Here is a 57,671-nt window from a genome sequence, read left to right as displayed (position 1 = left end):
CCTTCGTCACCGCGATGGCATGACCCCGGGCATTGCCAGGCGGCGTTGAGGGAAGCATGGAAAATCAAGAAAACAAGGAGTGCAGCGCATGACGGATTTTCTGCGCGAACGATACGAAGAGGTGGATCTGACCCCAGGCCAGGGGAAGATCACTGCCACCATTTCCATCGGGCTGGGGGCGCTCGCCCTCCTCGGCAGCTTCTGCTTTCTCTACCCCGAATTGTTCACCACCCCTGAATTCCGGGGCTTCTACCAGATAGACGTCCTACGGGTCATCCTGTTCATCGGCATTGGCATCGGTTTCGTCTGTGGCTTTTTCAGCGTCTTTCGTCATCAAGAGAAACGCTACGGCATTATCGGCATGGTACTGGCCTGCATGGCTGCGCTGATCGGTTCCGGACAGCTTGATGTGCCCCCCGTAGACGGCCGCAGCCTCTATGCAGGGCTGGATTATTTCGTGCTGACGCTGCTCGTTCTGGCATTGGTGTTTATCCCGCTAGAGCGCGCCTACCCCAAGAGCGAGACGCAAAAAACACTGCGCCGGGGCTGGATCACCGACATGAAGTATTTCCTGTTCAGTCATGTCGGGCTGCAACTGATCACCTTCTTTACCGTCATCCCCATCCAGGTCTTTTTGCATAACAGAGTGGATATCGGCTTTCAGCAATGGGTGGCCAGCCAGCCGCTGTGGCTCCAGTTCATTGCCATCCTGGTGGTGATTGACCTCGGCACCTACTGGATTCATCGTGCCTTCCATGAAGTTCCCTGGCTGTGGAAATTCCATGCCGTGCACCACTCCACGCAACAGATGGACTGGCTTGCCTCCTCACGCCTGCATGTGGTGGAAATCATCGCCAATCGCTTTGTCGGCTACCTGCCTATTTTCATCCTCGGGTTTGCGCCCTCTGCGGTGTATGCCTATCTGGTTTTCGTGTCGTTCCACGCCATATTCATCCATGCCAATGTGCGCTTCCGCTTCCCGCTACTGCGCTGGGTGATTGCCACTCCGGAATTTCATCATTGGCACCACTCCTCGGAAGACGAGGCCGTGGACAAGAACTATGCCGCTTTCCTGCCCCTCTACGACAAGTTGTTCGGCACCCTGATCATGCCAAACCGGCTGGCCGCCAAGTACGGCACCCGCGGCAGCACCCAGGTGCCGGAAGGCATGGTGGACCAGTTTCTGTACCCGTTCCGCCGGCAGAACCAGCACCGGGAGTGACCCCCGTTTTTCAGGCACTCAAGCGGCACCTCTTGGCTTAAAGCACTTCTCCTGGCGGCTCGTAGTTGAAGATGATCTGCGACGTGCTGCCACGACGGCCCTCGTGCACATGCTCCCAGGTCGCCTGCGCTGTGACCGGATCGCTGGACAGGTCCACATGGATGTTCAGCAGATAACCACTGATCGACATGCTGACCAGATGCACGCTGTCATGCTCGGCAGACACCACCTCGGCCACAGTGATATCGGTGTATTCGAGATCATTTTCCGGGGTAGCAGAGGGCGGCGCCCCGTTATCAAAGGTGCCAAAAGGGAAGCCCGCCAGAGGATCGTCACCAATCACATAAAGCGCCACATCGTCATCGGTCCCGAGATTGATGGCGATCGGGGTCAATGCCGATAGTGCGTCGACCAGTGCCGTATCGTAAAGCGGGGCGAAATGCCGTGTTCTGGCCGCCATAAAGGCCGGATAGCCGCCCTCCTCAGCCCCGGACACCCGGCCATCCTCTGCCTTGGCATCCAAGTGCCAGGTGGCCCCGGTCGACGCATCCACCAGGAAGTTGCTCCCCTCCCCCAGGGTATTGAAGTGATCAAGCTCTTCCATGAAGGCCGCATGCGCATAGGCGCCGTCGGCGGTCAGATTGGTGCCATAAGCCCGCCCCTCTCGGGAGACGATAAATACCATGCCGCCCACGCTATCGGCATGATGCTGCACCGCGCCGCGATACAGCCCCGCGTTAACCAGATGCAAGGCCGGCAGGAGGTGGTCAACGGCAACCGCCTCACTCACCAGCGGGAAAGGCCCGCCGGGCAAGCTCGCCGTCAGCGCATCAAGGATATCTGCCACGGCGGTTTCAAACGTGGCAATGGTCTGATCGAAGTCGAGCGCCTGGCCGAGGGCCTGCAAGGAATCCGGTGAAATATTGATACCGTTGGACAGATCCTGATCGGCATCCAGACTGATCAGAAAACGCGCCAGATTGATCACACGATCCGTGTCCTCATTCGCCCCCTCGCCCGCCAGGGTGGCTGGCGTAATGAAGACACGCCCCGGTGCCATGGTGGTAGTGCCGATCTCGATGTCACCGACCATGAAAGTCAGCGTTTTACCCAGACCACACCGCAGCACCCCCTGATCCCCTGTAGTACGCACCGAACCACCGCCACAGCGGTACTGCAGCCCGGTCACCGCGTTATCGACGAAGTAGGCCGTGGACTTTGAGCTGGAGCCAGACCCACCACATCCCGCCAGTCCCAGGCTGACGAGCAAACACGCCATAAACAAAATACGCATAACTATTCCCCCCAAGGAAAAACACATCCCGCGCTATAGTGCGCAGTGCACGCCAGTAGAACACGGTAGGAAGGAGGAGGGGAAGCTGAGGGCTGCTTTCGCACAAGAGACGAAGACCAGCGCAACCTTTCCACTTTTGGTGAACAAGCATGTCCCCGCCACTTCATTGCCTCTTGCGCCGATATATATGCCATGCCTCATAGAAGGCGTATGCCGCCAAGCTGGCAGTGAAGACCGCACCAACCCCGAAAATGACTCGCCCCATGGCCTGATTGATGCCAGCCGGTAACAGCGGGATGCCCCCACCGATATCTGCCCCGGAGATCACGACGAAGAATCCGAACCCGGCCAGCCCGGCGCATAGCGTGCCACCAAGCAGCGCACTGACGACACTGTGATTCCGGCGTGGCCCCATTTTTATGCGAATCATTAACTTACCCCCGGTTGCGCCCCGCCATAGGCGCTATGCGCGCCTGGATTCCATCAACGCGGATGGATATCTTCATCAGCTATCCCTGAATAATTTCTTCCGGACCTCGTCCCAGGGCACAGTACCTTCTGGTGCAACCTGATGCGCCTGGTGATTACCGGCGAGTTCATTTCGAAATCATCAGAAACGCTTTCATCGCTATTCCCCTTTTTTTCTGCTCACATCACTCAGCCTGTCAATGATCTGATCCCCGGAAAGCCCTTGCACTTCTACTACTTTCCATTGTGATGCAGCACCTGACGTCACACGAACACTCCCTTGCGGAAGCTCAAGCACGCTCGACAGAAGCCTTTCCGCCTCGCGATTGGCCTTTCCCTTTTCTGGTGGCGCGGCCACGCGGACTCTGAGGGCATCGCCCATCCAGCCAGCGATTTCAGTCCTGGATGCGCCAGGAACAACTTTAATGTTCAGTTTCGTCAAGACCCGTCCTTAATGCACCACTGATAGAATGTTCAGCGCCGAGTTCAAGCCTGATTCTTCTTTACGAACTCGGACTTGAGCTTCATTGGCCCGATGCCGTCTATCTTGCAATCAATATCGTGATCGCCTTCAACCAGCCGGATATTCTTCACCTTCGTTCCCACCTTGACGACCAGTGATGTGCCCTTGATCTTCAAATCCCGGATCACCGTAACAGCGTCACCGTCGCTCAGCAGGTTCCCGTTTGAATCCTTGACAACGAGCGCATCGTCGTCTTGAGCAAGCTCATTCTCGTTCCATTCATATCCACATTCGGGACAAACCCACATGCCCCTGTCTTCATAGGTGAAGCCAGAGCTGCATTTCGGGCAATCAGGATGTTCACTCATTAACAGATCCTCTTTTCATTCAACGGCTGACGCAAACGAACTACGTCCAGTAGTCGGTCGCCTGGCCCACATAGTGAACACGCCAAATCGCCCGTGAACCGAAATGGGACTTTCATCTGGATTATCGTCATAACTTTTTGAGCTGCCTTTCAGTTCGCCAGATCCGAATGAGCACAACCTCTGTGGCTTGTCGCAGGTAGACAACGCGGAAAGGCGGGTGAATCAGCTCGCGGATATGATCCAGATTGAATTCAGGAACAACACGGCCCGCTTCAGGGTGATCCGTCAGGCGTTCTGAGTGCGCAAGAATAGCCGCCACATACTCATCACCGATATGTGGCACCTCTTGCGCAATGTAGTGCTGCTGAATCGCCTGCAAATCGTCCAGCGCAGACCGTGCGATACGTAATTCCATTTACTTGATACCCAGCGTCTTCCTGACTTCCTCCAACGATACGGTATCGCCCTCGCGCACATCCATGAGCCCCCGCGCCACCGCTTTCACAAACCGCAGCTCTTCTGCGGTTTTCTCGTAATCCTCAAGCCCCTGAACCACAGCAACACCACGCCCCCGGCTGGTCAGCAGGATCGGGCGATGCGTCTCTTGAGACCGGCCCACGATCTTGCCGGGGTTAATCTTCAGGTCAGACAGCGGAATGACATCTTCGGAGAACTTTACGTCCATAGCGATCACCGGCGCGACATAATTGGTCTTTTTATAGCACCTGTTAAAGGCACCATCAACAGCCCGGCATAGAGCACCGATTGCAGCCCATCCTCGCCCTTCGCTAATGATAATGAAAGTGATTCCTGTTACGGGTATAGTGCAGCCCATTCACTATCCACCACATATGCCCGGGATCTGCCCATGTCATACCGCCTCTTCACACTCTCTGCCCTCACGCTGGCCCTGCTCAGCGCCGCCGCCCAGGCACAGGCCACCGGGCAGGCCGACGACAGCACGCAACTGGACACCGTCACCGTACAATCCAGCGCCGATGCGTCGGCCAGCGGGCTGAGCCGGCCCCACGCGGGCGGGCAGGTGGCGGAGGGTGGCCAGGTGGGCCTGCTCGGCACCCAGGCGATGATGGATACGCCCTTCAGCTTCATCGACTACACCGAGCTGCTGATCAAGGACCAGCAAGCCGCCAGCGTGGGCGAGGTGCTGCTCAATGATCCGGCCGTGCGGGTGGCGCGGGGCTTTGGTAATTATCAGCAGGTGTACCTGGTGCGTGGCCTGCCGGTGTTCTCGGATGACATGACCTACAACGGCCTGTACGGGTTGTTGCCCCGCCAGTATCTGGCCTCTGAATTCATTGAACGCGTGCAGGTGCTACGCGGCGCCAACACCTTCCTGAAAGGCGCCGCGCCCGGCGGCAGCGGCCTGGGCGGCGCGGTGAATGTGGTGCCCAAGCGGGCGCCCAATGAGGACATGAATCAGGTCACGCTGGGTGCGCAAACCGGGGTGCAGGGCCATGCCGCCACCGATCTGGCGCGGCGCTCTGAGGATGGCCGCTATGGCATCCGCATCAACGCCGCCCGCCGCGATGGCGACAGCGCCATCGACGGGGAATCCTCCGAACTGTCCATGGCGCATATCGGCGTGGACTTCCGCGATGAAGCGCTGCGGGTGTCCGCCGACCTGGGCTTTCAGGATCACCGCATTGACGGCGGGCAGCCCAATATCACCATAGATGGCCCCCTGCCGATTCCCCGCACACCGGACGCCACCACCTCCATTGGCCAGTCCTGGACCTTTTCCGATGCCCGGGATCTGTTTGGCACCCTGCGCACTGAATATGACTTCCGCGACAACGTGACCGGCTGGGCCGCCTTCGGCGCGCGTACCAGCGAAGAGGCCGGGGTGTTCGCCAACCCCACCGTGAACGCCGCCAACGGGGATTACACCGCCAGGCGCTTCGACAACACCCGCGAAGATACCGTGCTCACCGGCGAAGCCGGCCTGCGCGTGGGCTTCAACACCGGCGACATTAGCCACCGCGTGAGCGTCTCCGCTGCCAGCTTCGAGCTGCAATCGAAGAACGCTTTCGCGTTATCCGCCGCTGGCAGTGTCACCGGCAATATCTACGCCCCGGCAGACGTGCCGCCGCCCGTGCCTAACGCCTTTCCCACCGGCGGCGACCTGAACAATCCCCTGACCACCATCAAGACCCGCGTGCACAGCCTGGCGCTGGTGGATCAGATGTCACTGCTGAACGAACGCCTGCTGATCACGCTGGGCGCCCGCTATCAGCAACTGAACGACGACAGCTACGCCAGCGACACCGGTGCCCGCCTGGCCAGCGCCAGCTATGACGACAGCGCCATCACCCCCAGCGTGGGCGTGCTCTATAAACTCACGCCCTCGCTGTCCGCCTACGCCAACTACATCGAAGGCCTGCAAAAGGGGCAACGCGCCCCGGCCACAACACCGGGCGGCGACACCGTCGCCAACGCTGGCGAAGCGCTGGCACCCTACCGCACCAAACAGACCGAAATAGGCCTGAAGTTCGAACGCGACACCCTGGGCGGCAGCGTGTCGCTCTATCGCAGCCGCAAACCCATCGCCGCGCTGGACGGTAATGATGTGTTCGCCGTGCAGGATCATCAGGAAAACGGCGGCCTGGAACTGATGGCCTACGGCCTGCTCACCCCCGACCTGAGCGTGCTCGGCGGCGTCAGCTATCTGGATGCCGACGTCAGCGGCAACACCGCCATCGGCTCACCGCGCACCCAGGCCAACTTCAATATGGAATACCGCCTGCCGCAGTTCATGGACCTGGCGCTGGACGGCCGCGTGATCCACACCAGCACCCAGTTCGCCGACGCCGCCAACCAGCAACAACTGGATGCCTGGACCCGCCTCGACCTGGGCGCCCGCTACACCCTGCCCGTGGGCGACGCCGCCCTGCTGACCCTGCGCGGCCGCCTGGAAAACGTCACCGGCGAAGACTACTGGGCCTCCGCCGGCGGCTTCCCCGATGCGGGCTACCTCACCGTGGGCGCCCCACGCACCTGGTTGCTGTCTGCCACACTGGATTTCTGAGCCGTTTACCGATGAAACGAAGCACCCTGCGCGCCTGGTCCGGCATCCACACCTGGACCAGCCTGATCTGCACCGTGTTCATGTTGATGCTGTGCATTACCGGCCTGCCGTTGATCTTTCATGACGAGATTGATGCGCTGCTGCACAGCCACGACTGGCAACCGGCCCACCCCGACGGCCCGTTACTGTCGCTGGACACCATGCTGGATGCCGCCCTGGTGAATCGCCCGGACCATGCGCCCCTGTTCATGAGCTTCGACACCGACCGCCCGGTGGTGAACGTGACCAGCGGCCCCACCCCGGACGCCGCCTCGCGGGACATGCACTTCGCCTCCTTTGATCGCACCAGCGGCAATCTGGTGCCCGGCGACGAAGGCTTCGACGTGATGCACTTTATTCTGGAGTTGCACACCGACATGTTCCTGGGCCTGCCCGGCATGCTGTTCCTGGGCGCCATGGGCGTACTGCTGATACTCGCGATTATCTCCGGCGTGGTGCTGTATGCGCCCTTTATGCGCAAGCTGGATTTCGGCACCGTGCGCGCGCAGCGCTCCCCCCGCGTGAAATGGCTGGATTACCACAACCTGCTCGGCATCGTGACCGTGGCCTGGCTGCTGGTGGTCGGCCTGACCGGCGTGGTGAATACCCTGAAAACCCCCATCGTCGACACCTGGCGCACCCACGCCCTGGCCGACCTCACCGCCGGCTATGACGACGCCCGCGTGCCCACCCCACAGGAAATGGCGTCCCTGGACGCCGCCGTCGCCCAGGCCGAAGCCGCCGCGCCGGACATGACACTGCAGTTTGTGGCCTTCCCCGGCGGCAGTTGGTCCACCGATTATCACTACGCCATCTTCCTGCACGGCAATACGCCCCTGACCTCCCACATCATCACCCCGGCCCTGGTGGACGCCCGCACCGGCACCTTTGCCGACATGCGCGAGATGCCCTGGTACAACAAGGCCTTGTCGTTGTCCGGGCCGTTGCACTTCGGCGATTACGGCGGGCTGCCGTTGAAGATCCTGTGGGCGGTGCTGGATGTGTTCACCATCGTGGTGCTGGGGACGGGGGTGTATTTGTGGGGGGTGCGGCGCAAGCGTGAGAAACAGGGAGGGGGTGAAGTATGAAGCGCGAAGGGCGGGCGGTGCGGCGTAAATCGCTGGGGGGGATTTTTGCGGTGCCGGTGTGCATTGCGGTGGCAAGCCTGGTGGGGTTGGTGGCGGCGTTGTTGGGGGAGGGGTGGATGAATGTTGTGGGGTGGATAGGCGTGGGGGTGCCAGTGGTTCTCACAGCCTATGCGTGGATAATAAAGCCCGAGGCGTAGAGTTACTTTCTATCTGACTGGCTATCACTGGACGATGCTCCATGTGCCCTTCCAATCACCTCGCTGGCCTCCTGAGTTGCACCAAGACCCTCTGACAGCTGTATTGACTCCTCATCTTGCCTTCCGACTCGCCGTAGCTCCTGATTTCGCTGGACAGCATCGTACTGCCGCTCCACATGCTTCACAGACTTCACGTTTTTCCCAGCTTTTATAGATTTCGATACGACACCAAATATCGAACCCAATCCGAGAACTGACAATATTACAAATAGCACGCCAAAATTCTTACCTGCTGCCACTATTGAACCCTCGCAATCTATAATTATTTCCGATATCCCGCCAGAGGCCCAGCCATAGACTCGCCGAGAAGCCTAAAGTACGAGCCGAAGGCGAATCAGGCACTTCTGGATTCGGTAATTTCTGAGCTAGATGATCTGATTCAACCTGTCAACAAACCTACTCCTGGCAGCCGAATCATTAAACCCATCATCCATAAATCCCTTATCATGAAGCTCAATCCAATATTTTAGCGCCTCTATGACTCCATAATTCTCGTTTTCAGGGCCCACTGCACTAAGGAAAACCTCCGGAGAAGAGACCATATCTTCACAATGCCAGCGCCGCCCTCGAATACTATAAATTCCGTCTTCGCCAAACTTAATAATACCCTCTGCATCTTCAAGATCTTCAATCATCTTGCCCGGGACAAACCTTCCCTGGACATACACACCATTTTTCCAGCATATCGCAATGCAGGCAGTCAAGTATGCTCTTGCTTTCCAGTACTCGTGACTCCAGTTATCGCAAAGATGATACTTATAAAAAGGTTGGCCATCCAGGTAACCCGCGGTCTCCTGGAGCAATAGCAAAGCACCGTAGAGTCGCCCTCCCTCTTCAGGAAATAGAAGGACACCAGATATATCCTCGGCACCTTCTAGCTTATCTAGCAAAAAGCTGCGAAATAGCTCAGGCTGCTTATAGAAAGCATATGTCGGGTATATCTTGCTCGACGCCCCTTCCAACCAATCTCTCTTCACGCCGATTTTAGCCGCAATAGCTACAATTAGATCTTCATCCACTTTGCGTAGAAATCGAGCATCAGACGCTACATCATATACCGATAGGCCCAAGCCAAAGACTCTAGGAATTTGGTTCCGATGTATTCCGTGAGCCTCACAGACATTTACAATTCGCGTAGATACCATCTCACCCAGAGAGCTTCTGCTGCGCCCGCCTAAAAACTTCCGCAACCGCTCAATAATGGAAATAAGTGAATCAATTTCTCCAAACATACTCTTAACACCGAAATAATAAAAATATAATTATAGGCCGACTCATCAGCGACATAACAGATCCACTTCCTAAATCAATACTGACCGCCTGCAAAGTATTCCAGCGCTATGAAAATCACGGCGCCAATCAATTATACTTTAAAGGATGATATGCCCCTCCCCACCCTAGCATATCGGCTCTTAATTCCGTAAAGGTGGCACGCTTATTGCCTCTTACAAAATATCCGCCTGCGCCTTGAGAAGAAATTCAGGCTACAGCGCACCTCCTACCTCCCATCCATCGTATGTCAATTCATAAATTTGGCCTTTATTTCCAACTATCTTTACGTAACCAAGTTCAATTAGCTGACCTAGCGCAGACTCATACTTTGCGAAGTCTTTTGCTCCATCTATTCCAAACTGTCTTTTGCCCACATGTATGGTCCTAGCATTCAGGGCGTGAGTTATCAGCAGCCGCCCCCTATCGTCAGAAGCAGCAGCTTTTAGCAGCTCTTTGGCTGGCTCTGACAAAGCCTTCTTTCTATTTGAAGTGCTCTTCAGCGATTCATTCATATAGTCTCGCTTCTGTCTAAGTTTTTCGATTTCCATCTCAAGATTCTTCTTGGCACCCTCATTCTTAAACTTCGACACTTCCTCGTCCCGACTGGCGCGTTCGATGAGCTCTTCTTCCTTGAGCGCAAATTCATCTTTTCGGGCCGCTTCCAGTTGAAGCTTAAGTATTGCCTTCTTATTTTCGGCCTGAAGTTGCATCACTTCCGAAAGCTCAAGAGGGCGCCGAGAAATTGAAGCGAAAAGCCATCGAATCCACGGAGTAGCGGCTGCAACCACTACTCCTACTACCAACGGGATCACCGCAAGAGTCCAAGCACTAGTTGCCTCGTCAAACTCGGCTATCCTCGCGGCTGGCTCAAGATCGGACATCACAAAAATGTAGATCTCTCGCCAGTTGAACGCAAAGAAAGTAAAAACGGCATAGCCAAAGTACGGAGACTTAATTCGCGATCTCAATGCGTCTACAACTTCATCCATCTTGACCCTTCTTCTTCAGTTACTCTCAAACACCCGCTCTGGGAGGAATTTGTAGTATTACTGCATAGAAAACAGAAGAGGAATAGGAGCCGACCAACAGGACCTTAAGAATTCTTCCATGTTTCTACATAATCTCCGAGAACCCATCCGTGAAATTTTCTCACTATTCAATAAATTCCCTTTTAGAGACCTTCTAATCTTCATTTCCTGATCAGGAGCGCAGTATCCCCTACATCGTTGCGAACGACCACTTAAAAGTATCTATGCGCAACCACAGCCGTGGTCTAGACTAACTCGCCCTTCGTGCGTTAAATCCACAGATCGCTTTCAACTAATTTAGAAATTCTTTCATTTAGGAGAATAGCCGCTCTTACATACGCTACACGTCCAATGCGCCATCATTCCCTGACTCCCGCTATATGAGCTGTTCTGCAGCCTCACAGCTCTATCATTGGCATCAAAGCAGCGCTGACAGAACGGCCCCTCCTGGGAATCGTCATCCCGAATTCTCCAGTACAAACAACCATCGAAATATAGATCCTCTCTATTTGATAGCCTTCCTTCAAGTATCAGTATGCGCTGCCTGAGTGACAGATTCTCCTCCTGCAAGGATAAAGCCTCCTCCCGCATTCGCAATAATTTCTCTTGCAACTCGATACTTGCTGTTTTTTTTGCAAGCTCGTAGATATCTTTGGCTGTATCGATTAGAGACATTTAAACTCCTATCAAACCACCTTCACAATATGGCAATGAAATAATCTTCCTAAGCATACATCCACGCATAAATTATCCATCAATGAGAAATTTACAACTTCATTCCGGACAGATTTATTAACTCTAGGATACTTTCGGAAGCCAGTCCTTAAGCGGTTAAACCGCGCTGGCTGCGACATCATTGTCGGCCGGACCATGCTTGACATCTATAGTTCCAGCTCTTTCCTTAATCAGCCCGCCCCGGCAGACGCCGCAGGGCAGCCACTCTGGCGCACACGGCGAGCAACGACAGAGGCCTTGCGCTTCTCGATAATAGATTGCTTTAGCCGCTCTGAATGCTGCCTCCACGCACTGGCCACTCTTGGACGTCAGACGTGAAAGCCGCTTCGGATATGTCACTGGGGCCATGTAGCTAATACCCCAAAGGGAAAGTTTTAGTGGGAAATACGAGACCCGCGCCTATAGATTTTCTGCCTATCCTGCCCAACAGAAACATCATCGGCATGAATAGCGGCATATTGAATGAACTTTCCCCGCTCCAGCAGCCACCCCCAGGCCTCATCTTGAGGCACTTCCATAGGCCCTAAGGGTGACGCTACCGAGATGCCTGAATCGTCCCCCATAACCTATTTCGGCAGCCCGGATCTTTGAAATTTTCCGCATACCCGAAGTCTTTCTTGGATTGTTATACTTCGGTATTTCTACATCTCCTCGGTTGGGAGTGGGTGTCCGCGAAAGCGGGAATTACATGCCAAGGGATTTCATTTTTTAGTCCCTACGCCGAATTCTTTTGATGTAACGATCTATCCAGTCCCGATCTAGTTCTAGGCGAACACTGCGTCGGATTCCATCTATTATTCCAGATAGGTCTATATACGAAAAATATTCTTTTTTTATATTCGCAACGCGCTCTCTATCTCCCCAATTTTCATTAACTAACTTAGCCACATCATCAGGAAGGCTAAATTCCAGCTCAAACCAACCTTGATCTAGTTTATAGAATCCTTCAGGTGAAAACTTCCACTCTCCCGTTTGATCTCCCGTGACACGACAACGAACTATATCATTTTGAAATGCAGCTGAAGACAAAGGTCGCCGGGTTAGAAGGTGTAGCGGCCAACGACCTTGTAACATTCCAAAATATGACCCCTGAATTCTTGATAGAAGCTCGACAAGCGCATTATCTATCAATTCCAGGCCGCGCGGAGTAATGTACTCCCGCACACCCACTTCATACACTCCGCTCCTGATGGCGCCTCGATACTGCTTTCGAACTTCTGCTATTGCAGCCTTACCGCATCCAGTTACACAAGACTCATCAAACCTCATGATGGCATCGATAAGCGGCTGTATTACCGGTACTTTTTCATACTGTATGAGGAAGATTTGATGAGCCAATGCGTAATTAATAGCTCCAGCGGTATACCCGGACGTTGAGAAGATAGATGAATAATAATTGAACCTTGGGATTTTTATACTGGCATCATCACCGACCACCGAGAAGTAGTTCTCTGAGATATCTTTTAACACCCCAACCGCGTTACGAACCACCTCAATTCCAACAGGACGATTCTCCTGATAGCACTTGGCTTCTACCATTAGTCGTAATGGATACATAAACGCCGGCGATGATCTGAACGCTGCTAACGCATCAATTTGATGCCATGACCCTCGGCCTCTAACCTCAAGACCCGAGTGCCCACCTCTTAAACTTTCGTCTGCGTGACCAGAAAAGGGCTCAATCGTCTCGTAACCAAACTTCTCCAACAAATAGAGCACGGCCTCTTCCAGAAGCGCACCTCTTATCTGAGAAATACTTGCCATCTACTTCCCCAATTATTCGGATGTCTAACGGCCGCATAATGGGCTTTATATTTTCAGCGCCACAATTCCACGCGTTTATTATAATCTTTACGCCATTGTTCTAAACCAATCTTTCACAGTTAAGTGAAGGCGATCCACTTCGTCTTCCGTAATAGGACAGCAGTGAGCTATAGGCCCACGAAGCAGGTTGAGGCTTCCCATAACTCGCTCTACCGCTCTACGACTATTAAAAATAGTTCCGAATATATCCCAGTTTCCTGTTATAACTACTGATAATTCTCCGAACGTCGTATAATCTATCTCGTTGTCCGATCTCCTGCTGATTCCGCTATCAATTTCCTTTTGAGCGCGATTTTTTACATCATCTCTAATCCGCTGCGCAATTCTATCAGACCCCCACCAATTCGAACCTTCTGCATCAAAAAGAACGTCCACAAGAAGTTTCCTTATCGATGTTTCCAGGCAGTAAAATAGCTCATAGTGTTGTGACATACTTGCCGCTTCGGCACGCACTGCTTGTTCGAATTGAGGATAAAACCGGCCTTCTTCTACACTTGACTCCTTAGCGTGATGCCCGAGATCAATATCATACTCGGTTTCTATACTCCGTATTTCGTCAGAAATCAGGCATCCAGTCATGCCGAAAGCTCGGATATGATTAAGCGCCTTATCATTCATTCCCATCACCCAAAAGGTTTTCTTTTAGGCTCTTAAATATTGCATTGAAAACAGAAATATCCGAAGTCGCGGGAAGATTCAGGTTGATCGTATAGCCAAGATTTAACCCTACACCCTGATTTTGGGATGGCGGCAGCGGCGCATGACCAACTGTTGAAACTTGCCCCCTCATCGTCTCGGCGTCATTATTATCTCCAGCTCCGACTTTCACTCCAGGACTGGAGAAATCAGCAAATGCTTTAATATTTTTAATACAGCTTGCTGTATAAGTAACTGTTGCTGAGTCATGCTCCTGACCGGTGACCTCTATTATCAAACCCTTCAATTTTGTTTCGGTCAGTTCATGCACGTACTCGTTTCTACGATAGAGCTCTGCATAGCCATGCCTAAGCATGGCTGCCGCCGCCTCTCCGCGAGTGGCAGGATTTCTATATTTTTTATATATGGCCGTTGGCGTTCCATCAGTCCCAGCCATGCCTATCTTCTTCAAATAAGCTGCCATTTGATTTCCAGATCCACTTGGAATCTTTAGAATTTCTTTTACGAAATCTTGACTGATTCGATCAGGTGTAGCAGCCGCTGCGATTCCGTTAAGTGCTTTAGTTACGTTCCCTGGCGCCGTCACATAAGGCAAACTAGCCATTTTTAAATGCTCCTTTTAGTTCCCATCGTCAAATCAAAACTCATAACAGGCACTAGAACGCGATACGTATATCGAATAACGACGCTCGCGACTTATCACAGTATATCTATTTGCATAGTGGCGGGAAGTCGCTGCAAATTAACCGGTTGGAGAAAGCCATAATATCCACGTTCCCGTTCGCCCCTCTTCCCGCATCCCAATAACACTATCCAAATCCGGCAGTCACGCTCAGTACTTCGGACACGCTACCGCCCTACCCGACATCCCACGCATCATCCCATTCAGTGGCGAGCATCATGATTTCTTCAGTATTTTGATAGCGTAGCGGGCGGCGCCTCTATTGGGCGCTTGTCCGGCATGCCAGTAACCCTGCACTGATACTGCCTCGCCGGAAATGTGATGGCAAGCACACAAACAAAAACGCCACCCGAAGGTGGCGTTCTCGCTTGGGGCTGAAGAAGCGCTTACTTACGCTTCAGCGGCCTCTTTCATGGACAGCTTGATGCGGCCGCGTTGGTCTACGTCCAGCACCTTCACCTTGATCACGTCGCCTTCCTTGACGTAATCGGTGACTTTCTCCACACGCTCCTGGGCGATCTGGGAGATGTGCAGCAGGCCTTCGGTGCCCGGGAAGATTTCGACGAAGGCGCCGAAATCGACGGTACGGGTCACTTTGCCTTCGTAGATTTCGCCGACTTCCGGCTCGGCGGTCAGGCCTTCGATCTTGGCGACAGCAGCGGCGGCCTGGTCGCGGGTTTCCGCGTAGACCTTCACTGAGCCGTCGTCTTCGATATCGATGTTGGCGCTGAACTCTTCGCACAGGGCACGAATGGTGGCGCCGCCTTTGCCGATCACGTCGCGGATCTTCTCGGGGTTGATCTTGATGGTCAGCAGGGTCGGTGCGTTGGCAGACAGCTCCGCGCGCGGGGTGCTGATCACCTTGTTCATTTCACCGAGGATGTGCAGGCGGCCTTCGCGGGCCTGGACCAGCGCGGCTTCCATGATTTCTTCGGTGATGCCCTGGATCTTGATGTCCATCTGCAGGGCGGTCACGCCTTTCTCGGTGCCGGCGACCTTGAAGTCCATGTCGCCGAGGTGATCTTCGTCACCCAGGATGTCAGACAGTACGGCGAAGCGGCCGTCTTCTTCCTTCACCAGGCCCATGGCGATACCGGCTACGGGTGCCTTGATCGGCACACCGGCGTCCATCAGGGCAAGGGAGGTGCCACACACAGAGGCCATGGAAGAGGAACCATTGGACTCGGTGATCTCGGACACCACGCGAATGGCGTAGGGGAAGTCCTGCTCGCTCGGCAGTACAGCCTGTACGCCGCGGCGTGCCAGGCGGCCGTGGCCGATTTCCCGGCGCTTGGGTGAGCCGACAAAGCCGGTTTCGCCCACGCAGTAGGGAGGGAAGTTGTAGTGCAGCATGAAGCGGTCCTGGCGTGAACCTTCCAGGGCGTCGATCAGCTGGGCATCGCGCATGCCGCCGAGGGTGGCCACGACGATAGCCTGGGTTTCGCCACGGGTGAACAGGGCGGAACCGTGGGCTTTCGGCAGGTTTTTCACGGCGATGTCGATGGCGCGGACGGTTTTCACGTCACGGCCGTCGATACGCGGCTTGCCGGATACCACAGCGTCACGGACGATGGCTTTTTCCAGCTTGCCGAACAGGCTGCTGACTTCTTCCTTCTCCGGTGCGCCTTCTTCACCAGTGCTGAAGGCCTCTTTGCATTCGGTCTTGATCTCGCCGATGCGGGTGTAGCGGGCCATCTTGTCGGTGATGGTGTAAGCCTCGGCCAGGGGGGCGCTGAAGCGCTCCTTGATCTGGGCGTACAGGGCTTCGTTGGTCTGAACAGCGGTCCATTCCCATTTCGGGGTGCCCACTTCGGCGGCGAAGTCGCTGATGGCCTTGATGGCAACCTGCATTTCCACGTGGCCGAACAGCACGGCGCCCAGCATCTGGTCTTCGGTCAGTTCTTTGGCTTCGGATTCCACCATCAGTACGGCGGATTCAGTACCGGCAACCACCAGGTCCAGCTCGGAGTCTTTCAGTTCGGAGTAACGCGGGTTCAGTTCGTACATGCCGTTGCGGAAGCCAACGCGGGCAGCGCCCAGCGGGCCGTCAAACGGAATGCCGGAGATGGCCAGTGCGGCAGAGGTGCCCAGCAGTGCAGCGATATCCGGATCAGCGTCCTTGTCGGTGGACATGACGGTGGCGATAACCTGCACTTCGTTCATGAACCCTTTGGGGAACAGCGGGCGAATCGGGCGATCGATCAGGCGGCAGGTCAGGGTTTCTTTTTCTGACGGGCGGCCTTCACGCTTGAAGAAGCCACCGGGGATACGGCCGGCAGCGTAGGTTTTTTCCTGATAGTTCACAGTCAGGGGGAAGAAGGGGCGGCCCGGATCGGCTTCTTTTTTGCCGACAACGGTGACCAGCACAGACGTATCACCAATGGTGACCATCACGGCGCCGGTGGCCTGGCGGGCTACGCGGCCCGTCTCGAGCACGACAGTGTCTTTGCCGTACTGGAATTCTTTACGCACAATTTTAAACATATCTCGTCTCTTCTCTCTCGTCTCTTCTCGACAACTACTCATCAACTTGCATCAACAACTCAATGCTGCAAATTCCGTCTTCTGCTCGTTCAACATGCCCGCGTGGGCAACAACAAAAACAACAAAAGCCCGGGGCTACCGAGCTTTTGTTGAGGCACCGCATAAAACCTGCAATCCGGTCTTAACGACGCAGACCCAGGCTGCTGATCAGCTTGGCATAACGCCCGTGATCTTTACGCGCCAGGTAATCCAGCAGCTTGCGGCGCTGGTTTACCATGCGGATCAGGCCGCGGCGGCCGTGGTGATCCTTCTTGTGGTCCTTGAAGTGATCCTGAAGACCGTTGATGTTCGCGGTCAGCAGGGCGACCTGCACTTCCGGGGAACCGGTATCGCCTTCTTTCTGGCCATACTCTTTCAGGATTTCAGCTTTCTGTGCTGCTGTCAGTGACATGTGTTTCTCTCCAAATATGCGTCATTTCGCGTCGCGGTCAGCCATGCATATTTATAGCTGCCGCCCTCTAGGGAACATTCCCTGGTACGCCGGCCCAGGCGGCGCTCAACAGCTTTTGGCTATTGAGGCTGTGCCACCAGCCGGCGAGGGGCGATCATACCATCTTCCTGCACCTCTCCGACACCCAGAAATGCGCCTGAATCAGCTCGATACAGGGCAACCTGGCCGTCGCGGGGGCGCTCTGCCGCCATCACGGGCTGGCCCTGGCACAGGAAGTGGGCGGCGTCGGGGCCCAGCTGCACGCGGGGCCAGTCGGCCACGGAGGTGGCGACGGGCAGCAGGCGGGCATCAATGGCCTCGAAACCGCCCTCTTCCTTCAATGCGCCCAGCTCATCCATGGTCAGCATCTCGCTGGTGGGATAAGGGCCGGCGCTCAGGCGACGCAGCATGGTCACGTGGCCGCCGCAGCCCAGCGCGGTGCCCAGATCTTCCACCAGGCTGCGCACATAGGTGCCCTTGGTGCAGTCCACCTCGAACGTCACGTCATCACCGTCCACGGCCAGCATGGCCAGGCGCTTGATCGTCACGTTGCGGGGTTTGCGCTCGACCTCAATGCCCTGACGCGCCAGCTTGTACAGGGGCTGGCCCTGATGCTTGATCGCCGAGTACATGGAGGGGATCTGCTGAATGTCGCCGAGAAAGGTCATCAGGGTCTGTTCGATGGTGGCGGCGTCAGATGTCACCGGACGGGTGGTGACTTCGGCGCCGTCGGCGTCGCCGGTTTCCGTGGTCACGCCGAGGCGTGCGGTGACGCGGTAAGACTTGTCGGCATCAAGCAGGAACTGGCTGAACTTGGTGGCTTCACCAAAGCAGATCGGCAGCATGCCGGTGGCCAGGGGGTCCAGGCTGCCGGTGTGGCCGGCCTTGGCGGCGGAGAACAGGCGTTTGACCACCTGCAGGGCGCCGTTGCTGGTCACGCCCGGGGGCTTGTCCAGCAGCAGAATACCGTTGATATCACGTCCGCGGCGTTGCCTGGCCAAGAGCGGCTCTCCTTGATGGGGGAATCATTCGGGTCGGGGTGCCGTTATTGCGGCTCGTCGCTTGAAGTGTCGTCTTCATCCGGGCTCTGAATCAGGTCCCGGTCATCAGCCCGCGCCTGATCAATCAGGGCAGACAGGCGACTGGCCTGTTCCGGCAGCTTGTCGTAATGGAAGCGCAACTTCGGTGTGGTGCGGGTATTGATGTCTTTCGCCAGCTGGCTGCGCAGGAAACCGGAGGCGCGGGTCAGCACCCCCTGCGCTTCCAGCCCGGCGTCGGCGTCTTCGCCCAGCAGAGTGAAGTAGACATCGGCCCAGGACAGGTCCCGGGCCACGCGCACTTGCTGCACGGTGACCATGCCCAGGCGCGGGTCTTTCACTTCCCGGCGGATGACTTCCGCCAGTTCGCGCTGGATATAGTCACCGATGCGATCGGTGCGCTGAAAGCCCTGAGGGCGGCGATGCCGGGTCATATTACAGCGTCCGCTCTACCACGCGGACTTCAAAGACCTCGATCTTGTCGCCCGCCTTCACGTCGTTGTAGCTCTTCACCGCCAGGCCACACTCCATGCCGTTGCGTACTTCCGGCACATCTTCCTTGAAGCGGCGCAGGGATTCGAGCTGGCCTTCGAAGACCACCACGTCGTCCCGCAGTACACGGATCGGCAGGTTACGGCGCAGGGTGCCTTCGATCACCATACAGCCGGCTACCGCGCCGAACTTGGAGGAGCGGAACACGTCGCGCACATCTGCCACACCGACGATTTCTTCGCGGCGCTCCGGCTCGAGCAGGCCGCTCATGGCCTTCTTCACGTCGTCGATCAGCTCGTAGATGATGCTGTAATAACGCAGGTCGATGCCTTCACGTTCGCACAGGCGCTTGGCGGCGCTGTCGGCACGCACGTTAAAGCCCAGCAGTACGCCCTGTGAGGTCATGGCCAGGTTGACGTCGGATTCGTTGATCGCGCCCACGCCGGCGGTGACCACATTCACCTTCACTTCGTCGGTGTTCAGTTCTCTCAAGGCGCCCAGCAGGGCTTCGAGGGAACCGCGCACGTCGGTCTTGAGGACGATGTTGACCTGGCTGGCGTCTTTCTCGCCCATGGTCTCGAACAGGTTCTCCAGTTTGGAGGCCTGTGCGCGCTTGAGCTTGAGATCGCGGTCGCGAATCTGGCGGAACTCGGCCACTTCGCGGGCTTTCTTCTCGTCAGCCACGACCATGAACTGCTCACCGGATTCCGGTGCGCCGTTGAGGCCGAGAATTTCCACCGGAATGGAGGGGCCAGCGGACTGGATCGGCTTGCCGTTCTCGTCGGACATGGCACGGTTGCGGCCGTAATGGGCCCCCGCCAGCACCATGTCGCCCACTTGCAGGCGGCCTTCCTGGATCAGCACGGAGGTCACCGGGCCGCGTCCTTTTTCGATACGACTTTCGATCACGATGCCGCGTGCCGGGCCTTCAGGTACGGCTTTCAGTTCAAGCACTTCGGCTTGCAGCAGGATCGCGTCGAGCAGGTCGTCCACGCCCATGCCGCTGTGTGCAGACACGTACTGGAACTGGTGATCGCCGCCCCACTCTTCGGAAATGATACCGAGCTGGGACAGGTCGTTCTTGACGCGATCCGGGTCGGCGCTTTCCTTGTCCATCTTGTTGACGGCAATGATCAGCGGCACACCGGCGGCCTTGGCGTGGTTAATGGCTTCTTCGGTCTGCGGCATCACGCCGTCATCGGCGGCCACCACAATCACGACGATATCCGTCGCCTGGGCACCACGCGCACGCATGGCGGTAAACGCCGCGTGGCCCGGGGTATCCAGGAAGGAGATCATGCCTTTCTCGGTTTCTACGTGGTAGGCACCGATATGCTGGGTAATACCACCGGCTTCGCCGTCGGCCACTTTGGCCTTGCGGATGTAATCCAGCAGGGAGGTCTTGCCGTGGTCAACGTGGCCCATGATGGTAACGACCGGGGCGCGCGGCATAGGCTCATCGGTGTATTGCACCAGATCCGCCAGATCCGCTTCGAGGGAGGCTTCCTCACCTTTGGACGCGACCGGCTTGTGGCCCATTTCTTCGACCAGCAGCATCGCCGTTTCCTGGTCGATATGCTGGTTGACCGTGGCCATCTCACCCATCTTCATGAGTGTGCGCATCACTTCCCGCGCCTTGATGTTCATGCGCTGGGACAGGTCGGCAACCGTGATGGTTTCCGGTACTTCTACTTCGTACACCATTTTCTCCGTCGGGCTCTTGAAGCCGTGCTCCTTGTGGAAGGAGCTCTTCATCTGGCCATGAGCCACGACATTGCGGGCCTGGGCAGCGGGGCGGCGACGGCGGCGCTTGGTGGTGCGCTCTTCGTCACGCCAGCTGGCTTCCAGTGCCTCGGTAACAATACCGGACCCGGTTTCCACTTCTTCTGTGGTCTCTTTGGGTTCCTGTTGGCCGCGCTTCTCGAGCTCGGCAGCCATGCGCTGGGCTTCTTCAGCCGTGCGGCGAGCAGCTTCTTCTTCCGCTTTCTTGCGGGCTTCGGCTTCCTGCTTGCGACGGGCTTCTTCTGCTTCGCGCTTGCGGCGCTCTTCTTCCTCGCGCTTGGCGCGCTCTTCCGGTGTCTCGTCCTTGGGCGGGGCTTCCGCCTTCTTGGTGGACTTGGGCACGGTCAGGCGCTTGCTCTTGTCTTCGGCTTTCTTGTCTGCGGCAGCGGCACTGGCGGCGGCGCCGTCGGTGGCAGGCGCAGCAGCGCCTTCAGCGGCGAGGCGTTCGGCTTCGCGCTTGGCAATAGCGTCTTCTTCGGCTTTGCGGCGGGCATCTTCTTCAGCCTTGCGGGCGGCCGCTTCGGCTTCCAGACGCTCCTGCTCGAGGCGTTCCTGTTCCTGGCGCTCACGTTCCTGATCTTCGATCACGGAGCGTTTGACGTAGGTGCGCTTCTTGCGCACTTCTACTGCGACGGTCTTGGCTTTACCGGAGGCACCCGTTGTCTTGATGGTGCTGGTGCTTTTACGCTTGAGGGTGATCTTCTGCGGCTCGGCATCAGCGCTGCCGTGGGATTTACGCAGGAATGAGAGCAGCACTTGCTTCTGCTCGTCAGACACAGTGTCTTCCGCGGTGCCGTGCGGCAAGCCTGCTTCGCCCATCTGTTTGAGCAAGGTGTCTACCGGGGTACCAACGATATCTGCCAGTTTCTTTACGGTTGTTTCAGCCATGTCAGCCAACATCTCCTGTCCGCCCGCCGGGCTGGCAGGGTATCGCGTGGATACTCCCCTGCCTGCCTCGCGGTATGAAAAAGCACACGGGCTTTTTCAATAACCTGTTACAGATCACGGACCCATGCCCGCTGATCTGGTGCGCACCGTGACTGACAGGCGCAAGGCGCCGGCGACGTCACGGGCCGCCTTTATTTGCCGGCAGTCTCCTCGGCGAACCATGGCGCCCGTGCGGTCATAATCAGTGTTGCTGCGCGTTCTTCATCCAGGCCTTCAATCTCAAGCAGGTCATCCACTGCCTGTTCGGCCAGATCTTCCATGGTCGTAATGCCCTGAGCGGCCAGTTTCATGGCCGTCTCACGATCCATCCCTTCCATCGTCAGCAGGTCCTCTGCCGGCGCGGAATGTTCAAGCTGCTCTTCGGAGGTCAGTGCGCGGGTCAACAGTACATCCTTGGCGCGCTGACGCAGGGCTTCGACGATCTCTTCATCGAAGCCTTCGATCTGCAGCATTTCTTCCATCGGCACGTAGGCCACTTCTTCCAGTGTGCTGAAGCCTTCTTCTACCAGCACGGCCGCCACATCTTCGTCGACATCCAGGTCGGTCACGAAGCGGTCCAGTGCTTCCTGGCTCTCGGCTTGCAGTTTTTCCTGCGCCGCATCCAGGGTCATCACGTTCAACTCCCAGCCAGTCAGCTCAGAGGCGAGGCGGATGTTCTGGCCGCCACGGCCAATGGCCTGGGCCAGTGCTGATTCGTCTTCCACCGCGACATCCATGGCGTGACGTTCTTCGTCGACCACGATGGAGGCCACTTCGGCGGGCTGCATGGCGTTGATCACCAGCTGCGCGGGGTTGTCATCCCACAGCACGATGTCGATACGCTCGCCACCCAGCTCGTTGGACACGGCCTGAACGCGCGCGCCGCGCATACCGACGCAGGCACCCACGGGGTCGATGCGCTGGTCGTTGCTTTTCACGGCAATCTTGGCGCGGGAGCCGGGATCACGGGCAGCGCCCTTGATCTCGATCAGCTCTTCGCCGATTTCCGGTACTTCAATCTTGAACAGCTCGATCAGCATTTCCGGGGCGGCGCGGCTGACAAACAGTTGCGGGCCACGGCTTTCCGGGTTGACGCCAGACAGGTACGCACGGATGCGGTCGTTCTGGCGCACGGCTTCCCGCGGAATCATCTGGTCGCGGGTGATCAGCGCTTCGGCGTTGCCGCCGAGATCCAGAATAATGCTGTCGCGTGTTGCTTTCTTGACGGTGCCGCTGATCAGCTCGCCGATGCGGTCACGGTACTCTTCAATGATCTGGGCGCGCTCGGCTTCGCGCACTTTCTGCACGATCACCTGCTTGGCGGTCTGGGCGGCAATCCGGCCAAACGCCACGGATTCGATTTCCTCAGCCCAGGTGTCACCGATCTGCAAGGACGGGTCCTGCTCGTGGGCTTCGTCCAGGGTCAGCTGGCGACCGAATTCGTAGAGGTCTTCGTCTTCAACGACGTGCCAGACGCGATAGGTGCGGTAATCGCCGGCAACCCGGTCGATGTGCACACGCACTTCCACGTCTTCTTCCTTGAAGCGTTTTTTCGTTGCTGCGGCCAGTGCAAGCTCAATAGCTTCGAAAATGACGTCACGGCTGACGCCCTTCTCGTTGGAAACTGTTTCCGCAACCAGCAAAATCTCTTTGTTCATGGCCAGGCCTTTACAAAGACAATAAATGTCATCTTTTCAGATCAACACAACGTTCGACTATCCGGGTCAGTTGAACCGGATCAGTCGAAACGGGGCACCAGATGGGCCCGGTCGATCTGCGCGAAAGGGACATCCGCAGTCTGGCCTTCAAAGGTCAGGCTGATGATGTCCCCGTTTACAGCGGTAATTTCCGCTGTCATCTTGCGGCGCTTGAGTACCGGTGCCAGCAAACGCACTTGCGCCTGCTCGCCGATATACAGCTGCCATTGCTCGGGTGTAAACAGTGGCCGGTCCATACCCGGCGAAGATACTTCCAGATTGTACTCGCCACTGATCGGGTCTTCGACATCCAGCACACCGCTGACGTGATGGCTCACTGCTGCGCAGTCATCCACGTCAATGCCGTCTTCCTTGTCGATATACACACGCAGGACAGCCCCGCGGCCCTGGATATACTCCAGGCCCCAGAGCACGTAGCCCAGGCTCTCGACCGCCGGGGCCAGCAAGCTGTGCAGTTGTTCGACCTTGCGCGACATGCATGTCCTCAATCGTGTACCAGGCTGCCGCCAGCGGCGGCAATCTGCACCAAACAAAAAGCCCCTGCTAGAGGGGCTTTCTGTTACAGGGCCTGTGAGCAGTCACAGCCCTGTTCGTTAAGTGGTAGCGGGGGCAGGATTCGAACCTACGACCTTCGGGTTATGAGCCCGACGAGCTACCAGACTGCTCCACCCCGCACTAAACTGGCCGCAAACCTTAATGATTTACGGCACTTATGTCAAACGATTCCGCAAATCACCGACATAAAAAATTCTAAAACTTTCCGCGTACTGCCACCCAAACCGGGCCGGCGCGCATGCGCGCCGAAAACAATTAATGGTGCCGAAGGCGGGACTTGAACCCGCACGAGCTAGGCTCACTACCCCCTCAAGATAGCGTGTCTACCAATTCCACCACTTCGGCAAATTCTCGACCGGAACGACCGCTTACTGCTGGTCGTCCGTCGGGGCGGCAGATTCTACCTCAGGCCGCGGGACTTCTGCAGCATTTTCTTCCACTTGTGGAATCATGCCGTCCATATCCTGCGTCCAGTCAGGCACTTCGGAGTCCTGCTCCTGCTGGATACGCTCCAGCACCGGCAGGGCCGAGCCGTCGTCCGAGGACATCTGGCGCGCATGCCAGGCCAGCGCAAGGCTAGTGAGCATGAACACCGTCGCCAGGATCGCGGTGGTCCGGGTCAGGAAACTGCTGGCGCCGCTGCCACCGAATACGGTGGAAGAGGAGGCGCCGCCGCCAAATGAAGCGCCGGCATCGGCGCCCTTGCCATGCTGAATCAGGACGAGGCCGATCAGAGCCAAAGCTGTCAACACGTGCACGATATGAAGAACAATATCCATAAAAAGTCTGCTTACTGGGCTGTTACTGGGCTGTAGTTGCCGCCTGACAAATGGCGAGAAAACTGTCCGCGTCAAGTGACGCCCCACCGATCAAGCCCCCATCGATATCGGGCTCGGCCAGCAAAGAGGCGGCATTATCCGCCTTTACACTGCCGCCGTAAAGGATACGCACGCCAGCAGCCACTTCCGGGCTCTGCTGCGCCACCCGTGCGCGGATAAATGCGTGCACGGCCTGGGCCTGTGCCGGGCTGGCTGTCAGGCCTGTGCCGATGGCCCAGACGGGCTCATAGGCAATCACGGCGGTGGTCAGCGCGGCCACACCAGCCCGCGACAGCACGGCGTCCAGCTGCCGGGCGATCACCGCTTCGGTGTCGCCGGCCTCCCGTTCTGCCTGGCTTTCGCCCAGGCACAGCACCGGTTGCAGACCGGCGGCCTGGGCCCGGCAGAACTTGGCTGCCACCTCATCATCGGTTTCGCCAAACAGGCTGCGGCGCTCGGAATGCCCCACCAGCACATAGCGGCAGCCGAACTCCGCAAGCATCTCGCCAGCGACTTCGCCGGTGTAGGCGCCCTCGGCCTCACTGGCCAGATTCTGGGCGCCGAGGGCCACGGACCTGTTTTCCAGGACCTCGGCCAACACCCCCAGGTAGGGATACGGCGGGCACAAGACCACCTCGACATCCGCCGGGGCGCTCAAGGCAATATCCGCTGTCAGTGTGCGCGCCATCTCCAGGCGGCCATGCATCTTCCAGTTCCCGGCGACGATGGGTGTACGTATGGATGTACGTATGGATGTGCGCAAACCTGATCCCCTTTTCTTTTGTGTTCCTGACAGATTGATTCCCGACTCAGGCGATTTCCCGCTCCACTACGGCGGCGAGCTCTTCACAGACGCTTTGCACCAGTGCCGGTGACTCGCCCTCGACCATGACACGCACCAGCGGCTCGGTGCCGGATGGCCGCAACAGAACGCGCCCGGTGCCGGCCAGCCGTTGCTCGGCGGCCGCCACGGCGGCTTGCACTGCCGCATTATCGTCCATGCCGGCCCGGCGCGGACCGCGCACATTGATCATCACCTGGGGCAGTTTTTCCATACCGGCACAGGCCTCTCGCAAGGAGCAGCCCTGATGCTGCAATGCTGCCAACACCTGCAAGGCAGACACGACGCCGTCGCCGGTGGAGGCCCGGTCCAGGCAGATGATGTGGCCGGAGGACTCGCCCCCCAGCATCCAGCCCTGCTGGTCCATGGCTTCGATGACATAGCGGTCGCCCACCTTGGCGCGCATGAACGGCACACCCTCGCGCTGCAATGCCAACTCCAGGCCGAAGTTGGACATCAGCGTGCCCACGGCGCCGCCAAATGCACCGCCGCGACGCTTGCGGTCGATGGCCAGCACGTACAGCAACTGATCCCCGTCCACCAGCTCGCCCTGGTCGTCCACCATCAGCACGCGGTCCGCGTCGCCATCGAAGGCAATGCCCAGGTCGGCTTTTTCGGCGCGCACTCGGGCAATCAGTGCTTCCGGGTGGGTGCTGCCGCAATCGCGATTGATGTTAACGCCATCGGGCTCGGCGGACAGGGTCACCACGTCCGCACCAAGCTCCTCCAGCACGTCCGGGGCGATGTGGTAGGCAGCGCCGTTGGCGCAGTCCACGACGATCTTCTTGCCCTTGAGCGCCAGACGGCCGAGCACGGTGCTCTTGCAGAATTCAATGTAGCGGCCGCGGGCATCCCCGATGCGACGCACCTTACCAAGGGCATCGGTATCCACCATCTTCATGTCTTCCCCGAGACGCCGCTCAATGGCCTCTTCCATCGCATCCGGCAGCTTGCGGCCGTTGGCGCCGAAGAACTTGATGCCGTTGTCGGTGTAGGGATTGTGGGACGCGGAAATGACGATGCCCGCCTGGGCCTGGAAGGTGGTGGTCAGATAGGCGATGGCCGGCGTGGGCATGGGGCCCAGCAGCAGCACATCAACGCCGGCGGCGGAGATGCCCGCCTCAAGCGCCGATTCGAACATGTAGCCGGAGATCCGTGTGTCCTTGCCAATCAGCACCTTGCTCTGGCCCTGCTCTGCCAGCACTGAGCCGACAGCCCAGCCCAGCTTGAGCACAAAATCCGGGGTAATCGGGAATTCCCCTACTGTGCCGCGCACGCCATCGGTACCGAAATATTGTCGCGTCATCCCTGGCCTCCTTCGTTAAGCACCGTGCAGCACGGCATGAGCCATGCGCAGCGCATCACTGGTTTCTCTGACATCGTGCACGCGCAGGATATCCGCGCCGCGCTCGGCGGCCATCACGGCCAGCGCCAGGCTGGCGGGCAGGCGTTCGTCCACCTCGCGGCCCAGCACTTTGGCAATCATGGACTTGCGTGACATGCCCACCAGCAGGGGCAGGCCCTCAATGGTCAGGCGGTCCAGTTCGCGCAGCAGGCGCAGATTATGCGCCAACGTCTTGCCAAAACCGAAGCCCGGGTCCAGCAGCAGGCGTTCGCGGCCAATGCCGGCGGCCTCGCAGGCCTGCACGCGGGCGCGCAGAAAGCCCAGCACGTCCGCCACCACATCGTCGTAGCGCGGTGCCTGCTGCATGGTGTCCGGCTCGCCCTGCATGTGCATCAGGCACACCGGCAGGCCGCTCAGTGCGGCGGCGTCCAGCGCGCCGGGGCGCTGCAGGGCGCGCACGTCATTGATCAAGCCGGCCCCCGCCCTGGCACCTTCACGGATCACGACCGGGGTGCTGGTATCCAGGGAGATGATGGTATCGAGTTCTGCCGCGATGGCTTCCACGACGGGAATCACCCGGTCCAGTTCTTCCTGCTCACTGACGGGCAGTGCGCCGGGGCGGGTGGATTCGCCCCCCACATCAATAATGGCGGCGCCGTCGGCGTGCATCTGCCGCGCCTGTTGCAGGGCGGCGTCGCGCCCGGTGAAGCGACCGCCGTCAGAAAAGGAATCGGGGGTCACATTTAATACCCCCATAACGACAGGCGCGGACAGTGTCAGTGTCCGCGCCCCGCATTGCAGTGTTTTCATCGTGTCAGTGCGTGTTCGCCGGGCCGCCGATGGGGCCTTCGCCCTTGGGTTTGTCGCCGTCCGAGGCCGCCGGAGCATCGCTCGGGCTGGCAGCGTCTTTGCTGGCAGCACCGGTGCCACTGCCCGGGTCCTGCCAGTCTTTCGGCGGGCGCGGGGTGCGGCCGTTCATGATGTCTTCGATCTGGTCGGCATCAATGGTTTCGTACTGCATCAACGCCTGGGCCATGGCTTCCAGCTTGTCGCGGTTGCCTTCCAGAATCTCTTTGGCCTTGCCGTAGCACATGTCGATGATGGCGCGCACTTCGCGGTCAATTTCTTCCGCGGTCTGCTCGGACACCTGCTTGCGCTGGGACATGCTCTTGCCGAGGAAGACTTCGCCTTCTTCTTCCTCGTAGGCCAGCGGGCCCATTTTTTCGGACAGGCCCCACTTGGTGACCATGGCGCGGGCCATCTTGGTGGCGCGCTCGATATCGTTGGAGGCACCGGTGGTGACGCCGTCAAAACCGTTGATCATTTCCTCGGCCAGACGGCCGCCGAACAGGGAGCAGATCATGCTCTCGATGGCGCGCTTGGACTGGCTGTACTTGTCTTCTTCCGGCAGGTACATGGTCACGCCCAGGGCGCGGCCACGGGGAATGATCGACACCTTGTAAACCGGGTCATGCTCCGGCACCAGGCGGCCGATGATGGCGTGCCCGGCTTCGTGATAGGCGGTGTTCAGCTTCTCTTTCTCGGACATCACCATGGAGCGGCGCTCGGCACCCATGAGGATCTTGTCCTTGGCGCGCTCGAACTCTTCCATGCCGACCAGACGCTTGTTGCCACGGGCGGCAAACAGCGCGGCTTCGTTGACCAGGTTCGCCAGGTCGGCGCCGGAGAAGCCGGGGGTGCCACGGGCAATCAGGCTCGGGTTGACGTCATCCGCCACCGGCACGCTGCGCATGTGCACCTTGATGATCTGTTCGCGGCCACGCACGTCCGGCAGCGGCACCACCACCTGGCGGTCGAAGCGGCCGGGACGCAGCAGTGCGGCATCCAGTACATCCGGGCGGTTGGTGGCGGCAATGACGATGATGCCGTCGTTGGCGCCAAAGCCGTCCATTTCCACCAGCAACTGGTTCAAGGTCTGTTCGCGTTCGTCGTGACCGCCGCCCAGACCGGCGCCACGGCTACGGCCAACGGCGTCAATCTCGTCAATGAAGATGATGCAGGGCGCGTGTTTCTTGGCCTGCTCGAACATGTCACGCACGCGGGACGCACCCACGCCGACAAACATTTCGACAAAGTCCGAACCGGAGATGGAGAAGAACGGCACCCGCGCTTCGCCGGCAATCGCCTTGGCCAGCAGGGTCTTACCGGTACCCGGTGAACCCACCATCAACACGCCACGGGGAATCTTGCCGCCCAGGCGCTGGAACTTGGCCGGGTCACGCAGGAACTCCACCAGCTCTTCCACTTCTTCCTTGGCCTCTTCCACACCCGCCACATCGGCGAAGGTGGTCTTGATCTGATCTTCGGACAGCAGGCGTGCCTTGCTCTTGCCGAAGGTCATCGGCCCGCCGCCCCCTTTACCACCGCCCTGCATCTGGCGCATGAAGAAGATGAAGATGGCGAGGATCAGCAGGATCGGCAGAATCGACAGGAACAGCTGGGTCATGAACCCCTGGCGCTCAGGCTCTTTGCCCTCGACCACGACACGGTTCTGGATCAGGGTCGGCATCAGGTCCAGGTCCGAAACCGGCGGCTTCACGGTCTGGAAACGCTGGCCGTCGCGGGTTTCGCCACGGATGCGGTAATCCTGAATCTCGACGCGGGTTACTTCGCCCTTCTCCACTTCGGAGATAAAGGTTGAGTAATCCATGGAGCGCGCGGGCGGCTCGTGATTCACGTTCTGCAATACAACGTAGAGAACCCCGGCGATCACCATCCAGAGAATGATATTCTTGGTCATGTCGTTCAAGGGACACCTCTCCCTACTGACGCAGAAATCTGCGGAAATTCAGGCGGTTATTGCCTGAATTGATAAGATATACGTTACACCATTTTGCGACCCGACCCCAGCAGATACACCTCCGGGGAGCGCGGCCGGCTGGCGGCAGGCTTGCGCGTCACCAGCTTGTCAAAGCTGGCGTGAAGATCGCGGCGGTACGCTTCAAGCCCTTCACCCTGGAATACCTTGACCAGAAACCGGCCATCTGGCGCCAGCACCCGGTTGGCCATATCCAGCGCCAGTTCTGCCAGATACATGACCCGCGGCTGATCCACCGCCCTGTTACCACTCATATTGGGGGCCATGTCGGACATTACAAGGTCCACCTGACGACCATCCAGTGCGGTCAGCAGTTCCTGAAACACCGATTCTTCACGAAAGTCGCCCTGAATGAAGGTGACATCGGCAATCGCCTCCATAGGCAGAATGTCGCTGGCCAGTATCTGGCCATTGCTGCCCATGAGCCGGGCCGCCACCTGGGACCAGCCACCGGGCGCCGCACCCAGGTCCAGCACGCGCAGGCCAGGGCGGAAGAGTTTGTCTTTTTCGTGGATTTCCAGCAACTTGAAGCTGGCGCGGGAGCGATAGCCCTCGGCCTGGGCCTTGGCGACCCACTGATCGTTGAAGTGTTCGTTCAGCCAGCGGCTGCTGCTCTTGGATCTGCCCATGCCTGGATCTGCCCGTACAGGATGTGTCCGCGCCACGTATGCGGCCCTGTCAGGGCCTGATGTACTCACGCGGCGGCGCGTGTAGAATGGCCGCCCGCGAAGGAGACCGGCAATGCCCCTGAATCAGCAAGACAAACGACGTTACAAGACCATCGGCCATCACCTCAAGCCGGTGCTGATCTTTGGTGGCAACGGCCTGACCGAGACCTTTATCGAGGAGCTGAACGGGCGCCTCGAAGATCACGAGCTGATCAAGGTGCGCGTCAATGCCGAAAACCGGGACGACCGGGCCGCCATCGTAGACGCGCTGTGTGAGGCCGGAAAGGCTGAACTGGTGCAGCGCATCGGCAATATCGCCCTGCTGTACCGAGCGGCGAAAAAGCCGAATCCCAAGCTGTCCAACATTCTGCGCGCCCAGCAAGGCTGAGCGCGCAGAATCAGCGACCAAGCATCAAAGATGCTCGACTTTGTCGATCTCGTATTCCACCACGCCGCCCGGCGTTTCGATCTGCACGGAATCGCCTTCCATCTTGCCAATCAGGCCCCGGGCAATCGGTGAGTTCACCGAAATCTTGCCTTTCTTGATGCTGGCTTCGTCGTCGCCGACGATCTTGTAGACCTTCTCTTCGTCGGTATCCACATTGATGATCGTCACCGTGGTACCGAACAACACCTTGCCGGTGTGCTGGATATCACGCACGTCGATAATCTGTGCAGCACCCAGCTTGCTTTCGATTTCGTTGATGCGGCCCTCGCAAAATCCCTGCTCCTCGCGGGCAGCATGGTATTCGGCGTTTTCTTTCAGGTCGCCATGCTCACGCGCTTCGGCAATGGATTGCACGATCCGTGGCCGAACAACCATCTTCAGGTGCTGCAGCTCCTCGCGAAGCGCTTCTGCACCTTCAATTGTCATGGGCACTCGTTGCATTATTTCTCTCCGTTGCCGGCGGCCGCCAGTATGGCCGCATGCATATCCTGCAGACGTCTTACCTGCAGGTCGTCATCTATCTTCAGCGCCTGACACACGGCCCAGGCCGCTGAAATCGTGGTGGTGTAGTACACCTTGTGCTGCAGTGCCGAGCGGCGGATGGTGAACGAATCGCGCACCGCCTGCTTACCCTCTGTGGTATTGATGATCATGCTGATTTCATCATTCTTGATCATATCCACAACGTGAGGGCGCCCCTCAAGCACTTTATTCACTGCTGTCACCGGAATGCCGGCTTCGGTGAGGCATGCTGCGGTGCCGCGTGTCGCCACCAGGCGGAAGCCCAGCGAGTGCAGTTCACGGGCCACGTTCAGCGAGGCGTCCTTGTCGGCTTCGCGCACGGAAATAAAGGCGGTGCCGGTGCGCGGCAAACGCTCACCCGCAGCCAGGGAAGCCTTGCCATAGGCTTCGGCAAAGGTTTCGCCCACGCCCATCACTTCGCCGGTGGATTTCATTTCCGGGCCGAGAATCGGGTCCACCTTCGGGAACTTGGCGAACGGGAACACGGCTTCCTTGACGTTGAAGTACAAGGGCACAATTTCTTTGGTGAAGCCCTGATCCGCCAGCGAAGTGCCCGCCATGCACCGTGCGGCGACCTTGGCCAGCGACACGCCGATGCACTTGGAGACGTAAGGCACGGTCCGGGAAGCACGCGGGTTCACTTCCAGCACATACACTTCCGTGCCCTTGACCGCGAACTGCACGTTCATCAGGCCGACTACGCCCAGCTCCAGCGCCATGGCCGCCGTCTGTTCGCGCATCACGTTGAGCACGTCGTCATCCAGCGAGTACGGCGGCAGTGAGCAGGCGGAGTCACCGGAGTGCACGCCCGCCTGTTCAATGTGCTGCATGATGCCGCCGATCACGACCTGCTGGCCGTCGCAAATCGCATCCACGTCCACTTCAATGGCGTCGTCCAGGAAGCGATCCAGCAGTACCGGCGATTCGTTGGACACTGACACGGCGTTTTTCATGTAGCTGCGCAGCTCGTCTTCGTTGAAGACGATTTCCATGGCGCGGCCACCCAGTACATAAGACGGACGCACCACCAGCGGGTAGCCGATCTCTGCAGCCAGGCGCACACCATCTTCGATGCTGCGCGCAGTGCGGTTCGGCGGCTGCTTGAGGGCAAGCTTGTTGACCATCTGCTGGAACCGCTCGCGGTCCTCGGCTTCGTCAATCGCATCCGGGCTGGTACCGATAATCGGCACGCCGGCGCCTTGCAGGGCACGGGCCAGCTTCAGCGGCGTCTGGCCGCCGTACTGCACTATCACGCCCTTGGGTTTTTCCTTGGCGACAATTTCCAGCACGTCTTCCAGGGTCACCGGCTCGAAGTAGAGACGGTCGGACGTGTCGTAATCAGTGGAGACGGTTTCCGGATTACAGTTGACCATGATGGTCTCGTAACCGTCTTCGCGCATCGCCAGTGCGGCGTGTACGCAGCAGTAATCGAACTCGATGCCCTGACCGATACGGTTGGGGCCGCCACCGATGACCATGATCTTGTCACGGCCGGTCGGCTCGGCTTCGCATTCTTCATCGTAGGAGGAATACATGTAGGCGGTGCTGGTGGAAAATTCCGCCGCACAGGTATCCACGCGCTTGTACACGGGGCGGATATTCCACTCGTGCCGTTTGCTGCGCAGGTCTGCTTCCTTGACGCCCAGCAGGCGTGCCAGGCGTGCATCGGAAAAGCCCTTGCGCTTGAGGCGATACAGCGACGCGGCCGTCAGGTCCGTGAAGGTGCTGGCAGCCAGCGCGGCCTCTTCCTTGATCAGATCTTCGATCTGCACCAGGAACCAGCGATCAATCTTGGTCAGCTGGAACAGCTCGTCCACGCTCATGCCGGAGCGGAATGCATCGCCCAGCACCCAGATGCGATCCGGGCCGGGTGACGCCAGGGATTCGATCACCTGCTGGCGCAGGTCGCCGTTTTCCGGGTCCAGTTTCGGGTCGAAACCGTCGGAGTCGGTTTCCAGACCGCGCAATGCTTTCTGCATGGATTCCTGGAAATTACGGCCGATGGCCATGACTTCGCCGACGGATTTCATCTGCGTGGTCAGCACCGGGTCCGCCGCCGCAAACTTTTCAAAGTTGAAGCGCGGAATCTTGGTGACGACATAATCAATGGACGGTTCGAACGAGGCCGGAGTCTTGCCGCCGGTGATGTCGTTCTGGAGCTCGTCCAGGGTGTAGCCCACTGCCAGCTTGGCGGCGATCTTGGCAATCGGGAAGCCGGTGGCCTTGGACGCCAGCGCGGAAGAACGGGACACCCGCGGGTTCATCTCGATCACGACCAGACGGCCGGTGTCCGGGCACATGCCGAACTGCACGTTGGAGCCCCCGGTTTCCACACCGATCTCGCGCAATACCGCGATCGATGCGTTCCGCATGATCTGGTATTCCTTGTCGGTCAGTGTCTGGGCCGGGGCAACGGTGATGGAATCGCCGGTGTGCACGCCCATGGGGTCGAGGTTTTCGATGGTGCAGACGATGATGCAGTTGTCGTTCTTGTCCCGCACCACTTCCATTTCATATTCTTTCCAGCCGAGCAGTGATTCATCAATCAACAGCTCTTTGGTCGGCGACAGGTCCAGCCCGCGCTCGCAGATTTCCTGGAATTCTTCCCGGTTGTAGGCAATGCCGCCACCGGAGCCGCCCATGGTGAAGCTCGGACGAATAATGCAGGGGAAGCCGATGTCTTCGAGAACTTTGTAAGCTTCTTCCAGAGAATGGGCAATGGATGCGCGCGGGCATTCTAGGCCAATGGAACGCATCGCCTTGTCGAACCGGCTGCGGTCTTCGGCCTTGTCGATGGCATCGGCGTTAGCGCCAATCATTTCCACGCCGTACTTTTCCAGCACGCCGTGGCGTTCCAGATCCAGGGCGCAGTTCAACGCGGTCTGGCCACCCATGGTGGGCAGCAGTGCGTCGGGACGCTCTTTCTCGATAATGCGTTCTACGGTTTCCCAGGTGATCGGCTCGATGTAGGTCGCGTCCGCCATGGCCGGGTCGGTCATGATGGTGGCCGGGTTCGAGTTCACCAGGATCACCCGGTAACCTTCCTCGCGCAGGGCCTTGCAGGCCTGGGCGCCGGAATAATCAAACTCACAGGCCTGACCGATCACGATAGGACCGGCGCCGATAATGAGGATGCTCTGTAGGTCTGTTCTCTTGGGCATAATCTGCTAACCGTCAGGCGTTCGTCATGGCGTTCTGGTGCGCGGCAGCGCGATGCTTACTGCTGCCGCGCCTGCATCAGTTCAATAAAGTGATCGAACAGTGGCGCCGCATCGTGCGGGCCGGGGCTGGCTTCAGGGTGGCCCTGAAAACTGAAGGCGGGCTGGTCAGTGCGGTGGATGCCCTGCAGCGAGCCGTCAAACAGCGATACATGGGTGGTGCGCAGCGTGTCCGGCAGGGTGTTTTCGTCCACCGCGAAGCCGTGGTTCTGGCTGGTGATCATCACCGTGCCACGGTCCAGATCTTTCACCGGGTGGTTGGCACCGTGATGGCCGAACTTCATCTTCATGGTCTTGGCACCGCTGGCCAGGGCCAGCAGCTGGTGGCCAAGACAGATGCCGAAGACCGGCGTGCCGGTGGCAACGATCTCGGCAATCGCCTCGATGGCGTAGTCGCAGGGCTCCGGATCACCGGGGCCGTTGGACAGGAACACGCCGTCGGGTTTCATCGCCAGCACGTCGCTGGCCGGGGTCTGGGCCGGCACCACCGTCAGCTTGCAACCGCGCTCAACCAGCATGCGCAGGATGTTGCGCTTGGCGCCGTAGTCGTAGGCCACCACATGGAACGGGGTCTCGCCCTGTGCGCGGTGGCCTTCGCCCCACTGCCATACCCCTTCGTTCCAGGCGTAGGGGCTATCGACCGTGACCTCTTTTGCCAGGTCCATGCCTTTGAGCCCGGGGAAGCCCCGCGCGGCGGCCAGCGCTTCGGCTTCGTCGGCCTGCTCGCCCACCAGAATGCAGCCATTCTGGGCGCCTTTTTCGCGCAGGATACGGGTCAGCCGCCGGGTATCGATATCGGCAATGGCGCAGATATTGTTGGCTTCGAGGTAGTCAGGCAGGGATTGCTCGGCGCGCCAGCTGCTCACTGTCAGGGTCAGATCACGGATGATCAGGCCGGCAGCCCAGACGCGGGAGGCTTCCTCATCTTCCTTGTTGACCCCGGTATTGCCGATATGGGGGTAAGTCAGGGTAACAATCTGCTGGGCGTAGGAAGGATCCGTAAGGATCTCCTGATAACCGGTGAGTGCGGTATTGAACACCACCTCGCCAACGGTCTTGCCGGATGCGCCGATTGAGACGCCCCGGAAGATGCTGCCGTCTTCCAGCGCCAGTATGGCCGGTACCGTCAACGCAAACCTCCAGAATTCAGTGCCAGATTCAGGGGAAGGGCCGTCGCCATCATGGCGTGCGATGGCGCGCGTAGCGGCGACCGCAGGCGCGCGCAAAAAAGCGAGATGGACACCTCCACCTCGCTCAGATCCGCTTTTCGCTTATGTGCGCCACCTGCGTAGCCCTTCAGGGCAGGCCCGTATTTTAGGGCTTATTGACGGTGGTGTCACGCCGCATCGGGGACTAGTTGCGCCAACCGTGGGTTAGCCGCGCAAACCCAGCACATCCTGCATGTCGAACAGGCCCGGCTGCTGCTCGCCCAGCCAGGCGGCGGCGCGGACAGCGCCGCGCGCAAAGTTCATGCGGCTGGTGGCCTTGTGGGTAATTTCCAGCCGCTCGCCGTCGGCGGCGAACATCACGGTGTGCTCGCCCACGATATCGCCAGCGCGAATGGTCTCGAAGCCGATGGTCTGGCGCTCGCGGGCGCCGGTGCGGCCCTCGCGACCATAAACGGCGCATTCCTTGAGATCACGGCCCAGGGCATCGGCCACCACTTCGCCCATGGCCAGGGCGGTGCCGGAGGGGGCATCGATCTTGTGGCGGTGGTGGGCTTCGATGATCTCGATGTCCACTTCATCGCCCAGTACACGGGCGGCGGTGTCCAGCAACTTCAGGCACAGGGTGACGCCCACGGAATAATTGGCGGCGAAGCAGATGGCGATATCGCCACTGGCGGCACGCAATTCGGCTTTCTGCGCATCCGACAGGCCGGTGGTGCCGATCACCAGCCGGCGCCCGGCGGCGCGGCAGGTCTGCACATTGGCCATGGTGGCCTCAGGCAGGGTGAAATCGATGAACACGTCGGCCTGCGACACGACGCTGGCCAGATCATCCACCAGCGCCACGTCCAGCTTGCCCACGCCAATCAGTTCGCCCGCATCGGCACCGATCAGCGAACTGCCCGGCACATCCACCGCCGCACCCAGCGTCAGGCCTTCATGGGCCTGCACGGCCTCGATCAGGGTCCGCCCCATGCGCCCGGCGGCGCCAATTACACCTACTTTCATCGTTGATCCTGTCCAGAGGCCTGTTAGCGCGCTCAGTGTAACCGTTTCAGAGCCCGTCGAAGAAGCGCTTCACGCCCTCGAACCAGCTTGAGTTGCGGGGGTTATGCCGCTTGCCGCCGCTCTCCAGTGAATCCCGGAACTGCTTGAGCAGGTCTTTCTGCTCGCTGGTAAGGCTGACCGGGGTTTCCACTACCACACGGCACAGCAGATCCCCGGGGGGACCACCGCGCACCGAGCTGACGCCCTTACCGCGCAGGCGGAACAGCTTGCCGGTCTGGGTTTCTGCCGGGACTTTCAATTTCACCTTGCCGCTGAGTGTCGGGACTTCCAGTTCACCACCCAGCACCGCATCGGCGAAGGCAATGGGCACCTCGCAGTGCAGATCATTGCCGTCGCGTTTGAACAGGTCGTGCTCGCGCACTGCCACCTGCACATACAGATCGCCGGATGGCGCGCCGTGGGCACCCGCTTCGCCCTCACCCGCCAGGCGGATGCGGTCGCCGGTATCCACGCCGGCCGGAATCTTCACAGACAGGGTCTTGGCTTCCTGCACGCGGCCCTGGCCGTGGCAGTTATCACAGGGATTCTTGATGACCTTGCCGCTGCCGCCACAGGTCGGGCAGGCCTGCTGCACGGTAAAGAAGCCCTGCTGCATGCGCACCTGGCCCATGCCGCCACAGGTCTGGCAGGTCACGGGCGCTTCACCATCTTTGGCGCCGCTGCCATCGCAGACCTTGCAGGTGGCCCAGGTGGGCACACGGATCTTTTCCGTGGTGCCGAAGACCGCCTGCTCCAGGGTCAGCTCCAGGGTATAGCGCAGATCCGCACCCCGGGCCGGGCCACGCCGGCGGCCACCGCCGCCCGCACCAAAAATATCGCCAAAGATGTCGCCAAAGATGTCGGAGAACCCGGCACCCGCCGCGCCACCACCGGCACCGCCGAAACCGCCCTGGCCGCCGAGCCCGGCATGGCCGAACTGGTCGTAGGCCTGGCGCTTTTCATCATCGGACAGCACTTCGTAGGCTTCTTTGGCTTCCTTGAACTGCTCTTCCGCCACGGCGTCACCCGGATTACGGTCCGGGTGATGTTTCATGGCCAACCGACGGTAGGCCTTTTTTATATCCTGTGCGCTGGCGTCCTTGGCGACACCCAGCACCTCATAAAAATCTCGTTTCGACATGGTTATTGCACCAGTGCGATTCAAAGCATGACGCCGGGCAGGGCCCGGCGTCACTGATCAGGCACCGCTATTCAGCGCCCCGTTGCTGACGACCGGCTTACTTCTTGTCGTCGTCCACTTCTTCGTACTCGGCATCCACCGCGTCATCCGCAGCACCTGCCTCGGCGCCTTCACCGGCTTCGCCACCCTGTGCCGATGCTTCGGCATACAGGCGCTGGGCCAGTGCACCGGACGCTTCCGTCAGGGCCTTGGTCTTGGCCTCGATGTCGTCCTTGTCGTTGCTCTTCAGTACAGCTTCGAGCTCTTCGGCAGCCGTGGTGATGGCGGCTTTCTCTTCGTCCGTCGCCTTGTCACCGGCTTCTTCCAGTGTCTTGCGCGTGGCGTGGATCAGATGATCGGCCTGGTTGCGGGTCTGCACCAGCTCTTCGAACTTCTTGTCCTCGTCCGCGTGCGCCTCGGCATCCTTGACCATTTGATCGATCTCGTCATCCGACAGGCCGGAGGACGCCTTGATCTGAATGGTCTGCTCTTTGCCGGTGGCCTTGTCTTTCGCGCCCACGTGCAGGATACCGTTGGCGTCGATGTCGAAGGTCACTTCGATCTGCGGCGTACCGCGCGGCGCTGCCGGGATACCCTCGAGATTGAACTGGCCGAGCGATTTGTTCTGGGCCGCTTGTTTACGCTCACCCTGCAGGACATGCACGGTCACGGCAGACTGGTTGTCGTCTGCGGTGGAGAAGACCTGCGATGCCTTGGTCGGGATCGTGGTGTTCTTCTCGATAATCGGCGTCATCACGCCACCCATGGTTTCAATACCCAGGGTCAGCGGGGTCACGTCCAGCAGCAGCACGTCGGTGACGTCGCCGCCAAGCACGGCGCCCTGAATCGCTGCACCGATAGCCACCGCTTCATCCGGGTTGACGTCCTTGCGGGCGTCCTTGCCGAAGAACTCGGCGACTTTCTTCTGCACCAGCGGCATACGGGTCTGACCACCCACCAGGATCACGTCGGTGATCGCGGAGGTCTGCAGGCCGGCATCTTTCAGTGCCATCTTGCAGGGCTCCAGGGAGCGGTTGACCAGATCTTCCACCAGCGACTCAAGCTTGGCGCGAGTCACTTTTACCACCAGGTGCTTGGGACCGGTCTGGTCAGCGGTGATGTAAGGCAGATTCACTTCGGTCTGCTCGCCGGAGGACAGCTCGATCTTGGCTTTCTCGGCCGCTTCCTTTAAGCGCTGCATCGCCAGCGCGTCGCCGCCCAGGTCGATACCGGAATCCTTCTTGAACTGATCCGCCAGGTAGTTGATCAGCATCAGGTCGAAATCTTCACCACCGAGGAAGGTGTCACCGTTGGTGGCCAGCACTTCAAACTGGTGCTCGCCATCAACTTCGGCGATCTCGATGATGGACACGTCGAAAGTACCGCCGCCGAGGTCATACACCGCGATGGTGCGCTCGCCGCCTTTCTTGTCCATGCCGTAGGCCAGCGCTGCCGCTGTCGGCTCGTTGATGATGCGCTTGACGTCCAGCCCGGCAATGCGGCCAGCATCTTTGGTGGCCTGACGCTGGGCGTCGTTGAAGTAAGCCGGCACCGTGATCACAGCCTCGGTGACCTTCTCGCCAAGATAGTCCTCGGCGGTCTTCTTCATCTTTTTCAGCACCTGCGCAGAAATCTGCGGCGGCGCCAGTTTTTCGCCCTTGGACTCTACCCAGGCATCGCCGTTATCCGCTGCGATGATCTTGTAGGGCACCATCTTGATGTCTTTCTGCACGACGTCGTCCTTGAAGCGACGACCGATCAGACGCTTGATGGCGTACAGGGTGTTGGTGGGGTTGGTGACCGCCTGCCGCTTGGCAGACTGGCCGACCAGGGTCTCGTCATCGGTGTAAGCGATCACGGACGGGGTGGTCCGCGTGCCTTCACTGTTCTCGATGACCTTGACCTTGTCGCCCTCCATGATGGCGACGCAGGAATTGGTTGTACCCAAGTCGATACCGATGATCTTGCCCATGATGCTCTCTCTCCTCACACGCCACACCGTGCCCGCAGGTCACTGGTGTGGCTGAAATCATTGTTACGAACCGTTGAAAGCTATATTGAGGTCCGCGCCTCGTTTTCAAGTCTTCATTTATTCGCTGCGTGCCACGACAACCCGGGCCGGACGCAACAGACGTCCGTTGAGGGTGTACCCCTTTTCCAGCACCTCGATGATGCTGTTGGGCGCTGCATCCGGCTGCGGCACCATGGCCATGGCTTCATGCAGCTCCGGATTGAAGGTCTCGCCACGGGGGTCCAGCTGCTCGACATTGAAGCGGGCAAAGGCGTCCAGCAGCACTTTCAATGTCAGCTGCGTGCCCTCACGGGCCGGGGTCAGCGCCTCATTGTCGGCATCCAGACTGGTCAGCGCGCGCTCCAGGGAGTCCGCCACATTGATGATCTCGCCGGCAAACTTCTCCAGGGCGAACTTGTGGGCCGCCGCCACATCGCGCTCGGCGCGGCGGCGCATGTTCTGAATTTCTGCCTGGGCGCGGATATCCGCTTCGCCCAGCGCCTTGCGGGCCTGCTCAAGCTCCTGATTCAGGGCCGCGATTTCCTCTTCCGGTGACACAGCCTCCGGCGAGACGTCGGTGCCGCCATCAGCCTGTTCCTCACGCGCCTGTTCTACTGCCGCCTGAGCAATGTCCTCGGCCTGCTTCTGCGCCGCGTCCTGCTCGGGATCTCGTGACTTGTCCTGTTCGCTCATGGGTTACTCCAGCCATTTACTGCGGGCAACAGCCCGCCTGCCTTCCAGAAAGGTTGGCAACGATATGGGAACGCTGTTCAGGGATTCAAGGGCAAATGCGCATCAGAAGCTGAATGCGCTACAACTTGCCCAAGGTGGCCGACAGTATGCGGGCGGTGATATCCACCGTGGGGATGACTTTCTCGTAGTCCATGCGCGTCGGCCCGACCACCGCCAGCACGCCAACGGTGCCGCCATCGGTCTTGTAGGGCGCCGATACCAGCGAGCACTCGTCAAAGACCTGATAACCGGCCTCCCGACCGATAAAGATCTGCACCCCGTCCGCGCGCATACTGCGCTCCAGCAGGTGCAGAATGTCGCGCTTGTGATTGAAGGCATCGAACAGGTCGCGCATCTTGTCCAGATTATCGGCCTGCGCCATACCGAGCAGATTGGCCTCCCCGGAGACCACATAGTCGGTGGACTGCTCCGGTTCCGGCCGCAGGCCCTTGGCCGCCACATCCATGGTGGTCTGCATCAACACATCCATCTGGTCCTTGTCGCTGCGCATGGTACGCAGCAGGCCATCGCAGATCTGGTCCAGATTGCAGCCGCCATAGGTCCGGTTGATATAGTTGGCCGCCTGGCGCAGTTCGATCTCGGTATAGGTGCGCTCGGTATGAATCACCCGGTTCTGCACTTCGGCCCGGTTGACCACCAGCACCACCAGCACCCGCTGCCCGGACAAGGGCAGGAACTCCACCTGACGCAAGGTGCTGACCTCGCGCCGGGGCACCACAACCACACCCGCCATCCGGGTCAGCTCCGCCAGCGCCCGGGACGCCCGGGTGACCAGCTCCTGTGGCGACTGATCCGGGTTCAGCATCTGCTCCAGCTCATCACGCAGCACGCTGGTCTGGGGCTGATTCATCGGCGCAGAACGCAGCAAGGCATCCACATACAGGCGATAACCCAGCTCCGTGGGCACCCGTCCGGCCGAGGTATGGGGGCTATAGAGCACGCCCAGGTCCTCCAGCTCCGCCATGATATTGCGGATGGTCGCCGGGCTGACGGCCAGCGAGCCGCTGGCCGCGAGGGTTTTCGAGCCAATCGGCTGCCCTTCGCGGATATGGCGCTCCACCAGCGCCATCAGCAATCGTTGTTTGCGCTCATTGAGTTCGTATTCAGGCATGGGCGCTATCATACCGCTGCCGGGCGCTGGTTATGAACTGGTTCCGTCATCTGGATGACATGAAGGCCGAAAGTGGTACCTCGTGGTGGCCGGTCCTGGTCTGCGCCATTCTTTGTTGGTTTGGTGGTTATGGCCCTCGGGGGGCGGGAAAGGTTTTCAGGACACGCCGTAAACCCATCCCTGGGGGCTTGGTTTCGGCATCCTGCCTCAAACAGTCCTGAAAACGGTCGACAAGCTGGAAGCCAACTGACGGTTTTGTTCCTCCAGAAAGTCGCCATAACCACCTTGCGTTGAATCTACTGCCAGCGTTGAGCCGGGGTATGCCGTGGAGGGACCTCTTTGGCCATGGATGGCCAAAGCGCGAGCGCCCAGGGATGGCTTGAGCGGTCCCGGAAGGGCATACCCCGGCTCAACGCGTACTCGATGGAGGGTGACCCGCATGCAACACCGCAAGGAGCGCCGGTAGAGCGGTTAATCAAGGGGGGCTTATCAAGCGACGCGGAATTGCCTACTATTGCATCTACTGCTCTTACGGACAGTGTTCGCTATTGCAAGGGGCTGCCAATGCTTACCCATCTTAATGTGCTCAATTTCGCCACCGTCGACAGCCTCGAGCTGGAACCCGGGGCCGGTCTGACCGTGATTACCGGCGAAACCGGCGCCGGCAAGTCGGTGATTATTGATGCGCTGGGGCTGGCGCTGGGCGAGCGCGCCGACAGTGCTGTGGTGCGGCCAGACAGCGATCGCGCCGAAGTGCAGGCCACCTTTGATATCCGGCACAACCCCGCAGCCCGAGCCTGGCTGGCGGAGCGTGAGCTGGATGATGGCGACGACTGCATGCTGCGGCGCACCGTGCGCCCGGATGGCCGCTCCCGCGCCTGGATCAATGGCAGCCCCATGCCCCTGCAGGAAGTGCGTGCGCTGGGCGAAATGCTGATCAGCGTGCACAGCCAGCATGAACATCAGGCGCTGTTGCGGCGCGATGCGCACCGGGATTTGCTCGACAGCTTTGCCAGTGCCGGTGAGGCTGCCAGCGCGGTACGTCAGCACTGGCGCAGTTGGCAGGCGGCGCGGCGCGCCCACGAAGCGGCGCTGAGCCAGTCGCGGGAACAGCATGAGCGCGAGGAGTTGCTGCGTTTTCAACTGGAAGAGCTGGACGCGCTTGCGCTGCAAGACAACGAACTGGCGACACTGGAAACCGAGCAGAAACGCCTGGGCAGTGCCGAAGATCTGATTCGTCTGTGCCAGCAGAGCCTGTCGCTGCTGTTCGACCATGACGAGGGCACCGTCAATGATCAGCTGGGGCAGGCGCTGAGCTGGCTGGGTGATGCCAGCCATGAGGACGGCACTCTTGCTGGCGTGCTGGGCAGTGTGGAATCGGCCCGGCTGCAGGTGGAAGCCGCCGCCGATGATCTGCGTCATTATCTGGATCGGCTGGATATAGACCCGGAACGCCTGGCACAGGTCGAGGAGCGTCTCAGCCAGGTTTATACCCTGGCGCGCAAGCACCGGGTGCGGCCGGAGGAGTTGTATCAGCGGCATCAGCAGTTGCGCGAGGAAGCGCATACGCTGGCACATTACGACGATCATCTGGCTGGCCTGGAGGCCGCCGAAACAGCCGCGCGCACCGAATACGAGAGCGCGGCGCGCCTGCTCAGTGACAAGCGCCGCAGCAAGGGGCCGGAACTGGCCAGCGGCGTGGTCAGCCATCTCAAGGCGCTGGGCATGCGCGGCGCGCGACTGGAAGTCATGCTGACGCCCTGCGATCCCGGTGCTGATGGCAATGAGATTGTCGAATTCCTGTTTACCGCCAATACCGGTCAACCGCTGCGGCCGCTGGCCAAAGTGGCGTCCGGTGGTGAGCTGTCGCGGGTCAGCCTGGCGATTCAGGTAATCTGCGCCCGGGTGCTGACCGTGCCCTGCCTGGTGTTTGATGAGGTGGATGTGGGCGTCGGTGGCGGCGTTGCCGAGATCGTCGGCCGGTTGCTGCGGGAGCTGGGCAGCCATGCCCAGGTGCTGTGTATTACCCATCAGCCCCAGGTCGCCGCGCTGGGCCACCAGCACTGGCATGTGCACAAGAAGCAGAACAGGAAGAATACCCAGACCCGGATTGCCACGCTCGCCCATGACGACCGCACCAGTGAGCTGGCGCGCATGCTGGGCGGGGTGGAGATGACGGATTCGACCCTGGCGCATGCCCGGGAGATGCTGGAGAAAGCCCAGGCCTGAACGAACCCCTGAAACAGCAGCGCCCCGGCAGATCGCTCTGCCGGGGCGCTTTTTTTGAGCGGGCTTTGGGCGGGTTATTTCTTTTTCGGTTTGACGTAGAGCACCAGTGAGTGGTCCATCAGCTCGAAGCCATGCTCGTCGGCAATCAGCTTCTGGCGTTTTTCGATTTCGGGGTCCAGGAACTCGACCACCTGGCCCGTCTCCAGACACACCATATGATCGTGGTGGCCTTCATCCGCCAGCTCGAACACCGCAGAGCCGCCCTCGAAGTTGTGCCGCATGACGATGCCGGCCTGCTCGAACTGGGTCAGTACGCGATAGACTGTCGCCAGGCCCACGTCTTCACCCGCTTCCATCAGCGCCTTGTAGATATCCTCGGCGCTCATGTGCCGCTCTTCCGAGGCTTCCAGCTGCTGCAGAATCTTTACTCGTGGCAGCGTGACCTTGAGGCCGGCCTTGCGCAGGTCGTGATTGTCCAACATGTATCTCCTTGCGTACGGCAGGAACCTTGTGTCCCCGAATCAAGTCTGTATTATCGCCCGAACTTATGCGAAATCAAAAAATCATGCCATATAAAGCTCTGATCATTGCCCTGGCGACCCTGACCCTGCTGGTCACCGGTTGCAGCAACCTGCGTTTTCCCGGCGTTTATCGTATCGATATTCCCCAGGGCAACTTCGTGACCGAGGACATGCTCGCAGAGCTTGAGCCCGGCATGACGGAAGATCAGGTGCGTTACGTACTCGGCCAGCCTACGCTGATTGACCCGTTTACGCCCGATACCTGGTTCTATCCGATGGTGTACCAGCCCGGCCAGGGCGAGAAAGTACAGCAGCGCATCGTGGTTTATTTCGACAATGGCGTCTACAGCCGCCACGAAGGCGACGTAATTGACGATTTTCGCAGTAAGGTTACAGGCCAGCAGGATCGCGACCTGGAACAGCAGCTGCGGGATCAGGAGCGCGAAGCCGAGACCGCACCACAGCAGGTTCCCGGCCCCGGCCCCGTACCCACGGACCCCGGCGTGCCACCCATGTGATGCCACCCGTATGATGGCCGACGCTACAAGGCGGCGGCCATCTGCTGCGTCAGCCCTGACGTGGTGACTTTTTGGCCCGCGCCTTGCGCGTCTCTTTCGGGTCTGCAGTCAAAGGCCGGTAAATCTCCACCCGATCACCCTCTTGCAGCGCGCGTTGCCGCGGATTGGGCTCAACCTTGCCGAAGATGCCCAGCGTGGCCCGCTCCAGATCCAGCCCTTCGAACTCATCGCCGATACCGGATTGCCGCGCGGCATCAAATACCGTGGTACCCACCGGCACCCGAAGACTGATCAGGCGCTGCTTGTTCGGCAGCGCATAGGTCACTTCCACCGTAATCAGCGGCTCACTCATCGGTGGTCTCCGGCAGGCCTGTGGGCTCAACGACTGTCTCGACGACAGGGACATCCGCCTCTGCCTCATCGGCGTCATCGCCGTCCGGCACCAGGGCCACGAAGATGAAGATGGCGATCACCGCCAACGGCGCAAACACCCGCACCATGGCCCGCCACACCATATAAAGCCCGAAGCTCTGCATGGCCAGCTCTTTGCGGGCATGGGTTTCTTTCATGACCCAGCCGGCAAAGATGGCAATCAGCAGGCCGCCCAACGGCAGCATGATGTTGATGGTCAGAAATTCCAGATTGCCGAAGAAGGTGCGCCCGAGGAAGGTCACCTCACTCCAGTAATTGAACGACAGCACCGTGCCGATGCCCAGCAGCCAGGCCGACCCGCCGATCACCACCGCCGCCTTGATGCGGTTCCAGCCCTTCTCCACCAGCCAGGCCACCAGCGGTTCGCCCAGCGAGATGGACGATGTCCAGGCTGCGCAGGTGAGCAGCACGAAGAACACCGTGCCCAGCATCATGCCGAAGGGAATGCTGGCAAACGCCAGCGGCAAGGTCACAAACAACAAGCGCGGGCCTTCACCGGGCTCCAGCGCATTGGCAAACACCACCGGGAAGATCACCAGCCCCGCGACCAGCGCCACCAGCGTGTCGAGCGCTGCGATGGTGAAGACCGTGGAGGCGATGGACACCGGCTTGCGCTTGCCGGTCTTGCGATCCGTCACCTCGCGCGGCATATAGGCACCGTAGGCCATGATCGCGCCAAGACCCAGGCTCAGCGTAAAGAAGGCATGCCCCATGGCCAGCAGCGCGGCTTTCACGGTGAAGGCCGAGGCATCAAACGCGAACAGGAAATGCACCGCCGGCATGAAGCCTTCGCTGGTGAAGGAGTAGCCCAGCAGGCCCAGCAGCAACAGGAACAACAGCGGCATCAGGATGCGCACCGCCACTTCCAGGCCCTTGTTGACGCCCCGCGCCACCACGAACATGGTCATGGCCATGAACACCGTGTGGCACCCGAGCACCAGCCAGACATTAGCCTGCAGGCCCTCGTATACTGCCGTGACCTCCTCAGCGCCCGCACCGCGCAGCGCCCCGGAGGCCATTTCCCAGATATAGAACAGGGCCCAGCCGGCAATCACGGTGTACAGGGACAGCAGGAAGAAACCGGCCACCGCGCCCAGCCCGCCCACCGCTTTCCAGCGCTGGCTGACGCCCGCATCCCGGGCCAGCCTGCCCATGCTGTTGATCGGGCTCATGCCACCGCGCCGCCCCAGCATGACCTCGGCCATCATGATCGGCACACCGATCAGCGCGATACACACCAGGTAGACCAGCACAAAGGCTGCGCCGCCGTTTTCCCCGGCCATGTACGGAAACTTCCAGATATTGCCCAGCCCGATGGCCGACCCCGTGGCAGCAAGAATAAAGACCCAGCGGCTGGCCCAGACGCCGTGTATCGGTTTGTTTTGCTGATTCATGCGCAATACCTGTTGGTGGAGCCCCGTCTATGAAGCGGCCATTTTGCGGACTTTGCATGGCCTGCTCAACCCGGATGAACATCATTCAGGCGCTGATTGCCCACGGCATAACCCGGCACAGCCCCGGCACGGCCTTGATGTTGCCGCACAAAGCCCCCACCATCCGTGTTCGCGCGGTGTTGCAGGTCGCAACACAATCTTTTCCGCTGCTATCACGCTATAATCCCGCCCCCATGACGAAACCGAAAAGCAAATCGGGCACCGCCACCATTGCAGCCAACCGCAAGGCGCGCCACGAATATCACATCGACGACCGCTTCGAAGCTGGCCTGGTACTGGAAGGTTGGGAAGTGAAAGCGCTGCGCGCCGGTCGCTGTAACCTGTCTGAAGCCTACATCATGCTTCGGGGCGGGGAGGCGTTCCTGTTCGGCTGCCGCATCGAACCACTGAACACCGCCAGCACCCACATCAACCCCGACCCCATGCGGCTGCGCAAGCTGTTGCTGCATCAGCGCGAACTGGGGCGGATCTTTGGTGGGGTACAGAAGGAAGGTTTTACCTGTGTGCCGCTGAGTCTTTACTGGAGCCACGGCCGGGCCAAGCTGGATATCGCCCTGGCGAAAGGCAAACAGAAGTTCGACAAGCGCGCCACGGAAAAAGAACGGGACTGGAACCGCCAGAAACAGCGCATCATGCGGCAACGCTAAGCCCGCGCCGGGCGGCGCGGGCTTTCTTCTCTCATACTGACAGGGTCACAGACCGCTGATTCAGACGCCGCTGTGATGGCGGTTGCTGAAGCGACCGCGCAGGTCGTCACGCACCTGCCAGTAGACCAGCAACCAGGCCCGCAGCACCGCAGGCAGGAAGAACACCGCCAGCAGCACTACCGGCATCCGGGCATCCCCTGTAGCAACGTCTACGGCCAGCAGACCCGCCGCGTAGGCCACCAGAGCGACCATCAGCACCAGTGTCCGGCCCAGCAGCGGCCAGCGATTCATGAGTTGCTCAACACTATTCAACGCTTTCATCTCGATACCTCTCTCTATGAGGGCTATTTCCAGAAGCCTCTCCTCTGGGGGGAGCCTTCAGGGACAGCCGCTCATTGCAGCTGTCTGTTACGGCATTCGTTACCTGCCGTGTTACCAAAGGTATCATCTAACAGAATCGGCATTTGTCACGCCTTTTGGGTTGGATTGTCCTACAGGAATGAAAGAAAGTTTACATTGCGTGCTGACATGGTCTCATTCTCCTGCCAAGACAGTGCGAAATAGCCCTTGAAACTCGCACTCTCCGCCCCGAACTCCTGTACAATCACGGATACAGGGGCCGACAAGGTTTCGACGCCGGTTATGAACCCTGTGGTGCATGCCGAGAAGGTCACGATTCTCGTAAATCCTTAGTGACAAACTAAAGTAATCGCAAACGACGATACTTACGCACTGGCGGCCTAAGGCCTGCCAACGGTCAAGCGACCCAGCCCGTGGGGAAGCGCGACCGGCATAGCTACACGGGATCGCAGCAACGTCCGCCCCGGATTGCGCTGTTAAAACCTTTAGGGGCTCGGTGTCTGCGTCCTGCCCGTTGGGCTGCAGTCACTCAAATCAATAAACTGGGATAAGCATGTAGACCTGCAGGTGGATTGCTGACGGACGCGGGTTCGATTCCCGCCGGCTCCACCAAACCAAACAAAAAGGCCGTCGCAAGACGGCTTTTTTGTGCCTGGCCTTTTTTTGCCTGGCTGGCCCCATCCTGAAAGCCACAGCGAACTGGATGCAAATGGGTGCCTCAATAGGCGCAATCCTTAATTGGGTGTAAATGGGCGTTGAATTGGTTAAAAGCGGTGTAACCTACGATTTATGCTGAAAACCGACACTCTTCAGATCACCTCACAGATCCTGAACCTCATCGCCAGGATCGACGAGTTCAAAGGCGCCTGGCGCGCTTTGGGCTCGCTCGCGCCTGACCGGCTATCGGCGCTGCGACGGGTAGCCACCATCGAGAGTATCGGCTCCTCCACCCGTATAGAGGGCAGCAAGCTGTCCGACCGGGAGGTGGCACAGCTCTTGTCCAATCTGGAGATCAAATCCTTCGCCACCCGCGATGAGCAGGAAGTGGCTGGCTACGCAGAGCTGATGGATCTGGTGCCCACGTCCTGGCAGGAGATCCCCTTCACCGAAAACCATATCAAGCAGCTGCATCAGATCCTGCTCCGCTACAGCGACAAGGACACCTGGCATCGCGGCCACTACAAAACCAACTCGAACAGCGTCGCTGCCTTCGATGAAAACGGCGCACAGATCGACGTCGTGTTTCAGACCGCGTCGCCCTTTGACACTCCCCGCCTGATGGCCGAGCTGGTGGCCTGGGTGAACCAGGAACGTGAGATGGACCGCCTGCATCCGTTGCTGATCATCGCCCTGTGCGTCGTCGTGTTCCTGGAGATCCACCCCTTCCAGGACGGGAACGGGCGCCTTTCCCGTGTGCTGACCACGCTGATGCTCCTGCAGGCAGGCTACGCCTACGTGCCATACAGCTCGTTGGAAAGCGTGATCGAGCAAAGCAAAGAGGCGTATTACCTGGCGCTACGTCAGACGCAAGGCACGATCCGTACCGAGGCACCCGACTGGCAGCCGTGGCTGACGTTCTTCCTGAGCTCGCTGGCTGAGCAGGTTCGGCGGCTGGAGAAGAAGGTCGAGCGCGAGAAGATCGTGCTGGCCGCCATGCCGGAGCTGCAGCTCCAGATCGTCGAGTTCGCCCGTGAGCACGGGCGCGTCACCATCGGCGAGGCCATCAGGCTGACCGGGGCCAGCCGCAATACGCTGAAGCAGCATTTCCGGTCACTGGTTGAACGCGGCACGCTGGCCCAGCATGGCCGCGGCCGCGGAGTGTGGTACGACTTGCGTTGACGATGACGGGCGCGAAGCTGTCTGACACACGGCAAGGCGTGTTTCAATGGCAAGCCTCAATCACCGGAGCCACCCCATGCCTGACCTGTCCCCTCGCCTCTCCATCCTCGATCTGGTCCGCGTCACAGAAGGTGGCAGCGTGCGCCAGGCGCTGGACAATGCCCGGGATCTGGCGGCTCATGCCGAGGCGTGGGGCTACCAGCGTTTCTGGGTGGCCGAGCACCACAATATGGAGAGTATCGCCAGCGCGGCGACGTCGCTGGTGATCAGTCATGTGGCGGCGGGCACCCGGCATATTCGTGTCGGTGCGGGCGGCATCATGCTGCCCAATCATTCGCCGCTGGTGATTGCGGAGCAGTTCGGCACGCTGGCGCATCTGTATCCGGACCGGATTGATCTGGGGTTGGGGCGGGCGCCGGGCACGGATCAGAATACGTTGCATGCGCTGCGCCGTACGCCGGCCGCGTCGGATCGTTTTCCGGAGGATGTGCAGGCGCTGCAGGCATTGCTGGGGCCGACGCAACCCGGGCAAGCCATTCAGGCGGTGCCGGGCGCGGGCACGCAGGTGCCGTTGTGGATTCTCGGCTCCAGCACCTTCGGCGCCGCGCTGGCCGCCGAGTTTGGCCTGCCCTACGCCTTCGCCTCGCATTTTGCGCCGCAGCAGTTGATGGATGCGCTGGCGGTTTATCGCAGCCGTTTCAAACCCTCGGCGCAGTTATCGGCGCCTTACGCCATCGTCGGCGTCAATGTGATTGCGGCAGAGTCAGACAGGGAGGCGCGCCGGCTCGCCACCACGCAACAGATGTCGTTCACGCACTTGCTGCGCGGCACGCGTCTGTTAAGCCAGCCGCCCATCGACGATATCGATCAGTACTGGTCACCCCGGGAAAAGATGCAGATCAGTCAGATGCTGGCGCGCTCCATCATTGGCACGCCGGAGGCGGTGCACGCTGGTATTGATGCACTGGCTGCCGAAACGGAGGCGGATGAATTGATGATCGTGTCGGACATTTATGACCATTCGGCGCGACTGCGTTCCTTCGAGTTGACCGCTTCGCGCTGAGCGGCTCACACTCGGTGCCTAGCGTTTGCTCAGGCTGCCGCTGCGTTTCATCTCGCCCCATTTGGCCTGCTTGCCGCGCAGCCATTGCCAGGTGCCGCGCACGCGCCACCAGGTGTTGAGCTGGCGGTAGCCCAGGTTTTCGGCCAGTGCGGCGAGAAACAGTTTCATGATGGAACGCTTGCCGGGATAGATGCGGAATGACATTTCCTCCAGCAGCAGTGCCAGCACCGAAATCAGAATCCCCAGGCCGATGGCCACCAGCATGAAGGCCATCACCCAGATGGGGCTGACGGCGCCGGTGAGAGCCATGACCAGCACGAAGATATAGCCGCCGATTTCCAGTAGCGGGCCAATGGCTTCGAAAATCAGCATGAAGGGGAATGCCACCCAGCCCACCACACCGCCGCGCCGATGGCAGCACAGTCGCGCGTTGGCGGACAGACTCTCCAGCAAGCCGCGCTGCCAGCGAATGCGTTGCGAGCGCAGCGTCGCCAGATCTTCCGGTGCTTCGGTCCAGCACACCGGGTCCGGCAAAAAATGGATACGGTAACGGCGACGGGCCAGGCGCATGTATCGGTGCAAGCGCACCACCAGTTCCATGTCCTCGCCGATGGATTTATGTCGATAGCCGCCAACCTCCACCACGACGTTCTTGCGGAAAACGCCGAAGGCGCCGCTGATGATCAGCAGTGCATTGAGGGGCTCCCAACCCAGGCGACCAAACATGAAGGCGCGCAGGTATTCGACGATCTGCATCAGTGGCAGCCAGCGGCGCGGCAGGCGCGCTTCCACCAGATTGCCGGCATCCACTTCGCTGCCATTGGCAATGCGAACGGTGCCGCCGGCGGCGATGGTATCCGGGTCATCCACGAACATACGGACAATGCGCAGCAGGCTGTCGCGCTGAATGATGGAATCAGCATCCACGCCGCAGAACAACGGAAAGCGGCTGTAGTTGATGCCGGCGTTGAGGGCATCAGCTTTGCCGCCGTTTTCCTTGTCCACGACCCGGAGCAAAGGCTGTGAGCGGGAACGATAGACTGCCCGCACTTTTTGCGTGGCCAACGCTTCATCTGTGCTTTCTGGTACCGGGTACAGATCGAAATCTCTGGTCAGCACAGCCAGTGTGTTGTCCTTTGAGCCGTCATTGATGACGATGACTTCGTGCTCGGGGTAGGCCAGCTGCAGCATTGCCTGTACCGAGGACGTGATATTGGCCTCTTCGTTATAGGCGGGCACAAGCACCGACACCGGCGGCAGAAAAGCGTGATAGGCGCGGGGCAGATATTCGGTGCGTGCTGCGCGGGTATGTTTGCCAATGGCGAACATGGCGAGCACGTTCAGTGACAGGTAACCAAGGGCGAGGGCAATAAAGTACCCGAGGAAGAACCATTGCGCCCAGACCAGAATGCGGTCGCCGGGTATTGCCGCCATCAGCGTTGTCAGCCATTCCATCAGCGCACCTCCGCCAGCGCATGCGCGAGTATCTCTCGCACACGTTGGCTGTCATGGACGCGCGCCATGATCTGCAGCGCCTGCCTCTGTGCGTCGGGCAGACCAAGCAGCGCCTGCGCTGCCCGATATCTGACCCACCAGACCGGATCTTCGAGTCGTGCCGCCAGCACAATGCGGTCGGCCGGTTCGCCAATGCGCCCCAGTCGACGCACCGCCTGCACACGCACAGGCCAGTATTCGTCTGTGGTCGCGGTGCGCAGATAAGCCAACCACTGCGGCCCGTCGGCGCAGGCGCAAATGGTGCTGCGCAGCTCTGCATCATCAGGGAATCGCTCCCGTGCCAGCTGCAGAAGGGGCTCGACCTGATGAGGTTGCAGACTGTTGGTGATGCGAATCAGTTTACGCAGCGCCGGGGCCGACATGGCACGCGCTTCACTGGTCAGCAGATTTTGCTGCAGCATGCGGATCAATGTATTCGCCGGGACTTCCTTGAGCAGTGCCGTGACGCGGCTTTCTGACCAGTCAGCTCGCTGCAGCCGCTGCAGGATTTCCGGTACGCCCCGCGGCGCATCGATATTCACCAGCGCGCGGGCAGCGGTCAGGCTGAGCACGGTATTGTCCTGATCCATCAGGGATTGAATGTCTGGCCAGGCCGCATCAATGCGCAGCTGGCCGAGGCAGGTCAAGGCATCCAGTTGCCGCCCCGCATCACCGCGGCGCAACCAGCTACGCAATTCAGGGATCAGCCCCAGGCGCTGAGCCAGAAGCTGCAGAGACTCGCGGGATACGCCGCGCACGGTGTCCTGAAGCGCATTACACAGGCTCACCAGTGCTGGCATATCGCGGCGCGCCAGCCGGGGCAGTGTGGTCTCCGGGTCATCGTCAGCGCCGGTCAGCATACCCAGCAGCCGTGGCATCCACTGCTGGCGCACCCGAGCGGCGCGACGGGCTCGCCGTTCGTGATGGCGGCTGAGCAATAGCGTGCCCAGCAGCATCAGCGTGGTTGTCAGCAGCAACCCCAGCGCCAGCAGTACCACCGCCAGCAACGCTGGATCAGAAGCGATAGCGGAGACCCAGCCGCCAGCCAATGCGGTCATAAGCATCCCCTTGTTCAGTAAAGGCTATACGCCAGGTGACGCTCCAGTCGGGGCCGAGCCAGCTGTTATCGAGCCAGCTGTTATCAAGAAAGTGCTCACCAAATACCGACACGCCCAGCACGTCGGTGATCTGCTGCCCCAGCGGCGTGGATTCAATGTCCCGACCGACGCCGAGGCCAACACCAACATGGCTGAGGTCGCGGTAATAACGGCGCAAGTCCACAACATGCGCAGCGCCGCTGCCGCCGCCATCCAGTTGCGTGAGAAAGAAGGTGTAGGCGTAGCGCCAGGACGCCCGGTAATGCTCCACCAGAAGACTCGCTGTCGTGGAATCGCTCTCGTCATAGTGGGTGCGGCGGATGCCCGGCTGAAGCCCCCAGCGATCCCGGGGCATCAGGTAAAAGCCCGCATAGGCCGACCACTCCGGGCGAATGCGCGCCGTGGGGCTGTAGGTTGCATCCAGCTGAAGCTGGCGCCGGTTTCCCATGGGCACGTAGACGCCAGCGTTATACTCATTGTCTGTCTGATCGAACCGGGAAGTATTGCGCAAACGGCTATACCAGAGACGGTCCCGGGAATCCTGCCACTGCAGCGCCACATCCGCCCCGCGCCAGTCACTCAGCCCGTTGCTGAGATAATCCTCGTCATAGCCGATCTCCAGCATGCGCCGGCCGCGCCAGCTGAACGGTTGCATCGGCTCTGCCGGATACTGGGCGGCGACGTCCGGCACGGCAGCCTGAGCTTCGAGATGGCGGCGCCGATAAGCGGCGGCCGCGTCAGGGTCATCGGCGGAGCGTGCGTGCGTCATGGCAAGCTGCAATTCAAACGCCCATACCGCCGCGTAATCCGGCGCCAGCGTGCGGGCGTTTTCTGCCTCCTGAATGGCCCGGGGCACATCACCCTGCCAGGCATATTGCTGGGCAGAGGCGAAGCGGACATCGACGTTGTTCGGGTCCAGACGGAGCAGGTCATCGAACTGTTGCCGGGCCAGCGCATGATTACCGCTCATGGCATTCAGCCGTGCTTGCCATAGCAGCGCAGCCCTGTCTTGGGGCAACGCTCGCAACACGGCATCGACTTGCGCCTGGGCGCGGGGAATATCATGGTTCTCCAATGACCGCCGCACTTCCGCCTCCCAGGCCTGTGCGGGGAATGTGGCGACGAGCATCAGCGCGAGTATCAGAGGGCGTATCATCGCGGCCGCCTGCGTATCAGGCGACGCAAACGGGCCGTGAGCTCGCCGGGCTGGAACGGTTTTACCAGGTAATCATCGGCACCCAGCTCAAGGGCTCTCACCACGTCCTGCTCTTGCGCCCGAGCTGTCAGCATCAGCACTGGAATGTCACTGAGCGCGGTATGCTCCCGCAACTGCTCCACCAGCGAATAGCCGTCGACATACGGCAGCATCACATCAAGAATTGCCGCAATAAAACCGTCACTCTCTGCGATGGCGCGCTGTGCCGCCCGGCCATCCCGAGCCCACAACACACCAAAACCTTCCCGTTTGAGGAGATAATCCAGCAGTTCGCCCACCAGAGGATCATCCTCAACCAGTAAAATCTGTCCTGCCGTCAAGACGTGTTCTCCCGGCTTTTTTCCAGCTGTACATTACGAATCACGCCGCTCCCACACCGTCATCACCCGCTGCGCCAGGGTCATCGGGTCGAAGGGTTTGGGAATCACTTCCAGTGCCCCCAGTGCCAACAGTTGCTTGACCTCCTCAGGCTGCACCTTGGCCGTCATAAAGATAGCAGGCACGCCGGCCATTTCCGGCATCGCGCGCAATGCGCGCAACGTGCTCGGGCCGTCCATGCCCGGCATCATCACATCAAGAATCATCAGGTCCGGTGCAAACGCCACTGCTTCACGCACTGCCTGCTCGCCGCTTTCACAGGTGCACAACTCGAAACCACCCACGGCGCCCAGGGCCAACTCGGCCACTGCGCGGATGTCCGGTTCGTCTTCCACATAGAGAACACGCTTCAGTTCACTCATTCAGTCAGCTCCAGCATTCGATCTGCGTATCTTGTCATGACGGCTTTTCTTCTGCGGCACGGCGCAGGCACACCAGCAGGGAGGTGCCGTCATCATACTCGCGGGGCGTTCTGGTGCCCGATGCCTCTTTCATCTTCACGGCCTCGGGCCCTGCTTCTGTCAACAGTGTCATATCGTCCACCGCCAAAATCAATTTGCCTTTTGTTGTCGTCGCCGTGATGCCTATCACCGTAACACCGGCACGGCCGCACACCTCGTGAATGAACGCCCGCAGACTCGCGGCATCCTGATCCGGCAGTGCGTCGCTGACAACCACCGTGCCGTAGCGGCAATCTTTCAGGCATGCCATCGCCGCGTCGACATCACTGGCAACATCGACATCATAATCCGCGTCATGCAGCAATGCTGCCAACCGCATCGCCATATCCGGTCGGCTTTCGACCACCAGCACCTGGTCCCCTGCCCGGGGGTGCACCGCGGAGCGGCACGGCAGATCAAAAAAGAAGCGCGCGCCAACCTTTTCTGCGTCAGCATCCGGGTGGCGCGTCTCCAGGCCAACATAGCCGCCCATGTGCTCGATAATTTCACGGGTGATCGCCAGGCCCAGACCGGTACCGCCCTTGTAACGCGTATCGGAGCTGTCCGCCTGGGTGAAGCGGTTGAATATCTGGCTGCGGAAATGCTCTGGCACACCGGGGCCCTGATCCTGAACCATCACCCTCACCTGCCCTTCCCGTGTTGTCACGATCACCGTCACTTCACCGCCAGCGGGCGAGAATTTCGCTGCATTGGAGAGCAGGTTGGCCATGATTTGCAAAAATCGGTCCGTATCGACGTTCACCAGCAGGTCGCCGGCCTGATTATCCAGCCGCAACGTCACACTGTATTCGTCGGCGTAGCCCTTGTTGCTCTCCAGTGCCTGCCGCAGCAACGGCTCCAATGACTGCTCCCGCATGTCGAAACGCATGTTACCGGCGGCTATTTTTTCGATATCCAGCAGGTCATTGATCAACAATGTCAGCCGCTCGCTGTTTTTGGCAGCAATGTTGATCATCTGTGTCACTTGCTCTGGCAGCGCACCAAAGGCGCCGCCGCTGACGAGGCCCAGCGCTCCCTTGATCGAGGTCAAAGGCGTGCGCAGTTCGTGGCTTACCGTGGAGACGAACTGGTTCTTGAGCTGCTCCATCCGCCGCTGCTCACTGATGTCCTGCACCAATGTCCAGACCACGGCATCGCCGTGGCGATCCACAATAAGCGTGCCATTGACCTGCACGGGCAATCGGCTGCCATCAGCATGTATCAGTTCTTTTTCATACGGGCCATACACACCGCAGCCCAGCAGGGCTTCAAAGTACGCCGCCTCTTCTTCAGCAAATTCCTCCGGCGTCAGGTCCCAGAATTTCTTGCTGAGCAGCGCCTCTTCGGTGTATCCCGTCATCATCAGGATGGCGTCATTCACTTCCAGGAAGCGACCGTCGTCCATACGGTTCAGCATGATCCCGATCGGCGCATACTCGTAGAGTGACCGAAACTTTTCTTCGCTCTCGCGCAGCAGCTCGCGCGCTTCGTGCTGCTCCGTGATGTCCAGGTGCGTACCGCCAGCGCGCACGGCTCGCCCGGATGCATCTCGCTCCACCACGCGGCCCCGATCCAGAATCCAGACCCAGTGCCCTGCTTTGTGCTGCATGCGATATTCACACTGATAGTCCGGCGTGTTCCCTTTCAGATGATCAATCAGCGCTTGCTGCACCCGAGGACGATCCTCGGGGTGTACCATCTTGTTGCTGGAACGCATGGAACGTGTCACTTCATGCTGGGCGTAGCCCAGCATTTCCGCCCAACGTTCATTGAACATGATTTCATCGCTTTCCAGTTGCCACTCCCACAAGCCCAGATTGGCCCCGGCAAGGGCGAGCATCGCGCGCTGCTGCTCATGCTTGAAACGCTGCTCCAGAAAGACCCGCTCGGTGACATCGGCCAGGCTGCCCACCCGTTCCCGCGGCACACCATCGGCGTCACTGATGATACGGCAGCGATCTTCAAGCCAACGCCATGTGCCGTCTGCGTGTAGGAAACGGTAAATCCCCGTGTGCTGATCACCGTTCCAGTCCTCCCAATCCAGATTCTTGACGCCCGGGAGATCATCGGGATGGACACGCTCAC

General features: G+C 59.6%; 52 protein-coding genes, 2 tRNA genes and 1 other RNA gene (1 of these 55 cut by a window edge). 11 read left to right on the top strand and 44 right to left on the bottom strand.

Features of this window, described 5'->3' with window-relative positions:
* Positions 1 to 88: 88 nt before the first annotated feature.
* Complete coding sequence (locus K8B33_RS09920; protein ID WP_223425988.1) at positions 89 to 1,222, top strand: sterol desaturase family protein; 1,134 nt, start codon at positions 89 to 91, stop codon at positions 1,220 to 1,222.
* 37 nt (positions 1,223 to 1,259) lie between these two features.
* On the opposite strand, the gene K8B33_RS09915 is transcribed toward K8B33_RS09920, so the two are convergent.
* From K8B33_RS09915 to K8B33_RS09890, 6 genes are all read right to left on the bottom strand, one after another.
* Positions 1,260 to 2,516 carry a hypothetical protein gene (locus K8B33_RS09915; protein WP_223425986.1) on the bottom strand — a complete coding sequence of 419 codons (1,257 nt, stop codon included), beginning with the start codon at positions 2,514 to 2,516 and terminating at the stop codon, positions 1,260 to 1,262.
* 163 nt (positions 2,517 to 2,679) lie between these two features.
* Positions 2,680 to 2,946: a hypothetical protein gene (locus tag K8B33_RS09910; protein ID WP_223425985.1), complete on the bottom strand. Its 267-nt coding sequence runs from the start codon at positions 2,944 to 2,946 to the stop codon at positions 2,680 to 2,682.
* Between the two features lie 198 nt (positions 2,947 to 3,144).
* A complete protein-coding gene (locus tag K8B33_RS09905) occupies positions 3,145 to 3,426 on the bottom strand; it encodes a DUF167 domain-containing protein (RefSeq protein ID WP_223425984.1) in 282 nt (93 codons plus the stop codon).
* Between the two features lie 44 nt (positions 3,427 to 3,470).
* Positions 3,471 to 3,815 carry a zinc ribbon domain-containing protein YjdM gene (locus K8B33_RS09900; protein ID WP_223425983.1) on the bottom strand — a complete coding sequence of 115 codons (345 nt, stop codon included), beginning with the start codon at positions 3,813 to 3,815 and terminating at the stop codon, positions 3,471 to 3,473.
* Between the two features lie 127 nt (positions 3,816 to 3,942).
* Positions 3,943 to 4,230, bottom strand: coding sequence for a type II toxin-antitoxin system RelE/ParE family toxin (locus tag K8B33_RS09895; RefSeq protein ID WP_223425982.1), 288 nt, complete (start codon positions 4,228 to 4,230; stop codon positions 3,943 to 3,945).
* A complete protein-coding gene (locus K8B33_RS09890) occupies positions 4,231 to 4,500 on the bottom strand; it encodes a type II toxin-antitoxin system Phd/YefM family antitoxin (RefSeq protein WP_223425981.1) in 270 nt (89 codons plus the stop codon).
* 183 nt (positions 4,501 to 4,683) lie between these two features.
* Here K8B33_RS09890 and K8B33_RS09885 point away from each other — a divergent pair, with 183 nt between their 5' ends.
* Genes K8B33_RS09885 through K8B33_RS09875 form a run of 3 tightly spaced genes read left to right on the top strand, consistent with a single transcriptional unit; the run spans position 4,684 to position 8,185 of the window.
* Positions 4,684 to 6,861 (top strand): TonB-dependent receptor, encoded by a 2,178-nt coding sequence (locus K8B33_RS09885; protein ID WP_223425979.1) that lies wholly within the window; start codon positions 4,684 to 4,686, stop codon positions 6,859 to 6,861.
* 11 nt (positions 6,862 to 6,872) lie between these two features.
* A complete protein-coding gene (locus K8B33_RS09880; RefSeq protein WP_223425977.1) occupies positions 6,873 to 7,988 on the top strand; it encodes a PepSY-associated TM helix domain-containing protein in 1,116 nt (371 codons plus the stop codon).
* Positions 7,985 to 8,185, top strand: coding sequence for a hypothetical protein (locus K8B33_RS09875; protein WP_223425974.1), 201 nt, complete (start codon positions 7,985 to 7,987; stop codon positions 8,183 to 8,185). Before K8B33_RS09880 ends, K8B33_RS09875 begins: the two co-directional genes overlap by 4 nt.
* 425 nt (positions 8,186 to 8,610) lie before the next feature.
* Here the strand turns inward: K8B33_RS09875 and K8B33_RS09870 are convergent, their stop codons facing one another.
* From K8B33_RS09870 to rlmE, 20 genes are all read right to left on the bottom strand, one after another.
* Positions 8,611 to 9,477: a hypothetical protein gene (locus K8B33_RS09870; RefSeq protein ID WP_223425972.1), complete on the bottom strand. Its 867-nt coding sequence runs from the start codon at positions 9,475 to 9,477 to the stop codon at positions 8,611 to 8,613.
* A 252-nt stretch (positions 9,478 to 9,729) separates the two neighbouring features.
* Positions 9,730 to 10,506, bottom strand: a complete 777-nt coding sequence (locus K8B33_RS09865; RefSeq protein WP_223425970.1) for a hypothetical protein — start codon at positions 10,504 to 10,506, stop codon at positions 9,730 to 9,732.
* 1,482 nt (positions 10,507 to 11,988) lie between these two features.
* Positions 11,989 to 13,044, bottom strand: coding sequence for a restriction endonuclease (locus tag K8B33_RS09860; protein WP_223425968.1), 1,056 nt, complete (start codon positions 13,042 to 13,044; stop codon positions 11,989 to 11,991).
* Between the two features lie 87 nt (positions 13,045 to 13,131).
* On the bottom strand, positions 13,132 to 13,722 hold the full coding sequence (locus tag K8B33_RS09855; RefSeq protein WP_223425966.1) for a Swt1 family HEPN domain-containing protein: 591 nt from the start codon (positions 13,720 to 13,722) through the stop codon (positions 13,132 to 13,134).
* Complete coding sequence (locus K8B33_RS09850; protein WP_223425964.1) at positions 13,715 to 14,365, bottom strand: DUF5343 domain-containing protein; 651 nt, start codon at positions 14,363 to 14,365, stop codon at positions 13,715 to 13,717. Before K8B33_RS09850 ends, K8B33_RS09855 begins: the two co-directional genes overlap by 8 nt.
* A 468-nt stretch (positions 14,366 to 14,833) precedes the next feature.
* Positions 14,834 to 16,927, bottom strand: coding sequence for a polyribonucleotide nucleotidyltransferase (pnp, locus tag K8B33_RS09845; protein ID WP_223425962.1), 2,094 nt, complete (start codon positions 16,925 to 16,927; stop codon positions 14,834 to 14,836).
* Between the two features lie 181 nt (positions 16,928 to 17,108).
* Positions 17,109 to 17,378, bottom strand: a complete 270-nt coding sequence (gene rpsO / locus K8B33_RS09840; RefSeq protein WP_223425960.1) for a 30S ribosomal protein S15 — start codon at positions 17,376 to 17,378, stop codon at positions 17,109 to 17,111.
* A 119-nt stretch (positions 17,379 to 17,497) separates the two neighbouring features.
* Positions 17,498 to 18,418 (bottom strand): tRNA pseudouridine(55) synthase TruB, encoded by a 921-nt coding sequence (gene truB / locus K8B33_RS09835; RefSeq protein ID WP_223425959.1) that lies wholly within the window; start codon positions 18,416 to 18,418, stop codon positions 17,498 to 17,500.
* Positions 18,419 to 18,462: 44 nt separating this feature from the next.
* Positions 18,463 to 18,888 (bottom strand): 30S ribosome-binding factor RbfA, encoded by a 426-nt coding sequence (gene rbfA, locus K8B33_RS09830; RefSeq protein WP_223425958.1) that lies wholly within the window; start codon positions 18,886 to 18,888, stop codon positions 18,463 to 18,465.
* 1 nt (position 18,889) lies between these two features.
* Positions 18,890 to 21,616 (bottom strand): translation initiation factor IF-2, encoded by a 2,727-nt coding sequence (infB, locus tag K8B33_RS09825; protein WP_223425957.1) that lies wholly within the window; start codon positions 21,614 to 21,616, stop codon positions 18,890 to 18,892.
* A gap of 191 nt (positions 21,617 to 21,807) precedes the next feature.
* Positions 21,808 to 23,313, bottom strand: a complete 1,506-nt coding sequence (nusA, locus tag K8B33_RS09820; protein WP_223425956.1) for a transcription termination factor NusA — start codon at positions 23,311 to 23,313, stop codon at positions 21,808 to 21,810.
* An 80-nt stretch (positions 23,314 to 23,393) separates the two neighbouring features.
* Entirely contained in the window at positions 23,394 to 23,849 is a 456-nt protein-coding gene (gene rimP, locus K8B33_RS09815; RefSeq protein WP_223425953.1) for a ribosome maturation factor RimP, read from the bottom strand.
* Between the two features lie 122 nt (positions 23,850 to 23,971).
* Positions 23,972 to 24,048: transfer RNA gene (locus K8B33_RS09810), tRNA-Met, on the bottom strand.
* A gap of 139 nt (positions 24,049 to 24,187) precedes the next feature.
* Positions 24,188 to 24,273: transfer RNA gene (locus tag K8B33_RS09805), tRNA-Leu, on the bottom strand.
* A gap of 23 nt (positions 24,274 to 24,296) precedes the next feature.
* A complete protein-coding gene (gene secG / locus K8B33_RS09800; protein WP_223425951.1) occupies positions 24,297 to 24,707 on the bottom strand; it encodes a preprotein translocase subunit SecG in 411 nt (136 codons plus the stop codon).
* 22 nt (positions 24,708 to 24,729) lie between these two features.
* On the bottom strand, positions 24,730 to 25,485 hold the full coding sequence (gene tpiA, locus K8B33_RS09795; protein ID WP_223426089.1) for a triose-phosphate isomerase: 756 nt from the start codon (positions 25,483 to 25,485) through the stop codon (positions 24,730 to 24,732).
* Positions 25,486 to 25,555: 70 nt separating this feature from the next.
* Complete coding sequence (gene glmM / locus K8B33_RS09790; RefSeq protein ID WP_223425949.1) at positions 25,556 to 26,893, bottom strand: phosphoglucosamine mutase; 1,338 nt, start codon at positions 26,891 to 26,893, stop codon at positions 25,556 to 25,558.
* A gap of 15 nt (positions 26,894 to 26,908) precedes the next feature.
* Positions 26,909 to 27,742: a dihydropteroate synthase gene (gene folP / locus K8B33_RS09785; RefSeq protein WP_223425948.1), complete on the bottom strand. Its 834-nt coding sequence runs from the start codon at positions 27,740 to 27,742 to the stop codon at positions 26,909 to 26,911.
* 4 nt (positions 27,743 to 27,746) lie between these two features.
* Positions 27,747 to 29,693 (bottom strand): ATP-dependent zinc metalloprotease FtsH, encoded by a 1,947-nt coding sequence (gene ftsH, locus K8B33_RS09780; protein ID WP_223426087.1) that lies wholly within the window; start codon positions 29,691 to 29,693, stop codon positions 27,747 to 27,749.
* An 83-nt stretch (positions 29,694 to 29,776) separates the two neighbouring features.
* Entirely contained in the window at positions 29,777 to 30,400 is a 624-nt protein-coding gene (gene rlmE / locus K8B33_RS09775; RefSeq protein WP_223425947.1) for a 23S rRNA (uridine(2552)-2'-O)-methyltransferase RlmE, read from the bottom strand.
* 112 nt (positions 30,401 to 30,512) lie between these two features.
* Between rlmE and yhbY the strand changes: the two genes are divergently transcribed.
* Positions 30,513 to 30,827 (top strand): ribosome assembly RNA-binding protein YhbY, encoded by a 315-nt coding sequence (gene yhbY / locus K8B33_RS09770; protein ID WP_223425946.1) that lies wholly within the window; start codon positions 30,513 to 30,515, stop codon positions 30,825 to 30,827.
* A 24-nt stretch (positions 30,828 to 30,851) separates the two neighbouring features.
* Here the strand turns inward: yhbY and greA are convergent, their stop codons facing one another.
* The 8 genes from greA to hrcA all read right to left on the bottom strand — a co-directional run bounded on the left by greA (position 30,852) and on the right by hrcA (position 41,898).
* Positions 30,852 to 31,328, bottom strand: coding sequence for a transcription elongation factor GreA (gene greA, locus K8B33_RS09765; protein WP_223425945.1), 477 nt, complete (start codon positions 31,326 to 31,328; stop codon positions 30,852 to 30,854).
* Positions 31,328 to 34,570 carry a carbamoyl-phosphate synthase large subunit gene (gene carB / locus K8B33_RS09760; protein ID WP_223425944.1) on the bottom strand — a complete coding sequence of 1,081 codons (3,243 nt, stop codon included), beginning with the start codon at positions 34,568 to 34,570 and terminating at the stop codon, positions 31,328 to 31,330. Before carB ends, greA begins: the two co-directional genes overlap by 1 nt.
* A gap of 56 nt (positions 34,571 to 34,626) precedes the next feature.
* Entirely contained in the window at positions 34,627 to 35,757 is a 1,131-nt protein-coding gene (gene carA, locus K8B33_RS09755; RefSeq protein WP_223425942.1) for a glutamine-hydrolyzing carbamoyl-phosphate synthase small subunit, read from the bottom strand.
* 243 nt (positions 35,758 to 36,000) lie between these two features.
* On the bottom strand, positions 36,001 to 36,804 hold the full coding sequence (dapB, locus tag K8B33_RS09750; RefSeq protein WP_223425939.1) for a 4-hydroxy-tetrahydrodipicolinate reductase: 804 nt from the start codon (positions 36,802 to 36,804) through the stop codon (positions 36,001 to 36,003).
* A gap of 46 nt (positions 36,805 to 36,850) precedes the next feature.
* The gene (gene dnaJ, locus K8B33_RS09745) at positions 36,851 to 37,984 is read right to left on the bottom strand and encodes a molecular chaperone DnaJ (RefSeq protein ID WP_223425937.1); all 1,134 of its coding nucleotides are present in this window, start codon (positions 37,982 to 37,984) and stop codon (positions 36,851 to 36,853) included.
* 97 nt (positions 37,985 to 38,081) lie between these two features.
* A complete protein-coding gene (gene dnaK, locus K8B33_RS09740; protein ID WP_223425936.1) occupies positions 38,082 to 39,995 on the bottom strand; it encodes a molecular chaperone DnaK in 1,914 nt (637 codons plus the stop codon).
* Positions 39,996 to 40,112: 117 nt separating this feature from the next.
* Positions 40,113 to 40,727, bottom strand: coding sequence for a nucleotide exchange factor GrpE (grpE, locus tag K8B33_RS09735; RefSeq protein ID WP_223425935.1), 615 nt, complete (start codon positions 40,725 to 40,727; stop codon positions 40,113 to 40,115).
* Positions 40,728 to 40,845: 118 nt separating this feature from the next.
* The gene (hrcA, locus tag K8B33_RS09730) at positions 40,846 to 41,898 is read right to left on the bottom strand and encodes a heat-inducible transcriptional repressor HrcA (RefSeq protein WP_223425934.1); all 1,053 of its coding nucleotides are present in this window, start codon (positions 41,896 to 41,898) and stop codon (positions 40,846 to 40,848) included.
* 564 nt (positions 41,899 to 42,462) lie between these two features.
* On the opposite strand from hrcA, the gene recN reads away from it, so the two are divergent.
* Positions 42,463 to 44,127, top strand: a complete 1,665-nt coding sequence (gene recN, locus K8B33_RS09725) for a DNA repair protein RecN (protein ID WP_223425933.1) — start codon at positions 42,463 to 42,465, stop codon at positions 44,125 to 44,127.
* A gap of 74 nt (positions 44,128 to 44,201) precedes the next feature.
* On the opposite strand, the gene fur is transcribed toward recN, so the two are convergent.
* A complete protein-coding gene (gene fur, locus K8B33_RS09720) occupies positions 44,202 to 44,606 on the bottom strand; it encodes a ferric iron uptake transcriptional regulator (RefSeq protein WP_449697257.1) in 405 nt (134 codons plus the stop codon).
* Positions 44,607 to 44,692: 86 nt separating this feature from the next.
* On the opposite strand from fur, the gene K8B33_RS09715 reads away from it, so the two are divergent.
* Positions 44,693 to 45,166: an outer membrane protein assembly factor BamE gene (locus K8B33_RS09715; RefSeq protein WP_223425930.1), complete on the top strand. Its 474-nt coding sequence runs from the start codon at positions 44,693 to 44,695 to the stop codon at positions 45,164 to 45,166.
* A 49-nt stretch (positions 45,167 to 45,215) separates the two neighbouring features.
* Here K8B33_RS09715 and K8B33_RS09710 read toward each other — a convergent pair whose 3' ends face one another.
* Complete coding sequence (locus tag K8B33_RS09710) at positions 45,216 to 45,518, bottom strand: RnfH family protein (RefSeq protein WP_223425928.1); 303 nt, start codon at positions 45,516 to 45,518, stop codon at positions 45,216 to 45,218.
* Positions 45,511 to 46,992, bottom strand: a complete 1,482-nt coding sequence (locus K8B33_RS09705) for a sodium-dependent transporter (RefSeq protein WP_223425926.1) — start codon at positions 46,990 to 46,992, stop codon at positions 45,511 to 45,513. The genes K8B33_RS09710 and K8B33_RS09705 overlap by 8 nt, the downstream gene beginning before the upstream one ends.
* Positions 46,993 to 47,225: 233 nt before the next feature.
* On the opposite strand from K8B33_RS09705, the gene smpB reads away from it, so the two are divergent.
* Positions 47,226 to 47,699: an SsrA-binding protein SmpB gene (gene smpB / locus K8B33_RS09700; protein ID WP_223426086.1), complete on the top strand. Its 474-nt coding sequence runs from the start codon at positions 47,226 to 47,228 to the stop codon at positions 47,697 to 47,699.
* Between the two features lie 60 nt (positions 47,700 to 47,759).
* On the opposite strand, the gene K8B33_RS09695 is transcribed toward smpB, so the two are convergent.
* Positions 47,760 to 48,020: a hypothetical protein gene (locus tag K8B33_RS09695; protein ID WP_223425924.1), complete on the bottom strand. Its 261-nt coding sequence runs from the start codon at positions 48,018 to 48,020 to the stop codon at positions 47,760 to 47,762.
* A 294-nt stretch (positions 48,021 to 48,314) separates the two neighbouring features.
* On the opposite strand from K8B33_RS09695, the gene ssrA reads away from it, so the two are divergent.
* From ssrA to K8B33_RS09680, 3 genes are all read left to right on the top strand, one after another.
* Positions 48,315 to 48,671: a transfer-messenger RNA gene (gene ssrA / locus K8B33_RS09690) on the top strand.
* 177 nt (positions 48,672 to 48,848) lie between these two features.
* A complete protein-coding gene (locus tag K8B33_RS09685; RefSeq protein ID WP_223425921.1) occupies positions 48,849 to 49,898 on the top strand; it encodes a Fic family protein in 1,050 nt (349 codons plus the stop codon).
* A gap of 76 nt (positions 49,899 to 49,974) precedes the next feature.
* Positions 49,975 to 50,961, top strand: a complete 987-nt coding sequence (locus tag K8B33_RS09680) for an LLM class flavin-dependent oxidoreductase (protein ID WP_223425919.1) — start codon at positions 49,975 to 49,977, stop codon at positions 50,959 to 50,961.
* 18 nt (positions 50,962 to 50,979) lie between these two features.
* Here the strand turns inward: K8B33_RS09680 and K8B33_RS09675 are convergent, their stop codons facing one another.
* The 6 genes in view from K8B33_RS09675 to K8B33_RS09650 are tightly spaced (at most 34 nt apart) and all read right to left on the bottom strand, a layout consistent with a single transcriptional unit that may run on beyond the window.
* Positions 50,980 to 52,416 carry a glycosyltransferase family 2 protein gene (locus tag K8B33_RS09675; protein ID WP_223425916.1) on the bottom strand — a complete coding sequence of 479 codons (1,437 nt, stop codon included), beginning with the start codon at positions 52,414 to 52,416 and terminating at the stop codon, positions 50,980 to 50,982.
* Complete coding sequence (locus K8B33_RS09670; protein WP_223425914.1) at positions 52,416 to 53,513, bottom strand: HEAT repeat domain-containing protein; 1,098 nt, start codon at positions 53,511 to 53,513, stop codon at positions 52,416 to 52,418. Before K8B33_RS09670 ends, K8B33_RS09675 begins: the two co-directional genes overlap by 1 nt.
* Positions 53,470 to 54,708, bottom strand: coding sequence for a YaiO family outer membrane beta-barrel protein (locus K8B33_RS09665; RefSeq protein WP_223425912.1), 1,239 nt, complete (start codon positions 54,706 to 54,708; stop codon positions 53,470 to 53,472). Before K8B33_RS09665 ends, K8B33_RS09670 begins: the two co-directional genes overlap by 44 nt.
* A complete protein-coding gene (locus K8B33_RS09660; protein WP_223425909.1) occupies positions 54,705 to 55,088 on the bottom strand; it encodes a response regulator transcription factor in 384 nt (127 codons plus the stop codon). Before K8B33_RS09660 ends, K8B33_RS09665 begins: the two co-directional genes overlap by 4 nt.
* Before the next feature lie 33 nt (positions 55,089 to 55,121).
* Complete coding sequence (locus K8B33_RS09655) at positions 55,122 to 55,508, bottom strand: response regulator (RefSeq protein ID WP_223425908.1); 387 nt, start codon at positions 55,506 to 55,508, stop codon at positions 55,122 to 55,124.
* A 34-nt stretch (positions 55,509 to 55,542) separates the two neighbouring features.
* On the bottom strand, positions 55,543 to 57,671 hold the 3' portion of the coding sequence (locus tag K8B33_RS09650; protein ID WP_223425907.1) for a PAS domain-containing protein. It continues 1,579 nt past the right edge of the window; 2,129 of the gene's 3,708 nt are visible here — the last part of the coding sequence; its start codon lies off the right edge, out of view; the stop codon is at positions 55,543 to 55,545.

The organism is Alcanivorax limicola (assembly GCF_019931215.1).
Taxonomy (GTDB): domain Bacteria; phylum Pseudomonadota; class Gammaproteobacteria; order Pseudomonadales; family Alcanivoracaceae; genus Isoalcanivorax; species Isoalcanivorax limicola.
This window is presented reverse-complemented; position numbering and strand designations above follow the sequence as displayed.

Excerpts from the sequence above, each read along its gene's own strand:
- K8B33_RS09920 (WP_223425988.1), top strand. The coding sequence starts at position 89 with ATGACGGATTTTCTGCGCGAACGATACGAAGAGGTGGATCTGACCCCA.
- K8B33_RS09915 (WP_223425986.1), bottom strand. The coding sequence starts at position 2,516 with ATGCGTATTTTGTTTATGGCGTGTTTGCTCGTCAGCCTGGGACTGGCG.
- K8B33_RS09910 (WP_223425985.1), bottom strand. The coding sequence starts at position 2,946 with ATGATTCGCATAAAAATGGGGCCACGCCGGAATCACAGTGTCGTCAGT.
- K8B33_RS09900 (WP_223425983.1), bottom strand. The coding sequence starts at position 3,815 with ATGAGTGAACATCCTGATTGCCCGAAATGCAGCTCTGGCTTCACCTAT.
- K8B33_RS09895 (WP_223425982.1), bottom strand. The coding sequence starts at position 4,230 with ATGGAATTACGTATCGCACGGTCTGCGCTGGACGATTTGCAGGCGATT.
- K8B33_RS09890 (WP_223425981.1), bottom strand. The coding sequence starts at position 4,500 with ATGGACGTAAAGTTCTCCGAAGATGTCATTCCGCTGTCTGACCTGAAG.
- K8B33_RS09885 (WP_223425979.1), top strand. The coding sequence starts at position 4,684 with ATGTCATACCGCCTCTTCACACTCTCTGCCCTCACGCTGGCCCTGCTC.
- K8B33_RS09880 (WP_223425977.1), top strand. The coding sequence starts at position 6,873 with ATGAAACGAAGCACCCTGCGCGCCTGGTCCGGCATCCACACCTGGACC.
- K8B33_RS09875 (WP_223425974.1), top strand. The coding sequence starts at position 7,985 with ATGAAGCGCGAAGGGCGGGCGGTGCGGCGTAAATCGCTGGGGGGGATT.
- K8B33_RS09870 (WP_223425972.1), bottom strand. The coding sequence starts at position 9,477 with ATGTTTGGAGAAATTGATTCACTTATTTCCATTATTGAGCGGTTGCGG.
- K8B33_RS09865 (WP_223425970.1), bottom strand. The coding sequence starts at position 10,506 with ATGGATGAAGTTGTAGACGCATTGAGATCGCGAATTAAGTCTCCGTAC.
- K8B33_RS09860 (WP_223425968.1), bottom strand. The coding sequence starts at position 13,044 with ATGGCAAGTATTTCTCAGATAAGAGGTGCGCTTCTGGAAGAGGCCGTG.
- K8B33_RS09855 (WP_223425966.1), bottom strand. The coding sequence starts at position 13,722 with ATGAATGATAAGGCGCTTAATCATATCCGAGCTTTCGGCATGACTGGA.
- K8B33_RS09850 (WP_223425964.1), bottom strand. The coding sequence starts at position 14,365 with ATGGCTAGTTTGCCTTATGTGACGGCGCCAGGGAACGTAACTAAAGCA.
- pnp (WP_223425962.1), bottom strand. The coding sequence starts at position 16,927 with ATGTTTAAAATTGTGCGTAAAGAATTCCAGTACGGCAAAGACACTGTC.
- rpsO (WP_223425960.1), bottom strand. The coding sequence starts at position 17,378 with ATGTCACTGACAGCAGCACAGAAAGCTGAAATCCTGAAAGAGTATGGC.
- rbfA (WP_223425958.1), bottom strand. The coding sequence starts at position 18,888 with ATGACCCGGCATCGCCGCCCTCAGGGCTTTCAGCGCACCGATCGCATC.
- infB (WP_223425957.1), bottom strand. The coding sequence starts at position 21,616 with ATGGCTGAAACAACCGTAAAGAAACTGGCAGATATCGTTGGTACCCCG.
- nusA (WP_223425956.1), bottom strand. The coding sequence starts at position 23,313 with ATGAACAAAGAGATTTTGCTGGTTGCGGAAACAGTTTCCAACGAGAAG.
- rimP (WP_223425953.1), bottom strand. The coding sequence starts at position 23,849 with ATGTCGCGCAAGGTCGAACAACTGCACAGCTTGCTGGCCCCGGCGGTC.
- secG (WP_223425951.1), bottom strand. The coding sequence starts at position 24,707 with ATGGATATTGTTCTTCATATCGTGCACGTGTTGACAGCTTTGGCTCTG.
- glmM (WP_223425949.1), bottom strand. The coding sequence starts at position 26,893 with ATGACGCGACAATATTTCGGTACCGATGGCGTGCGCGGCACAGTAGGG.
- folP (WP_223425948.1), bottom strand. The coding sequence starts at position 27,742 with ATGAAAACACTGCAATGCGGGGCGCGGACACTGACACTGTCCGCGCCT.
- ftsH (WP_223426087.1), bottom strand. The coding sequence starts at position 29,693 with ATGACCAAGAATATCATTCTCTGGATGGTGATCGCCGGGGTTCTCTAC.
- rlmE (WP_223425947.1), bottom strand. The coding sequence starts at position 30,400 with ATGGGCAGATCCAAGAGCAGCAGCCGCTGGCTGAACGAACACTTCAAC.
- yhbY (WP_223425946.1), top strand. The coding sequence starts at position 30,513 with ATGCCCCTGAATCAGCAAGACAAACGACGTTACAAGACCATCGGCCAT.
- greA (WP_223425945.1), bottom strand. The coding sequence starts at position 31,328 with ATGCAACGAGTGCCCATGACAATTGAAGGTGCAGAAGCGCTTCGCGAG.
- carB (WP_223425944.1), bottom strand. The coding sequence starts at position 34,570 with ATGCCCAAGAGAACAGACCTACAGAGCATCCTCATTATCGGCGCCGGT.
- dapB (WP_223425939.1), bottom strand. The coding sequence starts at position 36,804 with ATGAAAGTAGGTGTAATTGGCGCCGCCGGGCGCATGGGGCGGACCCTG.
- dnaJ (WP_223425937.1), bottom strand. The coding sequence starts at position 37,984 with ATGTCGAAACGAGATTTTTATGAGGTGCTGGGTGTCGCCAAGGACGCC.
- dnaK (WP_223425936.1), bottom strand. The coding sequence starts at position 39,995 with ATGGGCAAGATCATCGGTATCGACTTGGGTACAACCAATTCCTGCGTC.
- grpE (WP_223425935.1), bottom strand. The coding sequence starts at position 40,727 with ATGAGCGAACAGGACAAGTCACGAGATCCCGAGCAGGACGCGGCGCAG.
- hrcA (WP_223425934.1), bottom strand. The coding sequence starts at position 41,898 with ATGCCTGAATACGAACTCAATGAGCGCAAACAACGATTGCTGATGGCG.
- recN (WP_223425933.1), top strand. The coding sequence starts at position 42,463 with ATGCTTACCCATCTTAATGTGCTCAATTTCGCCACCGTCGACAGCCTC.
- K8B33_RS09715 (WP_223425930.1), top strand. The coding sequence starts at position 44,693 with ATGCCATATAAAGCTCTGATCATTGCCCTGGCGACCCTGACCCTGCTG.
- K8B33_RS09710 (WP_223425928.1), bottom strand. The coding sequence starts at position 45,518 with ATGAGTGAGCCGCTGATTACGGTGGAAGTGACCTATGCGCTGCCGAAC.
- K8B33_RS09705 (WP_223425926.1), bottom strand. The coding sequence starts at position 46,992 with ATGAATCAGCAAAACAAACCGATACACGGCGTCTGGGCCAGCCGCTGG.
- smpB (WP_223426086.1), top strand. The coding sequence starts at position 47,226 with ATGACGAAACCGAAAAGCAAATCGGGCACCGCCACCATTGCAGCCAAC.
- K8B33_RS09695 (WP_223425924.1), bottom strand. The coding sequence starts at position 48,020 with ATGAAAGCGTTGAATAGTGTTGAGCAACTCATGAATCGCTGGCCGCTG.
- K8B33_RS09685 (WP_223425921.1), top strand. The coding sequence starts at position 48,849 with ATGCTGAAAACCGACACTCTTCAGATCACCTCACAGATCCTGAACCTC.
- K8B33_RS09680 (WP_223425919.1), top strand. The coding sequence starts at position 49,975 with ATGCCTGACCTGTCCCCTCGCCTCTCCATCCTCGATCTGGTCCGCGTC.
- K8B33_RS09675 (WP_223425916.1), bottom strand. The coding sequence starts at position 52,416 with ATGGAATGGCTGACAACGCTGATGGCGGCAATACCCGGCGACCGCATT.
- K8B33_RS09670 (WP_223425914.1), bottom strand. The coding sequence starts at position 53,513 with ATGACCGCATTGGCTGGCGGCTGGGTCTCCGCTATCGCTTCTGATCCA.
- K8B33_RS09665 (WP_223425912.1), bottom strand. The coding sequence starts at position 54,708 with ATGATACGCCCTCTGATACTCGCGCTGATGCTCGTCGCCACATTCCCC.
- K8B33_RS09655 (WP_223425908.1), bottom strand. The coding sequence starts at position 55,508 with ATGAGTGAACTGAAGCGTGTTCTCTATGTGGAAGACGAACCGGACATC.